This is a genomic window from Chitinophaga sp. (assembly GCF_036569185.1).
Classification (GTDB): Bacteria; Bacteroidota; Bacteroidia; order Chitinophagales; family Chitinophagaceae; genus Chitinophaga.
The window spans coordinates 1-48,090 of the sequence record NZ_DATCRD010000230.1 but is presented as its reverse complement, the minus strand read 5'-3'; the positions used below and the strand labels follow the sequence as shown (position 1 = coordinate 48,090).

General features: G+C 48.7%; 38 protein-coding genes. 25 read left to right on the top strand and 13 right to left on the bottom strand.

Annotated features, from left to right (window positions below):
* Together VIM72_RS17410 and VIM72_RS17405 are read right to left on the bottom strand one after the other, a co-directional pair.
* Positions 1 to 475 (bottom strand): hypothetical protein (locus tag VIM72_RS17410; protein ID WP_332004101.1); only part of this gene is annotated, 475 nt, incomplete at its 3' end.
* A gap of 130 nt (positions 476 to 605) precedes the next feature.
* Positions 606 to 1,463, bottom strand: a complete 858-nt coding sequence (locus VIM72_RS17405) for an AraC family transcriptional regulator (protein WP_332004100.1) — start codon at positions 1,461 to 1,463, stop codon at positions 606 to 608.
* Between the two features lie 124 nt (positions 1,464 to 1,587).
* On the opposite strand from VIM72_RS17405, the gene VIM72_RS17400 reads away from it, so the two are divergent.
* The 9 genes from VIM72_RS17400 to VIM72_RS17360 all read left to right on the top strand — a co-directional run bounded on the left by VIM72_RS17400 (position 1,588) and on the right by VIM72_RS17360 (position 16,464).
* Positions 1,588 to 3,117 carry a sodium:solute symporter gene (locus VIM72_RS17400; RefSeq protein ID WP_332004099.1) on the top strand — a complete coding sequence of 510 codons (1,530 nt, stop codon included), beginning with the start codon at positions 1,588 to 1,590 and terminating at the stop codon, positions 3,115 to 3,117.
* Positions 3,118 to 3,135: 18 nt separating this feature from the next.
* Positions 3,136 to 4,080 (top strand): dihydrodipicolinate synthase family protein, encoded by a 945-nt coding sequence (locus tag VIM72_RS17395; RefSeq protein ID WP_332004098.1) that lies wholly within the window; start codon positions 3,136 to 3,138, stop codon positions 4,078 to 4,080.
* A gap of 86 nt (positions 4,081 to 4,166) precedes the next feature.
* Positions 4,167 to 4,763, top strand: a complete 597-nt coding sequence (locus VIM72_RS17390) for a sigma-70 family RNA polymerase sigma factor (RefSeq protein WP_332004097.1) — start codon at positions 4,167 to 4,169, stop codon at positions 4,761 to 4,763.
* A gap of 276 nt (positions 4,764 to 5,039) precedes the next feature.
* Complete coding sequence (locus VIM72_RS17385) at positions 5,040 to 6,023, top strand: FecR family protein (protein WP_332004096.1); 984 nt, start codon at positions 5,040 to 5,042, stop codon at positions 6,021 to 6,023.
* Between the two features lie 20 nt (positions 6,024 to 6,043).
* Complete coding sequence (locus VIM72_RS17380) at positions 6,044 to 9,511, top strand: SusC/RagA family TonB-linked outer membrane protein (protein WP_332004095.1); 3,468 nt, start codon at positions 6,044 to 6,046, stop codon at positions 9,509 to 9,511.
* 12 nt (positions 9,512 to 9,523) lie between these two features.
* A complete protein-coding gene (locus VIM72_RS17375) occupies positions 9,524 to 11,002 on the top strand; it encodes a SusD/RagB family nutrient-binding outer membrane lipoprotein (protein WP_332004094.1) in 1,479 nt (492 codons plus the stop codon).
* Between the two features lie 5 nt (positions 11,003 to 11,007).
* Positions 11,008 to 13,284, top strand: coding sequence for a hypothetical protein (locus VIM72_RS17370; RefSeq protein ID WP_332004093.1), 2,277 nt, complete (start codon positions 11,008 to 11,010; stop codon positions 13,282 to 13,284).
* Between the two features lie 9 nt (positions 13,285 to 13,293).
* The gene (locus tag VIM72_RS17365) at positions 13,294 to 15,435 is read left to right on the top strand and encodes a hypothetical protein (RefSeq protein ID WP_332004092.1); all 2,142 of its coding nucleotides are present in this window, start codon (positions 13,294 to 13,296) and stop codon (positions 15,433 to 15,435) included.
* Positions 15,436 to 15,705: 270 nt separating this feature from the next.
* Complete coding sequence (locus tag VIM72_RS17360) at positions 15,706 to 16,464, top strand: hypothetical protein (RefSeq protein ID WP_332004091.1); 759 nt, start codon at positions 15,706 to 15,708, stop codon at positions 16,462 to 16,464.
* 29 nt (positions 16,465 to 16,493) lie between these two features.
* Here the strand turns inward: VIM72_RS17360 and VIM72_RS17355 are convergent, their stop codons facing one another.
* The 4 genes from VIM72_RS17355 to VIM72_RS17340 form a co-directional block, all read right to left on the bottom strand.
* Positions 16,494 to 16,793: a DUF1905 domain-containing protein gene (locus tag VIM72_RS17355; RefSeq protein WP_332004090.1), complete on the bottom strand. Its 300-nt coding sequence runs from the start codon at positions 16,791 to 16,793 to the stop codon at positions 16,494 to 16,496.
* Positions 16,794 to 16,888: 95 nt separating this feature from the next.
* On the bottom strand, positions 16,889 to 18,451 hold the full coding sequence (locus VIM72_RS17350) for a serine hydrolase (RefSeq protein ID WP_332004089.1): 1,563 nt from the start codon (positions 18,449 to 18,451) through the stop codon (positions 16,889 to 16,891).
* A gap of 47 nt (positions 18,452 to 18,498) precedes the next feature.
* The gene (locus VIM72_RS17345) at positions 18,499 to 19,176 is read right to left on the bottom strand and encodes a hypothetical protein (protein WP_332004088.1); all 678 of its coding nucleotides are present in this window, start codon (positions 19,174 to 19,176) and stop codon (positions 18,499 to 18,501) included.
* Positions 19,177 to 19,178: 2 nt separating this feature from the next.
* Positions 19,179 to 20,636, bottom strand: a complete 1,458-nt coding sequence (locus tag VIM72_RS17340) for a patatin-like phospholipase family protein (RefSeq protein ID WP_332004087.1) — start codon at positions 20,634 to 20,636, stop codon at positions 19,179 to 19,181.
* Positions 20,637 to 20,770: 134 nt separating this feature from the next.
* Here VIM72_RS17340 and VIM72_RS17335 point away from each other — a divergent pair, with 134 nt between their 5' ends.
* Complete coding sequence (locus VIM72_RS17335) at positions 20,771 to 21,814, top strand: DUF3500 domain-containing protein (protein WP_332004086.1); 1,044 nt, start codon at positions 20,771 to 20,773, stop codon at positions 21,812 to 21,814.
* Positions 21,815 to 21,986: 172 nt separating this feature from the next.
* On the opposite strand, the gene VIM72_RS17330 is transcribed toward VIM72_RS17335, so the two are convergent.
* Both VIM72_RS17330 and VIM72_RS17325 read right to left on the bottom strand, forming a co-directional pair.
* Positions 21,987 to 23,522: an arylsulfatase gene (locus VIM72_RS17330; protein WP_332004085.1), complete on the bottom strand. Its 1,536-nt coding sequence runs from the start codon at positions 23,520 to 23,522 to the stop codon at positions 21,987 to 21,989.
* A 218-nt stretch (positions 23,523 to 23,740) separates the two neighbouring features.
* Positions 23,741 to 24,307 (bottom strand): AAA family ATPase, encoded by a 567-nt coding sequence (locus VIM72_RS17325; protein WP_332004084.1) that lies wholly within the window; start codon positions 24,305 to 24,307, stop codon positions 23,741 to 23,743.
* Positions 24,308 to 24,746: 439 nt separating this feature from the next.
* Between VIM72_RS17325 and VIM72_RS17320 the strand changes: the two genes are divergently transcribed.
* Together VIM72_RS17320 and VIM72_RS17315 are read left to right on the top strand one after the other, a co-directional pair.
* Positions 24,747 to 25,898 carry a HAMP domain-containing sensor histidine kinase gene (locus VIM72_RS17320; protein WP_332004083.1) on the top strand — a complete coding sequence of 384 codons (1,152 nt, stop codon included), beginning with the start codon at positions 24,747 to 24,749 and terminating at the stop codon, positions 25,896 to 25,898.
* A 191-nt stretch (positions 25,899 to 26,089) separates the two neighbouring features.
* The gene (locus tag VIM72_RS17315; RefSeq protein ID WP_332004082.1) at positions 26,090 to 27,226 is read left to right on the top strand and encodes a VCBS repeat-containing protein; all 1,137 of its coding nucleotides are present in this window, start codon (positions 26,090 to 26,092) and stop codon (positions 27,224 to 27,226) included.
* Positions 27,227 to 27,270: 44 nt separating this feature from the next.
* Here VIM72_RS17315 and VIM72_RS17310 read toward each other — a convergent pair whose 3' ends face one another.
* A complete protein-coding gene (locus VIM72_RS17310; RefSeq protein ID WP_332004081.1) occupies positions 27,271 to 27,495 on the bottom strand; it encodes a hypothetical protein in 225 nt (74 codons plus the stop codon).
* 123 nt (positions 27,496 to 27,618) lie between these two features.
* Between VIM72_RS17310 and VIM72_RS17305 the strand changes: the two genes are divergently transcribed.
* The 4 genes from VIM72_RS17305 (at position 27,619) to VIM72_RS17290 (ending at position 31,682) form a co-directional block, all read left to right on the top strand.
* On the top strand, positions 27,619 to 28,098 hold the full coding sequence (locus tag VIM72_RS17305; protein WP_332004080.1) for an inorganic diphosphatase: 480 nt from the start codon (positions 27,619 to 27,621) through the stop codon (positions 28,096 to 28,098).
* Positions 28,095 to 28,586: a DUF421 domain-containing protein gene (locus VIM72_RS17300; protein ID WP_332004079.1), complete on the top strand. Its 492-nt coding sequence runs from the start codon at positions 28,095 to 28,097 to the stop codon at positions 28,584 to 28,586. Before VIM72_RS17305 ends, VIM72_RS17300 begins: the two co-directional genes overlap by 4 nt.
* 108 nt (positions 28,587 to 28,694) lie before the next feature.
* Entirely contained in the window at positions 28,695 to 30,983 is a 2,289-nt protein-coding gene (locus VIM72_RS17295; RefSeq protein WP_332004078.1) for an ATP-binding protein, read from the top strand.
* A gap of 183 nt (positions 30,984 to 31,166) precedes the next feature.
* Positions 31,167 to 31,682: a hypothetical protein gene (locus VIM72_RS17290; protein WP_332004077.1), complete on the top strand. Its 516-nt coding sequence runs from the start codon at positions 31,167 to 31,169 to the stop codon at positions 31,680 to 31,682.
* Between the two features lie 6 nt (positions 31,683 to 31,688).
* Here VIM72_RS17290 and VIM72_RS17285 read toward each other — a convergent pair whose 3' ends face one another.
* Entirely contained in the window at positions 31,689 to 34,037 is a 2,349-nt protein-coding gene (locus VIM72_RS17285; RefSeq protein WP_332004076.1) for an ABC transporter permease, read from the bottom strand.
* A gap of 76 nt (positions 34,038 to 34,113) precedes the next feature.
* The gene (locus VIM72_RS17280) at positions 34,114 to 36,609 is read right to left on the bottom strand and encodes a YfhO family protein (RefSeq protein ID WP_332004075.1); all 2,496 of its coding nucleotides are present in this window, start codon (positions 36,607 to 36,609) and stop codon (positions 34,114 to 34,116) included.
* Between the two features lie 328 nt (positions 36,610 to 36,937).
* On the opposite strand from VIM72_RS17280, the gene VIM72_RS17275 reads away from it, so the two are divergent.
* The 8 genes from VIM72_RS17275 to VIM72_RS17240 all read left to right on the top strand — a co-directional run bounded on the left by VIM72_RS17275 (position 36,938) and on the right by VIM72_RS17240 (position 45,990).
* Positions 36,938 to 37,753, top strand: a complete 816-nt coding sequence (locus tag VIM72_RS17275; RefSeq protein ID WP_332004074.1) for a serine O-acetyltransferase — start codon at positions 36,938 to 36,940, stop codon at positions 37,751 to 37,753.
* Between the two features lie 99 nt (positions 37,754 to 37,852).
* The gene (locus VIM72_RS17270; RefSeq protein ID WP_332004073.1) at positions 37,853 to 39,901 is read left to right on the top strand and encodes a TonB-dependent receptor; all 2,049 of its coding nucleotides are present in this window, start codon (positions 37,853 to 37,855) and stop codon (positions 39,899 to 39,901) included.
* A 218-nt stretch (positions 39,902 to 40,119) separates the two neighbouring features.
* Complete coding sequence (locus VIM72_RS17265) at positions 40,120 to 40,512, top strand: hypothetical protein (protein WP_332004072.1); 393 nt, start codon at positions 40,120 to 40,122, stop codon at positions 40,510 to 40,512.
* 9 nt (positions 40,513 to 40,521) lie between these two features.
* Positions 40,522 to 41,745, top strand: a complete 1,224-nt coding sequence (locus tag VIM72_RS17260; RefSeq protein WP_332004071.1) for a hypothetical protein — start codon at positions 40,522 to 40,524, stop codon at positions 41,743 to 41,745.
* 12 nt (positions 41,746 to 41,757) lie between these two features.
* The gene (locus VIM72_RS17255; protein ID WP_332004070.1) at positions 41,758 to 43,071 is read left to right on the top strand and encodes a hypothetical protein; all 1,314 of its coding nucleotides are present in this window, start codon (positions 41,758 to 41,760) and stop codon (positions 43,069 to 43,071) included.
* A gap of 316 nt (positions 43,072 to 43,387) precedes the next feature.
* On the top strand, positions 43,388 to 44,182 hold the full coding sequence (locus VIM72_RS17250) for an ABC transporter permease (protein ID WP_332004069.1): 795 nt from the start codon (positions 43,388 to 43,390) through the stop codon (positions 44,180 to 44,182).
* A 2-nt stretch (positions 44,183 to 44,184) separates the two neighbouring features.
* Positions 44,185 to 44,958, top strand: coding sequence for an ABC transporter ATP-binding protein (locus VIM72_RS17245; protein WP_332004068.1), 774 nt, complete (start codon positions 44,185 to 44,187; stop codon positions 44,956 to 44,958).
* A 3-nt stretch (positions 44,959 to 44,961) separates the two neighbouring features.
* Positions 44,962 to 45,990, top strand: a complete 1,029-nt coding sequence (locus VIM72_RS17240) for an MlaD family protein (RefSeq protein ID WP_332004067.1) — start codon at positions 44,962 to 44,964, stop codon at positions 45,988 to 45,990.
* A gap of 1 nt (position 45,991) precedes the next feature.
* Here the strand turns inward: VIM72_RS17240 and VIM72_RS17235 are convergent, their stop codons facing one another.
* Positions 45,992 to 46,687, bottom strand: coding sequence for a DUF1080 domain-containing protein (locus VIM72_RS17235; RefSeq protein WP_332004066.1), 696 nt, complete (start codon positions 46,685 to 46,687; stop codon positions 45,992 to 45,994).
* Between the two features lie 399 nt (positions 46,688 to 47,086).
* Positions 47,087 to 47,512 (bottom strand): VOC family protein, encoded by a 426-nt coding sequence (locus VIM72_RS17230; RefSeq protein WP_332004065.1) that lies wholly within the window; start codon positions 47,510 to 47,512, stop codon positions 47,087 to 47,089.
* A gap of 107 nt (positions 47,513 to 47,619) precedes the next feature.
* Between VIM72_RS17230 and VIM72_RS17225 the strand changes: the two genes are divergently transcribed.
* The gene (locus VIM72_RS17225) at positions 47,620 to 48,018 is read left to right on the top strand and encodes a hypothetical protein (protein ID WP_332004064.1); all 399 of its coding nucleotides are present in this window, start codon (positions 47,620 to 47,622) and stop codon (positions 48,016 to 48,018) included.
* Positions 48,019 to 48,090: the final 72 nt, after the last annotated feature.

The window sequence follows — 48,090 nt, the reverse complement described above, 5'->3', positions numbered from 1 at the left end:
TCTTCAGTTTTAATATAAGTGGTACTGTGGCTACACCCGGGATGGTTACCGTAAGGGAAAGATCCAGGTTAGTGCTGCTGATATTTTCAATCCAGTGCGGATCATTTTCACTTTTGGCGGATATGAGTTTTAACACGGAATCATGTACATCCAGGTCCCAGGTGCCGCTGTTGCCTGCTACCGGCAGTATCAGCGTGGTGCAGCCTTCAATGGCAAAGGAGCCGTCTTCATTAAACCGGTAGGTGTTATCCGCCGTACAGGTGAGCTGGGCGCCGCCGGGCCCCAGCAGGGGAGCCAGCGCCAGGATGCTGCTGCCTTTGGGAATGTTCTTTTTATTCAGTTTAACGTCTACAGCCAGCACGATGTCCTGTTGCTTCCAGGTGCCTTTCACCAGGTCATATTTAGGCGATTTCAGGGGCGTGGCAGGCTTATCTTTTTTACAGGCTCCTGTTAGTAAACAAAATACAGGCAGCATAAATAATAGATAAGGGGGGATAAAAAAGCGCATGAGTGTTGGTATTAAATGATGGAAGGAGTTTTGTTCCTTCTATATATTCGTTTTAAAACGCTACATCCCTCACCGCTTAACAATTGGTTAATATTGTTTACCCTTTATCCCTGAATTTTTTGGGCGATACCCCCATGATGAGTTTAAACGACCTGGAAAAAGTATACTGGTCGGGGTAGCCCATTTCCCTGGCAATTTCCTTTATGGTAAGATGGGTGTCTTTCAGCAGCTGGCTGGCCTTCTGCATCCGCAGCGAGGTAAACAGCTGGATGGGGGAGTAGCGGGTTTTCTCTTTAAAGAGGGCCGACAGGTAGGAGGCGGAAATACGGGTTTCCCTGGAAAGATCGGCCAGGGTAAGGTGCTGGTCCAGCCGCTGTTTCATCAGTTGTATGCACTGTTCAATAATGTTATCGGCGCCTTTCTTCATATAATTGAACACCGTAAGCCGGAAGGTGCCGAGGAAACTGTAAAAACGGAAATTCGCATACAGCAGGTTCTCTATATTATTCATGAGGTCCAGGTGATGAATAATATCATCGAACTGCGCATTACGCCCTACCAGCGGCGGAATGGTATGTGGCTTCAAACCGGTACCGAGGTAGTTGTATATTTCATCGGCCAGCTTACCGGAAAACTGCACAGCATAGATCCTCCACGGCTCCTCTGCTGCAGGGCCTGATCTGAAAGCGGCGCCTTTGGGGAAAATGAGGTATTGATTGGATTTGATGGGCGTTTTCTTTTTCCCGGTTTCCAGCCATCCCTTTCCATGTGTCACATATAATAAGGTATACACGGGAACGCCTTTTGGCTCGCTGATCTCCCTGGCGGCATTTTCCGGGTACAGCCCTATAGTGGTAATAAAAAGGTTCTTTCCAAGCGGGTGCTTTTCCAGCTTGCGTTTCAGGTGGTCAGGTAAGTTCCAGGTGGTCGGTGTGTTGGCTGCCAGGTGGTTCATTGCAATAGTAATTTAAGCTATTCTTTTCATAACATTCAACATTGTTTGATCAATAAAAAATAGCCATCTTCGTATTACGGCTGTAATATTTTTATCCACGTATTGAACTGCTTTATCTATCGTTATGCATCAACTGCCAATAATTGATCTGGCTGTAATTGCCATTTACCTGCTATGTATGATTGGAGTAGGGATATGGTTTTCACGGAAGAATGGCAACGCGGCACAGTTTACCACCGCATCCGGAACCATACCGGGCTGGGCTTTGGGACTTTCGTTGTATGCAACGTTTTTAAGCAGTAATACTTTTCTTGGCGTACCGGGAAAATCATTTGGCAGTAACTGGAATGCTTTTGTATTTAGTTTATCGATGCCGCTGGCGGCATTTGCAGCGGCAAAATATTTTGTACCGTTTTACCGCCGCAGTGGAGAAGTAAGCGCCTACACACACCTGGAACATCGTTTTGGCCCCTGGGCCAGAACTTATGCCATGGTTTGTTTTATCCTGATGCAGCTGGCCCGCATGGGCTCTATCTTTTTCGGGGTAGCACTGGCATTACAGGCGCTCACCGGTTTGGAAATGCGTACTATCATGACCGTTACAGGCATCTGCATTATTATATACACAGTGCTCGGTGGCATGGAAGCAGTGATATGGACAGAAGTATTGCAGGGCATAGTAAAAACGGCCGGCGCTATCGTGATCCTCTGGCTGGTGATCACAGGCATGGATAACGGCGTGAAGGATATCTGGCAGATAGGAATGGCAGAAGGGAAGTTTTCCCTGGGAAGCTTTTCCCTGCGCGATTTCAGCAGCTCAACTTTCTGGGTAGTGTTCCTTTACGGTTTCTTTATCAACCTGAACAATTTCGGGATGGATCAGAACTATGTACAGCGCTATCATACTGCCCGTTCAGAAAAGGAAGCCTCGCGCAGCATCTGGCTTTGTGTGTACTGGTATGTGCCCGTGAGCATGGTGTTCTTTTTTATAGGTACTGCGTTGTATGCGTATGCGCAACAGCACCCGGAAGCATTGCTGGCGCTGAAACAACAGGTGGCTGCAGAGCGACAGGTACCGGTAACCTCCCTGCAGCCGGCAGATTATGGCGATAAGGTACTGCCCTGGTTTATGGTGAGCAAAGTGCCAAAAGGCTTAATGGGCCTCATTGTAGCCGCCATCCTTTCTGCTGCCATGAGCACGGTGAGCAGTGGTATGAATAGTACGGCTACTGTTTTTCTGAAAGATATTTACCAGCGCTATGCCGGTCCTGGCATCACTCCTGCGCGGGAGATGCGGGTACTGTATATCGCTACTATCTTAGCGGGCTTGCTGGCTATTGGTTTTGGTATCTCTATGATAGGGGTAAAAAGTATCCTGGATATGTGGTGGGAATTATCCGGCATTTTTGCGGGAGGCATGCTGGGGCTGTTCCTGCTGGGTATCATCTCCAAAACAAAAAATGCAACGGCGGTTACCGCTACTATCATTGGTATCCTGGTGATCCTGTGGATGTCGTTATCAAAATACCTGCCTGCCGGATGGGTAAACCTGCGCAGCCCTTTGCATGCGCATATGATCATCGTGGTGGGCACTTTATCAATATTCCTGGCGGGCACGCTGTTATCACGCCTGCAACGCCTTAAAACTTCCTGATTTTTAAACCTGTTTGTTATGCAAAAGAAATTCGTACCGGTGATGATCACCCCTTTTAACCTGAAAGCGCAGATTGATCATGACATGGTGGAACACCTGATAGATTTTTACCTGGATGCCGGTGTGAAAGGCTTCTTCGCCAATTGCCTGTCGTCCGAAATGTACAGTATCAGCGAGGATGAGCGACTGGCGCTCACGGAACATGTAGTTCGGTATGTGAACGGCCGTGCGCCGGTAGTGGCCACCGGTTCGTTTGGGCTGACTATAAAAGACAAGGCATTGTTTACACAAAAGATCTATGATACCGGTGTTGATTCCGTGATCATGATCACCGGGCATTTTGCGAATGTAGATGAACCAGACAGCGTATTGTTGCAAAGATTTGAAGAAATGTTTTCTCTCACCGGTAATATCCCTTTGGGATTATACGAATGTCCTGCGCCTTACAAGAGAGTGATCACACCGGAGATCCTGCAAACATTGCTGGCTACTAACCGTCTTATTTATCATAAAGATACTTCCTGCAAAGTAGAGAGCGTGCGTGCCAAACTGGCGGTGACGGCCGGCAGCCGGCTGGAGTTCTATGATGCGCATACGCCAAACGCAGTAGCATCCATGCAGATGGGGGCTGCCGGTATGTCGTCTATCTCCGGGAATTTTTATCCTGAAGTACTGGTGTGGTTGTGTAATCATGTGAACGATGAAAGCAGGCAGGAAGAGGTACAATGGATACAGTCTGAATTACAACGGGTAGATCCGCTGATCCATATTGCATACCCGTTGAGCGCAAAATATTTCCTGCAGTTAAGAGGCATTCCCGTACGTACTATCAGCCGCGCTCATGCACTGGAACTAACGCCGGAACAGAAGGAAACGCTGCAGCAGATCTACCGTGATTTCAAAGGCTGGTGTGAGCGTTTACAGATCCGGGAAGTGGTGTCGGCGCCTTTGCCTTCACATTAAATCGATGTTATTTCTGACAGGAAGTTATGATGGGAACCGGCCAATGTGTAGCTTAGTAAAAGATCCTTATGCTAATTCACATATAGATGTCAACCAGCCCATACCATCCTCAGCATGATGAACAGTTCCTGTGGGCCCGGTTCTGCAATGGCGACCGGGAGGCCTTCGGGGAGATATACCGGCGTTATTTTCCGCTGCTGTTCCGTTATTGTATACGGTTTACAACAGACCGCGCGCTGGTGAAGGATATGTTGCAGGATTTTTTCTCGCAGCTGTATATACAAAGGGCCGGCCTTTCTCTTTCTGTCAACCTCAAAAGCTACCTGATGGTATCCGCCCGGAGAAAGCTGTTCCGCTACCTCGATCAATCGGCCCATGGGCCAGCCAGCCTGGATGAAGGAACCGCCTCCGGTTTTGCCCTTGAACTTTCCCCTGAAAGCATCCTCATTAACCGGCAGCGCACGGAACAAACCACCCGGCTGCTGCAACAAAAGCTGGATGCGCTCACCCTCCGCCAGAAGGAAGCCATCTATCTGCGTTTCTACGAGGGCCTGTCTTACGAAGAAATCGCCGATATCATGGTATTGAAAGAGGTTAAGTACGCCCGCACCTTAATATACCGCGCCATTGCCGAACTAAAGGAGCTGCTGGCGGAGAATGAGTCCGCACTGATGCTCCGTTGAGCGCGAAGGTTGTCTGACTCAGGATTCCCGGGATTACAATGATTATTTTGATTTGATCATCTTGGATTTTAAAGGATTCGGGGAGATATAAGCGAGTATTTTTTTCGCTTATATCTCCCCGAATCCTTTAAAATCTGTTATAAAATCCAAAAAAAATTCAGGGTAATCATTGTAATCCCGGGAATCCTGAGTCAGACAACCTTCGCAAAAAAATATTCATTTTCGTGAGGGTATTTTTCCGTCTCGTGACTCTTCTTATTGTACAAGGTACTTTTTATGAATTATAGTGAATTTGAAGCGGCAGATTTTGCCGGCGACGCCTCATTCCGTGCATGGGTGCTGGAGGGAACAAATGCGGCTTTCTGGGAAAGCTGGATACCGGCGCACCCGGAAAAGGAAACAGTGGTGCAGGAGGCGCGGGCACTGGTGCTGGCACTACGGTTCCGCACCAACGAAATCAGCCAGGGAGAAATGGAGTCGGTTAAAAACCGTATAGACCAGTTGCTGGACGAACCCGTTATTAAAAAAAATAACGAACGCCCACGCAGGCAATGGTACTATGCCATGGCCGCAGCCGCCGCTGCATTGCTGCTGTTTGCCGGTATACGATATTTATCCCGGGAGGAAGTGCTTGTAGGAAATATGATAGTGCAAACCGGTTTCGGGGAAACCAAAACCCTGCAGCTGCCCGATGGCTCTGTGGTACAGCTCAATGCCAATTCATCCATCTCTTATCCCCGTAAATGGACCAAAGAAAATGTAAGGGCTGTTACCCTGAACGGGGAGGCCTATTTTAATGTATCCAAATCGCCCGCAGGGCTGCATCCTAAATTCAGGGTACTGATGCCACAGGTCACCATTGAAGTAAAAGGAACCGCCTTTAATGTGTACCACCGTCACGAACAGGTGAAAGTATTACTGGAAGAAGGAAAGATCATAGTGAATGATAGCCTGGATATGAAACCGGGGGATATGATGTATTTCACACCTGGGCAGCACCAACGCCTGCAGGCAGATCCGGCTGTGCTTACCGCCTGGAAACAACACCGGCTCCTTTTCAGGGACACACCATTAATAAATGTTGCACAGCAACTGGAAGATATATATGGCTACAGGATCCAGTTCAGGGACAGGAAAATGGAAGGCCTGTTATTTACCGGCTCAGGCCCTGCTGATGATCCTGCTATGTTATTAAAAGCAATGGCTACGGTGCATCAGCTGAAAATGAAACAAAATAATTCAGTCATCATTTTTGAATAAGGTCTTTAAAATTTACAGTTATGCAAAAGAGCTTTACGAAGCTTTATGCTCCCTGGAGCGCAACGCTGCTATTATTGCTGCTGCTGACCACCAGAACAGACGCACAGCAACTGATGGTAAGAAGCGGCGATACGCCGGGGGAAGCAGGAACTATCCCACTCCGCCAGCTGCTGACCAACCTTGAAACAAGGTTTAACATCAGCTTTAATTATTCGCCTACACAGCTGGCGGATAAATTTGTAGCCGGGAAACAAGCCCGTGTTACAGACGCCAACCTGGAATCACAATTGCAGAAAGTGCTTGTTCCACTGGGTTTACAGGCAGTTAAACTAAGTGATCACGATTATGCTATCCGTCCTTTTGCCGGGGAAGCCACCAACACCACAGCAGAGGAAGTAGTTATTAAAGGAACTGTTACCGATGAAAGCGGCACACCACTTCCCGGTGTAAGCGTGCATGAAAAAGGCACTTCCAATGGTACTGCTACCAATGTGGACGGGCAGTTCAGCATTAAGGTAGCCGGCAGCAATGCCATCCTGGTATTCCGCTCGGTAGGCTACCAGTCGAAGGAAGTAGCCGCCGGAAACGGTACGCTGCAGGTGCAGCTAACAGCCAGTGTGCGCAGTCTGGATGATGTAGTGGTCACCGCTCTCGGTATTAAACGCCAGGAAAAAGCGCTGGGCTATTCTATTGCTACTCTGAAAGGCGACCAGGTAAGCACCGTGAAAGAAGTGAACATTGCCAATGCTCTCTCAGGTAAAGTAACGGGTGTGAATGTAAGAAGCACCAGCTCTGATCCTGGTGGTACCTCGCTGGTAACCATCCGCGGGCAAAGCAGCCTCGAAGGCTATAACCAGCCCCTGTATGTAGTGGATGGTATTCCTATTGCACCGGCAGTGCGCAACCCGAAACAACCGGTAGGACAGGTGGTAGTGGACTACGGCAGCACCATCTCCGACATCAACCCCGATGATATTGCCAGCATCTCCGTGCTGAAAGGCGCCAGCGCCTCGGCATTGTATGGCTCCCGCGCTATCAACGGGGTGATCCTCATCACCACCAAATCCGGCTCTGGCGCTGCAAAAGGCCTGGGCGTTTCCGTGAACTCCAGCGCTATGTTCGATCAGCCCTGGCTGTTCCCTAAGTTCCAGAATGAATTTGGTTCCGGCGATAGGGAAGGTTCTGATGAAACCATTTCCGATGCCTCATGGGGCCCACGCCTGAACGTTGGTACCAAACACGTGCAGTGGAACAGCCCCCTGGATGCCAACGGGCAGCCAATTCCTACCGACTGGGTAGCATACCCCAACCGGCATAAGGATTTCTTCCGTACCGGCTCTACCTTCACCAACAACATCGCGGTTACCGGTAATAACAAGGATGGTAACTTCCGCCTGTCGTTTACCAACCTGAAAAATGAAGGCATCATTCCCAATACGGATCTTAAAAGAAATACACTTAATCTCGCAGCAGGATATAATCTCAATCCCAACATCAGGATCAGTACCAATATCGGCTATACGAAAAACAGCAGCGGCAACCGGCCTACCTTTAACCGTGGCAGCGTGAGCAACATCGTATACACTACCACCCCCAACGTGGATATACGTCAGCTGCGCAATTACTGGCTACCCGGGAAAGAAGGACTGCAGCAGTTTTCACATGTGCCGGGATCTACTGATAATCCCTACCTGGTGGCATATGAATTCATCAACGGGTTCGACCGCGATCGTATGACCGGCAACGTGGAACTGAATATACAGATCACGAAAGACCTGTCGCTCATGGGCCGCACCGGTATGGACCTCTACTCTGAAACCCGCGAAAGCAAAAGGCCTTTCAGCGCGGTAAAGAATCCTACCGGCGCCTATGCCTTTGAAACAGAATTTTTCAAGGAACAGAACACCGACTTCCTGCTGAGCTACAAGAAAAATATCAATTCAGATTTCTTTGTCTCTATATCAGCCGGCGCGAATCGTATGAACCAGACCGGTAAAGGTTCCAGCCAGAAATCGGAAGCGTTGGTAATACCCGGACTGTACAACATTGCCAATGCCAAAGCTGGTACTGTAGTAAATACTTCCAGCCGCTACAGCAAACGGATCAATAGTGTGTATGGTATGGGACAGGTGAGCTTCCGCAATTACGCCTTCCTGGATCTCACCGCGCGTAACGACTGGTCCAGCACACTGCCCGCAGGCAACAATTCCTATTTCTATCCTTCGGCTTCACTGAGCCTCATTGTATCCGATATGCTTGGTATTAAATCTGATGCATTGTCCTTTGCAAAAGTGCGCGCTAACTGGGCGCAGGTAGGTGGTGATACCGATCCCTACAACCTGTATAATACCTTCAGTTTCGGGCAGGACTGGAACGATGTGAAGCTTGCCAATATCAGCAATGTATTAAAGAACAACCGCCTGAAACCACTGATCGCTACCTCGCATGAATTTGGCGCTGATCTGCGTTTCCTGAAGGGAAGATTAGGCATCGATTTTACTTATTACAACACGGTAAACCGTAACCAGATCATCCGTATACCGGTGACCATGGCTACAGGATATTCCAACATGGTCACCAATGCCGGTAAGATCAGGAACAAGGGAATTGAGATCGGATTGAATGCTACGCCGGTAGCCGGGCCATTCCGCTGGGATCTGCAATTAAACTATACCCGTAACCGTAATAAAGTACTGAAGCTCATCGATGGCGTAAACAGCTATCAGCTGGGTAGTGCGGAAGGAATACGTTTTCTTGTAAAAGAAGGCGCTGAAATGGGAGATATGTATGCGCAAACCTGGGCTACTGTACCTGATGGCGAGTTTAAAGGACAGCCTTTATTAAGCAGTGAAGGCGGTTACCAGCAGTTAAATGATTATGTGAAGATAGGTAACTATAACCCCGACTTTATGCTGGGCATCAACAACACCTTTTCTTATAAGGGCTTTACGCTGAATGTGCTGATCGACTGGCGCCAGGGTGGTAATTTCTTCTCCTACGTAGCAAAGAACCTGCTCAGCGATGGCCGTACACAAACTACTATCCCGGGCCGGGATCCTAAAACAGGCGGCCTGCCCTGGACAGATGCGGATGGCAACAAACGTACAGATGGTATGATCCTGTTCGGTTATATAGACGAAGGAAACGGTAAATACAAACTCAATGATAATGTAACCGATCCTGAAAACTATTATGGTGAATATTACTGGAGCTTCAACGGCCGCTCTACTTTCGATGCCAGCTACGTTAAGCTCAGGGAAGCATCGCTTACCTATACATTTTCAAAGAAAACGCTTGGTAAGCTGCCATTAGGTAATCTGACCGTATCACTGATTGCACGTAACCTGTTTACCTGGACTGCCGCGGAACAAGGCTATGACCCGGAAACAGCCATGACTATCTCCAACGGCAGCTTCTCGCCAGGAGTAGCCAGCTGGGGATTGCCTTATACCCGTTCTTATGGAGCCAAGATAGGTTTCAATTTCTAAACCAATAATTGTATGGTTATGCAACGCATGCCTTTAAAATACCTGGTACTGATCTTCGGTGTACTCTTCGCCTCCTGCGAAAAAGGACTGGAAGATATCAATGTAAACCCGAACGAATCGGAAGTCATTAACCCGGAGTTCCTGTTATCTTCGGTGCTGATCAATACTGCTTACGATTACCAGAAAGAGGCTTATTTCGATAAGCCCGCTTCTGCAGGCCGTTATATCACTATGGTGCGCAATGAAGGAAATGATAAGTTCGACTGGGGCCCGCAGAGCTGGGACAGCTACTATGCAAAACTCTCGGCCAACCGGGAAATGATGGACCTGGCAAAGAAGCTGAATGTACCGCAGTACGTATCGGTAGGGAAGGTACTGGAAGCCTTTAACTTTGCTTATGTGACCGACCTGTTCGGCGATATCCCATACAGCGAAGCGCTGTTGCTGAAAGGACAGACGCTTGCGCACCCGAAATATGATCAGCAGCAAACGGTGTACCCTGCTTTGCTGCAAACACTGAAAGAGGCAAATAATGAACTGGCCGGTGGTATGGATAAGGTAGATGCCAAAGCAGATGTGATGTATAAAGGTGAACCGCTGAACTGGCGCAAGTTTGCTAATTCGCTCCGTTTGCGGATGTTGTTACGCATCTCCAAAAATTATCCCACCGCCTTTACAGAAATGCAGGAGATCCTGAACGATAAAAACAAGTATCCCATTTTTGAAAGCAATGCTGATAATGCGGAGATCGTGTACCAGGGCGCTGTGAGCGCCAACAGCTGGCCGGGCAGTCCGCAGGGAAGCTCGCCGGATGAATTTGATAAGCGCAAACCAAGCAAGGAAATTGTGGACGCCTTACTGCAACGCAAAGATCCCCGGCTTAAAGTATGGATAGCCCGCGTGGATTCACTGACAGGCTGGAAAACAGATCCCAACCCCTATGTAGGTGTGCCCAACGCTATTCCGGCGCCGTATGACTATAACGGTGGAAAGAACAATATTTCACGTTTGTCTTCTTTATTCAGCAGCAGCAAGGCCGATATGTTAAAGGCCAGTATGCTTACCTATGCAGAAGTATGCTTTATCCTGGCAGAATGCGTACAGGCAGGTAAAGTAACGGTGCCGGGTAAAACCGCGGAAAGCCTTTATTATGATGGTATACATGCTAACATGAAATTCTACGGCGTAGACCAGGCCGCTATTGATTCCGGTTACTTTAACCAGCCCTCTGTAAAGTACAACGGTACACTGGAACAGCTTATTGGGCAGAAATGGATCGCCGGTTTCCTGAAAGGCGCTGAAGCCTGGTTTGATAACCGTCGCACAGGGTTGCCCAAATTTGTGCTGGGCCCTATGTCGTCTACTACGGTATTGCCTAAACGCTATATTTATCCTACCGGTGAACGCGATACCAATGAGGATCAATACCAGAAAGCGCTTACTGTATTCGGAGCAGATAAACAAACCACGCTCATGTGGTACCTGAAGTAATAGCTATGAAGAAAATACTGACAGGCGGGTGGATCGAATTGATAATGAAAGGAGTCCTTATTATTTTGTTTTTTGTTCCGCTGCTTTGTACCGGGGCTGTGTTGCAACAGCTCACTATTGTATCGAAAGATAAACAGGTAGCGGCACAGGTATTACAGGAAGAAGTAAAACGCCGTACCGGCCTCGTATGGCCCATTGCGGCGCGGGCGCCGGAAAACGGCCCGGCGATCATCTTTCAGATAATATCCTGTCCGCCGGAATCATATCATATCCATACCACCGGCCGCGCCATTGTTGTGGAAGCCAGTGGTTCCCGGGGATTGCTGTATGGCGCAGGTTACCTGCTCCGTAACATGGAATACCGGCCGTACAGCGTTATACTGCCGGATGATATAAAAGCATACGCTATACCGGAGAAGGCTATACGCGGGCATCAGATCGGTTACCGCAACCTGGCCAACTCCTACGATGGATGGACGCCGGAGCAATATGAACAGTATATCCGCGACCTGGCCATATTCGGGGCCAATAGCATTGAGGCCATCCCGTTTATGCCGCCCTCACCGCATTTCACCGTATCGTCCAACGAAATGACCCGGCGCATCAGCGGCTACTGCAAAAAATACGACCTGGATTTTTCTGTGTGGACACCAGCTACTTTCGATCTGAAAGATACCGTGAAGAAGAATCATTTCCTCATGCAGTTTGATACCCTTTTCCGTGAGGCCGTACAACTAAATGCCGTATTCTTCCCCGGTGGCGATCCCGGCAACAATCCGCCGCAGCTGGTGATCCCGTTGCTGGAAGAATTAGCGGTGCCCCTGAAGAAGTATCACCCCGCAGCGGCTATCTGGTTATCGCTGCAAGGCTATGATTCCACGGAATGTGCATTCGTATATTCATACATCAGTGAACATAAACCAGCCTGGCTGGGAGGCATTGTAGTAGGGCCTTCCAGTCCCACGCTGGAAGATACCCGGGCCGCACTGGCCCCGGAATATAAGATCCGTCATTATCCCGATATCACCCATACCGTGCGTTGCGATTATCCTGTAGTGTGGTGGGATCCCGCCTTTGCGTTTAGCCTTGGCCGTGAGCCGGTAAACCCGCAGCCGGTATATTATGCCAACATCTACCGTTTTATTGCGCCTTATATGGATGGCTTTATCAGTTACTCCGATGGCGCACACGACGATGTAAATAAAATGCTATGGAGTATGATGGGCTGGAACAGCCAGGCAGAGGTAAGGGAGATAATGATCCAGTATGCCCGGTACTTTTTTCCTTCCGTGCCACCTGAGCAGGCTGCTGATGGCATCCTTGCCCTGGAAAAGAACTGGGAGGGTGCTATTGCCAATAATGGCAGTATAACGGCAACGCTTACACTGTGGCAGCAACTGGAACGCACACACGCAGCATTAGCGGGCAATTGGCGCTGGCAGATGTGTTTGTTAAGGGCTTATTACGATGCGTATACCCGTGAGCGTGCCATCAGGGAAGCAGCACTGGAAACAGCCGTAAACAATACGCTGCTGGTGCATGATGGCCATGAAATAAACCGCGCACAGCAAATATTGCAACAGGCAGATAAGAGAATAATGCCTCAATGGAGAGATCGTATTATAGCGCTGTGCGATGATTTGTACAAGTCGGTATCCCTGCAAACCAGCGTTACAAAATACAAAGCCGCAGGGCCGGAAAGAGGCGCTGTACTGGATTTCCTGGACCGTCCTTTGAACAATCGCTGGTGGCTGGAAGATAAGTTCCGTTACATCAGTACACTACCTCAAGCGGAGCAGCGTAAGGCACTGGATACTTTAGGAAGATGGGAATATCCTGGTCCCGGCAGTTTTTACGACGATATCGGTAATGTATCAAAATCGCCCCATGTAGTAAGGACGGAAGACCTGCACACCGATCCACTCATGCGCCGCAGCGATACGCCGGGGTTCGACTGGTGGGAGGGTGGTTACAGCCGTAAAAGATTATCCTGGATGGTGAGCCTGCGCTGGCCTTCCGCTATGCGTTATGATCACCTGGATACTACCGCGCACTATGTGGTAAGAATAACGGGTTATGGAGAAAGCTTGTTGCGGGCCAATGGTATACGGCTGAAGCCATCTCTCTATAACAAAGGAATAGGAGAAATAAAAGAATTTCCCGTACCGGTTGAAATTACCCGCAGCGGCACCTTGCTGCTCACATGGGATAATATTGATGAAGAACATTTGAACTGGCGTCAGCATTCACGGGTCACAGAAGTGTGGCTTATCAAATTATAAAAGATGGGAATGAAGCAACTATTTTACCTGGCAGCAGCCATCGTATGGTCGTGCCCCACCTGGGCCACCCCCGACCTGCCTTTTACGCAGGCGGTGTCTGTAAAGTACCATGTTCCGCAGGGATTAGAACTGGTCAAAGTGATCACCGACTACAACGATAATGTACATGTGCTCACAAAGCAGGGATTCTACCGCCTCAGTGGCAACGACCTGGTGCGTGATCAACGCTTCCGCCCACTAGCACAAAAGATTCCCCTGGATGTAACCACGCAGGAAGGAAGTGGTCATTTGTATTATCTCTATGCAGATAAATGCCTGACCAATGGTTATGCAGGCGTGCCCTACATCAACCTGCCGGAAGGGAAATTTAACAACGTAGCAGTTGATGCTGCCGGTCGCATGCTCCTGTCGGGCAACAATGCCTTAGCCATTGCCAGCAACGGTAAGCTTCAGGATCTGCCGCTTATCCCCGAAGGCGTACAAAGAATGGAAGCCAATGGTGGCGCCTTTTTTATTTTAAGCAATAAAGCGGTATATATATTGAAAGATAACCGTTTTGTACCGGTGCATGCCATACAAAACGCCACTGCTATGGCTTTTAGGAACAATGATATCCTGCTGGGAACCGCCAATGGCTACTATGCCGTCAACCGCCACAGCGGAGATACCAGCATGGGTTTGCAAACACGTGTGCCCGTTCCCGTTATCAACGATATGATAGTGACCAATGGTCATATCTGGGCAGGCACTCCCCAGGGCGCTTTTATGCGCACTGATTCCGGCGCCTATCGTTACTTTGCCTCAAAACGCTGGCTGGATCAGGATATAGTAAAAAGTATGGCTGCCGATAGTCATGGTGATGTGTATGTACTAACGCCCACTGGTCTTAATAAAATTGCTTTTATACAACAAACACTGGCGCAGAAAGCATCGTTCTTTGAACGTAAGATCCGCGAACGTCATATCCGTTATGGTTTTATCGCCAATCTTCACCTGAATACCCCCGGTGATGTTGGTACTGCTGAAATGGCGGATACCGATAACGATGGGCTCTGGAGCAGCTTCTATCTCAGCAGCCAGGCTTTCAGGTATGCTGTTACACATGATCCTTCTGCTAAAAGATACGCCTGGGAAGCGTTTGAAGCATTTGAAAGAATACTCTCTATTAACCAGCTCACCGGGTTTCCTTCCCGCACCTTTGAACGTAAAGGATACAAAAATTCCGATCCTGAAAGATGGCGCGATTCCCCTGATCCTGAATGGGAATGGAAAGGACATACCAGCAGCGATGAATATGTAGCCTATATCTGGATCACGGCTGTGCTGAACGAAATGGTAGCAGAAACGCCGGAAGAAAAGAAACGGGTCACTGATTTTATTGATAAGATCATGACGCATATTTTAGATCATAAATACACCATGGTCGACATCGACAATAAGCCCACCTTATGGGCGCGCTGGAACCCTGAGTATATCAACTGGTATCCTACTACCATCGGCGACAGGCGGCTGGGCAGCACTACTATTATTGCAGGTTTGCAGCTGGCGTATCAATTGACCGGTAAAGAAAGATATAAAACAGAAGCCTATAAGCTGCTGAATAAATACGGTTATCTGAAAAATATCCAGATAGATTACCGCACCATCAAACAAACACCGGGCTACCTGCACGAAGGCGTTAACATGGGAATGGGTGGCTGGAATCATTCAGATGATGAAATGGCTTTTCTTACCTATTGGGTGTTGTATAAATACGCCTTCACCGATGAGCTGAAAGCGCAGTACAAAGGCGCTATCCGCAATCACTGGGAAATAGAACGGCCGGAGAAGAATGCAGTGTGGAACCTGATCACGCTGGCCACCGTGGGCAACTATGATGCCGCTGCCACTACCTGGTGGCTGCAAACTTTCCCGATGGACCTCATCACCTGGAAGATCACTAATTCCAACCGTAAGGATATTACGCTGCTGCCACCTAATTTCCGGAACCAGTACACCGCTGAGCTGCTGCCATTGGATGAGCAGCCGGTACACCGTCACAATGCCAACGCTTTTAACCTGGATGGCGGCCATAATGGAGAATCCGAGCTGGCAGGAGATGAGTTTTTATTGCCTTACTGGATGGCACGTTATTTAAAAGTGCTTGAGTGAAAATGAACAGTAATGAAACGGATACTGCAACTTTGTACAACAGGTATGCTATTGCTTTTAATGCTTACTGCAACGGCACAGAAGCCCAGGATTGTAGTAGGTATGATGGAATATCCAGGTGCCCAGTGGGAATATAGGGCATGTGGTGTGGGAGCTGTTTAAATGACGTTGTTGTTGATTAGTATACTGCCGCATTCATCGCGAAGATGATGCGGCATTTTTTATACCGGGTAAATCTGTATTTTTATTTCTTCAGATAAAAAATAATTTGTGCAGAATCCTACCCGGAGAAACAGGAACATTGGCACCTCTAAACAAGGGCATGGTCAGCAGAATAGGCTCACTATTCCCAACCCTTATGATGATCCGCGGCTCTTTTATGAGCGCCTGGGCGCCTATGATAAAGAGGAAAGGAACATCAACGGGCATACCTTTCTTTTTATAACAGAACGGAATAGCCGGTTTTTGAAACACGCGTGTTCTGTTAATGATCTTGAAAAGATGATCAGTTATATTCCTTCCACAGATTATGGCGATTTAAAACTGATTGTATTACGGCAACCCAAAAGAAAAGAAAGTATCCTTTCGGGGGTTTGGGGCCGGCTTATTTACTCTTATGAATTTGAAGATGATTTTTACCCGGCTGTTATCCTGGAGGCTTTTGAAGACAACGGTAAATTGAAATGGCCGCGGGGGCTTGGTCCGGATGATCAGCAGGAGTTGCTGCGGTTGCGTGGCGACGGCCATTCCTTTATAGAAAGCAAAAGAGGTTATACCGCATTGCTGGAAGCACGTAACGTTAGAAATACACAACTCTACAGAACATTATTGCATGAGTTTGGGCACTACGTGCATTACCTCAAAATGGTAAAAGCATTCAACGACGATGCCGCTAACGAAGAGCAACGGGAAAAAGAATATTTACATCTCCCTAAAGATGTAAAAGAGAAATTCGCACATCAGTATGCCAACAAACTCCGGGAGCAGTTGTTGCAACAAAATCTCATTCCTTTTGAACCATTGACCTGACAAAAAGTAATTGGGGAGGCAAAGATTACTCAAACCCGCTCCGTAAGGTGCACCGTTACAGTATCTCCCGCTTCTTTCCCAAGTAATTTCCTCAGCTCCACTTTTACCGGCAGCTTATGCGTGCCATCTCCCAAAGCCATAAAAGAGCTTTGAAAGGGATGATGATCGATAGTACCCTTTACTTTTACCAGTCCACGGGTACCAAAAAAAGCAACCGAATCCGGCCATATTACATACGTCCACCCACCGGCATTAGCACTTTTTTGCAGCGTGGCGGTAAACTGCTTGTTCAGCTTGCCTTTCGCAGGCGCTTCTTTTACTGTTGCCATATCTTTAGGATTTTGTAAGATAAAGATAGGTTAGTCAGTATTAAGAGAAGATACGCTGAAACGACATTCTTGGGGGCGATTTGCGACAAATAGGCTCAACCCTTCATAATCCCGCTCAACGCCTTCCGGCTATCCGCTTTGCCCGGCGTCATCGCCGTTAAGCTATCGAGGAAATTCACCGTTAATTTATCGCCCTCAAATACGCATTGTACCTGGTCGCCATGCAGGGTTTCCACAAAGCGCAGGTTCAGCTGCAAAGTATTGTCATTGATCCAGGTAGCGGTACCGGCTACTTTAGTGGGCTGTTTGTTTAATTCCACCTCGGGGAATTTATAACGTTGACGTTCCTTGTTCAGCACCCATTTTTCCCAGCCCAGCCGGATGCTGGTAGTGCCGTCTGCGCTTTGTGTGGTCCAGGTGCAGCCCGCAGGGGAGAAGTCGAACTGCATGGAAGCCGCCTTAAAATCATTGGGTGCCAGTGTCCAGGTTTTACGCTGGTAACGGGCGGCCATATCTCTATGGTTGCTGCCTTTTACTACGGGCAGGGCTAAACTGCCCAGACTTGTTTTCAATGCCGCCTGCTGCACCGGGTCTGCCGGTAAGGCGCCGTCGTGAAGCGCGGGTAGCAGGTGCTCCCAGATGATGTCAAGGGATTTCTGCATGTCGGGGGTCTGACTGGTAACCGCCAGCACCGCATCTTTTTCCGGCATCACTATGCAGTACTGTCCAAAGGCGCCATCGCCGCGGTAGGCGCCGTGCCTGCATTGCCAGAACTGGTAACCATATCCCTGGGCCCAGTCGCCGTTACCTTCCTGGGAGGAGGTCTGGTAACCGGTGGCATCTTTTACCCAGCTCTCAGTAAGCAATGTTTTCCCGTTCCATTTTCCTTTCTGGAGATACAGTTGCCCCAGTTTTGCAATGTCCGTTGTTTTTACACGAAGCCCGAAACCCGCCATGTTCAATCCCTGCGGAGATGTTTCCCAGTCGTATCCCGTAATATCCAGCGGCGAAAATAACCGCGGGGCCAGGTACTGCTCCAGTGTTTGCCCCGTTACTGCATGCAGGATGGCGCCCAGCATATAAGTAGCGCCGGTGTTATACAGGAAGTGGGTACCAGGCTCAAATTCCACCGGTTGTTCCAGGAATGTTTGCACCCATGTTTTAGTGGATTTAAACATAGGCGGCAGCGTATCAGCCCCGTTACCGGTGTTCATGGTAAGCAGGTGCTTCACCGTCATTTTTTGCAGGTGGGGAGATGGATTGGCAGGAAGGTCATTAGGAAAAAACGAAATAACAGGGCTTTGAATATCCAGCTTGCCTTCTTTTACCAGCATCCCGATAGCCGTGCTGGTAAAGCTTTTCGACAGGGAGTACAGCGAGTGCGTAAACTCTGCCGCGTAAGGATTCCACCAGCCTTCTGCCACAATATGCCCATGCCGTAGTAATACGAAGCTATGCCAGCTGATACCGGAAGCATTGGCGGCTTCAATAAAGGAAAGGATACCCTTTGATGATACGCCCTGTGATTCAGGAAGGGCATGGGGAAAAGGCGCGGCAGAGGAACCCCATAATTGTTTTACTGGTCCCAGTACAGGAAGGAAGCCTATCCCGGCAAGGCCCATCCCGGCGGTTTTAATAAAATGTCTTCTGGACTGCATTGTGTTCATGGAATTTAAGTGAAACGTGGAATGATTTAAATTAGATGTTAAACTACCAGTGTGGCATCGTCCGCGCTTTTGCGCCGGTTGGCTATCACCTGTGCAATGCCAAATAATAACAGCTCAGCCACCAGCACCAGCAGGTAATACAGTGAATGCACTTCGTATTTTCCCGATACCCAGAAAAACAACAGGGCGGAAAAGGAGCATACAATACCGGTGAGCAAAAGGATCCATTTGGCAAATACCATCTGCTGGTAGGCCCGGTGTACTTCTTTGGTGGAAGGCGTTACATCCGGCTTTATTTTGCCTAGCAGGTAACTGTTTTCCATGGCGTCAAACAACCAGGCGATCAACTGGAGCCATGCCAGGCATTCAAAAAATATCTCGCCGGCAGGCGTCATTTTATTTGCTACCTGTATACACAGCAGGAAGATGCTGCCATACAGGGCCGGCATAAAAAGAAAATCCACCCACAGCTGCCCGCGGAGCGCGGAAAGCGTGCGCAGTTGCTGCGGAGCCGGCAATGCATAGATCCCTTTGATCAGCTCCGGGATCTCTTTACAGGAAGCAGGGAATTGTAAATCGATGATGCTGAATTTACGTACCACCACATCAAAAAGATAAAACTGCCTTGCCTGCCGCAGCATAATAAAAGCGGTGACCAGCAGCAGTGCTACGGAAAAACATAACCAACACCAGGCATTTGAAATAATGAGTCCCATAGTTATTTTTTGAGTTGGATTTGCAGATCGGTACGGTCGTTCTTATACGTGTCCCAGTTGAAGTTCCGGAGAAATTCGCATGCCGCTTTGGCGCCAAGCACAAACATGTCGATCTTGTCTTTATCCGACAGGAAAAAGTTCAGCCAGTTGTACTGGTCAGACGACAGGTCCACTTTTCCCACGCCCCGCTGGTATACTTCATTTTTGAGCAGGAAATCCTTATCGTAATAGTTGCGGATGGTGTTGAACATTCGCCCGAAATACCCGGTGAGCGACCAGCTGAAGGCATTTTCCTGTTTGTCGGCCGGTTTGCTGTCGTCCAGGTCAATACCAAACGAAGGTAACCTCGGCACCTGCACGTTACTGTTGTAAAAAATACTGATCGGGAAATTGGAGAGGATGCCGCCATCTACAAAACGCGCGGTGGAAGGAGGCTGGGAGATCCCGAAGAATTGTTTCCAGGCCGCCTTGATCCGGTCGTCATCCGAAGGGATATCATTGATCATATATGACTCAAAAAAGACGGGGATCGACATAGATGCGCGTATAAACCCCGCGGGCGATAGGCTGTCAATATCTGTACGGAAAAGAGAGCACATGGCGGGGAACTGGATCTTGTTCTGGGTCACCAGTTCAGAAGCAATAAAGGTGACATCCCCTTTCAGGTCTTCCAGCCCGCTTTCATTAGGCACGCGCAACTGCAGCGGTGGGCATACCGCGGCTTTCCTGTTCAGATCGCTCACGGTAACTACCTGGTTCTCCTGCAACAACTTTTTGATCCAGTCATAAAAAACATCCCCGGGGTTGATGCCATATCCTGAATTCTTCAGCCGTTTAAAAAGATCGATCACGTAGGAAACGCCCACTCCAATTACCAGCGACAAAAAACCGCTGAGAATAAAGCAGATGCCCGTCCACACGTACAAAGCCGGGAACTGTTTGCTCAGGCCCACCAGCACCACATCGCCGGCTATCAGTAATGCAAATGCCGCCAGCACCAGCAACAGTTTGTTTTTGGCTTTATCGATATAATCTTTTTTGGTGATGAAATTTTTAATCAGTGTGCGCGCTGCTGGATGACCATCTACCAGCGAAAAAAAATCGAGATCACAGATGGCCTGTAATACTTCGGCCGATTTTTTATCGGACTTGTTTTTAATCACCGTGATCAGCGCCGTATTAATGGCGCCCGCGCTGGTACCGGCCAGTCGGAGGAACCGGATGCCCATTTCTTCCAGGATATACGTATATCCCACCAGGGCAATACCAAATACGCCGCCGCCCTTCTGTACCAGGTTTACATACTGGTGCCCTTCCGCATCCAGCACATCGGATACGATCAGCGGTTTACCACCACTGGCAGGATCAAAAGTTTTTTTTAAACCGGCAAGCTCGCTCACCACTTCCTGGTTATTGATAAAATCAGATACGGTTAATTTAACAGGCGTTTTCGAAGGCATAATGTCATGTATAAGGGGTATGCCCTAAATTAATCTTTTTTTTGATTCTTTTATAGCACAGCTATGGTTGCAGAATCGTTACTGATCGATTATATTTATCTGTCATTATTTTCCACGTTATTCAATATTACTTTATGCACCGGCTGTTCCTGTTGTTCGTTATTTATTGTTGCGCATTCGCCGTTCCGCTCCGGGCACAGGAGATGGCGGAAAAAGCCAACCGGTTTATCCGCCTGCTGAACAAAACGCAACAGGCGCAAACGTTGTTTCCTTTCGATACCGGTGAACGCTACCATTTTGCCTATGTGCCCCGGGACGATCGTAAAGGTATTTCTGTCAACGAGCTGGATGCCGCTCAACGCAAGGCCCTCATGGCATTATTAAACACGGCGCTAAGTGAAGCAACAGTAAAAAAGGTAAATGATATCATGCAGCTGGACCAGGTGCTGAAGGAACTGGAACACCGGGCCGCAGATGATCATTACCGTGATCCAGGGAAATACTTCCTCACCATCTTTGGGGTGCCCGGTGCAAACACTATCTGGGGCTGGCGGTTTGAAGGGCATCATGTAGCTTTTAATTTTTCGGCAGATAAAAAAGAACTGGTGGCAGGCACGCCTGCTTTCCTCGGCGCTAACCCGGCCATTGTGCTGGATGGGCCGCAAAAAGGAAAAGAAGTATTGAGAGAAGAAACCACGCTTGCTTTTGAGCTGCTGCATGCCTTATCGCCGGAGGAATTGCAGAAGGCGCTTGTAACCACCAAGGCTCCTGCGGAAATTATAACAGGCAATAAAAGAAATGCTATGATCGGGCATCCCGAAGGCATCCGTTATAAGGAACTGAGCGCAGCACATCAGCAGTTATTACTCGGCCTTATCAGTGTGTACGTGCACCGCTTCACCAAACTGTTTGCCGATAAGATGCTGAAGGATATTCAAAAGGATGGCCTGGATAATTTGTGGTTCACCTGGGCCGGTAGTACGGAGCATGCAATAGGCAATCCCTGCTATTACCGCATCCAGGGGCCAGGCATCATCATTGAATACGATAACACCCAGAATAACGCCAACCACATTCACACCATCGTGCGCGACCTGAAAAACGATTTCGGCGGCGATATGCTGCTGGAGCATTACAAGGCCGCGCATGCGCGGAGTTTGTCTGACTCAGGATTATGATGATTATACTGATTAGTTTGATTTGATCATTTTGGATTTTTTTGATTCGGGGAGATATGAGCGAAAGCCCTTATCTCCCCGAATCTTTATTATACCGTAAAATTAACCGCTTATATCTCCCAAAATCCTTTAAAAATCCAAAATGATCAAGTCAAACTAATCAGTATAATCATCATAATCCTGAGTCAGACAAACTCCGCACGCTTTCCAGTTCCGCCGCCAGGGCTTTTACTTTGTCGGGATACTGCGCCGCCACGTTGTGTTGTTCGTTGGCGTCTGTGGAGAGGTGGTAAAGTTGCGGCGCTGTGTCGTTGCCCAGTTCTATATTCACATCGCGGGCAATTTTAGTGCCTTTGGAAGGGGAAATGTATTTCCAGTCGCCAGAAATAATAGCGAGGGTACCGGCATGCGTTACCAGGTAGGGCCGGTTTTGCCGGGATTTGCCCAGCAGTTGCTGCAGCATATCAAAGCTGTCAGGCGCTTCATCCGGTTGTATCGTTTGCCCGGTTAATTTTGCAAAGGAAGCAAAGAGATCCACCTGGCTGATGAGCGTATTGGAGGTTTGTTTGCCTTTTACGCCTCCTGGCCATTTAACGATGAAAGGTACCCGGGCGCCGGCTTCAAAGGCGCTGTATTTACCGCCTCTTAAAGGCCCGGCAGGATGGTGGTTGCCCACCAGTTCCACAGCCTGGTCGAGGTAGCCGTCGTTAAGTACGGGGCCGTTGTCGCTGGAGAAAATGATCATCGTGTTTTTGGTAAGCCCCAGGCTGTCCAGCGCTTTCACGATTTGCCCTACGGTCCAGTCGAGCTGCAAAATAGCGTCCCCTCTCAGGCCCATGCCGCTTTTACCCCTGAACATACTGTTGGGATAACGGGGCACATGAATATCGCCGCTGGCGAAATAGAGGAAGAAAGGTTGCTGTTTATTTTTGCTGATGAACTGAATGGCTTTACCGGTGATGATGCCTGCAATGTTTTCATCTTTCCAGCGGGCGCGGTTGCCGCCGCTCATCCAGCCTATCCGGCTGATACTGTCTACAATAGTCTGGTTATGGCCCTGCTGCGGATCGGGATGCATGCGCAGCTTTTCGGGGTTTTCCAGGCCGGTAGGGTCATTACCTATTTTATGTTTGTAGTTCACTTCAATAGGATCGTTGGGATCTGCATTTACCACGTGATGATTTTCCACAAATACGCAGGGCACACGATCCAATGTGGCGGGCATAATAAAGGAATAGGTAAACCCTGCTTCCAGGGGGCCGGGACTGATGGATTTATTCCAGTCGATGCCCGCACTGGTACCCAGGCCCAGGTGCCATTTGCCGATAACGGCCGTCTGGTATCCCGCATCTTTTAGCATACCCGGAAGGGTACGGTGATCCGTAGGGAGGATCAGGGAGGCATCGCCCGGAGCGATGCCGGTATTTTTCTGCCGCCAGGGATATTTACCTGTCAGAATGCCAAAACGGGAAGGGGTGCACGTAGCAGAGGTAGCATAGGCATTGCTGAACTTTACGCCTTGCTGCGCCAGCTGGTCAATGTGAGGCGTACGGATCTTTTTCATACCATAACAGCTCACATCGCCATAACCAAGATCATCTGCATAAATAATAATGATATTAGGTTTTTGCTGCGCAGATACTGTTAGCGAAAGCATGCCGCATAACAAACCGGTACCGATTTTTTGAATAAGTGTAATTTTTTTCATCCGGGTATTGTTCACTTTTTAATCCCCTGGTAGTGGAGGGGATACCGTAAATATGCGGGTAAATATAGTTTTTTCGGGTGGAAAGTTGTGTATAATATCCTTAGCTGGTATGCAGGTGCTTCACCGGGTTGGCGCCTACGGCGCGGATTGGCCAGCGCAACAATCAGTGTAAAGCTTCCGTTGGCTATGAACATCCAGGTACCACATTTTATCATTGCTTAGCTCCCGGAACGGGAGATGGTATCCAGCATAAACGCCGCCCTTTCCTGCACCGTTGCCTGCGGTAGCTGCACCAACCTGTATTCCAGCCGGCTATACACTTTTACCATGCTTTCATAAGTAAGCACGGCTTCTTCAAAAGATTGCTTACGCTCTTTATCCTGTTCATAAATGGACAGCCAGGGCGGCGTAATAAACACTACTTGATTAAACCGGTACAAAGCCGCTGCCCGTTCCATTTCCTCTGGAACAGGCAGCCCGCAAAGCTCCAGGTAGCCTATGGTATCGGCAATGCCCCTGTCAAAAAACACCGGGCCATTTCCATAGGGCTGCCTTTGGTAGTCGCGGAGCGACTGCTCAAACATCAGCCGGGCAAACGCTTCCCTGTCTGCCCACGGCAACGCCTGCCCGCCTTCAGCCACCTGCTGCCGTATAATATCCCTGCCTGTTTCCGGTACCGTAATATATCCCAATTCCCCAAGCGCCGCTATAACAGCGGTTTTGCCCATGCCCGGGCCGCCCGTAACAATAAAAAACCGATCTCCTGTAATTTTATTCATCTTCATAAAATAAATTAAAAATTAAAAACTGAACTCCCGGCTGCATTAAAAGAATAATCAGCATGATCAAGGGACTCCTGCGTCAGACAAAATTCCTTATATCTCCCCTGATCATTTTAAAATCCCAACAAAATCTAATCAGCGTAATCAATGTAATCAGTTAATCCTGAGTCAGACGAACCCGCTACAATAAAAAAGAGGAGAATTAAGGGGAGAGGCTGTTAAAAAAAATACCCGCCAACAGGCGTTATAGCGTATCTTCGCGGTATCTATGCCGCAGGGAGTCAAGCAATTTCTATACCGTTCAGTTGAATATCACTGGAACAACATCGTGAATGTTGGCGTACATCCTGCTATGCCTTACATAGAATCCAGGCGCACAAAGTTATTAAATTTACTTTCATTACCCTGTATTCCTTTCATGTTTTTTTATTGCGTCTTAAACATGATACAGGGCCGGTATGTGTTAGCGGCGCTGAATGCCGTCACTACCAGTATTTCCATACTGGTGCTCATTTTCCATAAATACAGGATGTATCTCAGCGCCAGGTTGGTGCTTATCTGCACCAGTATCCTGATCTATACTTTTACCGGTGTGTATTTCCACAACGGCGCGGAATATTTTTTACTGAACATCCTTTTTATCGTTATCCTCATCTATGATAATAAATGGATAGTAGGATCTCTCAGCCTGCTGGTGATCACAGCTTTTATGCTCATCGTATTTATGCCTCGCTCCTGGTACCTGGCCCCACCGGTACCGGTAGAAAGGATCTGGGCAAATGTAGCGGTGTCACTGCTGTTTATTGTAGTGGCGCTCAGCTTTTTTAAGCATATCCAATCCGACTATCAGCGGGAAATTGAACAGCAGCAACAGGCGCTGATATCGATGAACAAGGATAAGGAAAAACTTTTTTCCATAGTAGCGCATGATATCCGTAGTCCGCTCGCTACGCTGGAAAGCCTGCTGGATATGTTCCGCAGGGGACAATACCCCCGCAACGATATGGAAGAAGCGGCACATATGCTGCACAAAAAAGTATCACAGCTGGGCGTTACACTCGATAATGTGCTGCGCTGGAGCACCCGCAGTATGAAGGGTATCCAAACCCGGCCCCGTGATTTTTTACTGGCCCCGGTAGTAACGGAAGTACTGCATTTTTTTGAAGGGGTCATACAGCAGAAACAGATCCGCGTAGACCTGCAGGTACCGGTAACTGCCGCTTTGTATGCGGACCGCGACCAGGTGTCGGTGATCCTTCGCAACCTTTTCAGCAATGCCCTTAAATTCAGTTATCCCGGCGGCAATGTAGCATTCATCGTGGAAATAACTGATGAAATAGTGATCACTATTACCGATCAGGGCATGGGCATGTCGGCACAACAGCTCAGCACCTTGTTCACCTCCCATCAACATCCCGGTTATGGTACCGATGGGGAACGCGGTACAGGTCTTGGCCTGTTACTTTGCCGCGAGTTTGCAGAACAGAACGGGGGCGTCATTGAAGTGAAAAGCCTGCCGGAAAACGGTACCAGTTTTACGTTGCATTTTATGAAAGGCGATTTCTCCCCGGAAGATGATGCCGCTTTCAACTAATCCCGCCTGAGCTCTTTTCCTCCATCATTATTATCACGGCTTACCGCCCTATTATCCGCTACGCAGCTGCACTGGTGGAACTGGAAAGGGCCGCCGGTATCTGGGATCTTTCCTGATCCTTCAGGACGCTACAGGACAGTTTATTGCAGGTATTCACTATCTTGTTCCATTCCACGTTTTAACTGTTCAATATGAAAAAACACCTTGTTCCTGTTGCCGGTTTAATGCTGTTGGCGGTAACAACAGCCGGCCAGCCGGCCAAAGGCCCGGCGCCCCTGAAGTTTGAAAAACGGCAGATCGCAGCAGAGAGTTATGAATCAGTAGCCGTAATAGATGTAAATAATGATAAGGTGCCCGACCTGGTTTCCGGCGCTTACTGGTATGAAGGCCCGGCTTATTTTAAACGGCATTACATCGGCCCGGTAAAACAATTCGGCGAATACTGGGACGACTTCTCCACCATCCCTTTTGATGTGAATGCCGACGGCCGTATGGATTACATCACCGGCGGCTGGTTTGGAAAAACGCTGGTGTGGAAAGAGAATCCCGGTAATGATACAGAGTGGAAAGAGCATGTGATAGCCACTCCCGGCAATATTGAAACCACCCGCGCCTGGGACCTGGATGGCGATGGCATACCGGAAATCATTCCCAATACGCCCAATGATCCGCTGGTGGTATATCATCATACAAAAGGCAGTGCCGCATTTACCCCACATAAAGTACTGGACCGCAAATCGGGCCATGGGCTGGGCTTTGGGGATATTAACGGCGACGGCCACACTGACCTGGTAGTGCCTGAAGGATGGGTAGAAGCGCCCGCCTCGCCCTACAGCGCCGCCTGGACCTTTCACCCGGAGTTCAACCTGGGCACCGCCAGCGTACCGGTGATAGTAGCCGATGTAAATAAAGACGGGCTGCCCGATCTGGTTGCAGGACAGGGGCATGATTACGGGCTCGACTGGTACGAACAGCAAAAAGATCCCAACACCGGCAAACGGCAGTGGATCAAACACGCCATCGATCCTTTCAATTCGCAATACCATACTATGCTGTGGGAAGATATAGATGGAGACGGGGAACCGGAACTGGTAACCGGTAAACGTTACCGCGCGCACAACGATCATGATCCCGGCTCTGATGATCCCTGTGGTATCTATTATTTTAAATGGAACGGCAGCTCTTTTACCAAACAGGTGATCAGCTACGGGTCAAAAGGAGCGGGGCTGTATTTTGTAATGCACGACCTTACCGGCTCCGGCAGGAAAGATGTGATAGTAGCCGGTAAAGATGGATTGTATATCTTTTATAATAAAGGAAACAAGTAACATACTGCCTGCATGATAAGCAGGCAGTATCCGTTTTAATAAAGTCAGGAATTATTTTTCGCCAGCCAGGTTTCTATGGCGGCGCCTATGCTGGCAGTGAGGGTTGTTTCATTATCCTTGCCCTGCTCAAACCAGTGATTGGCTCCTTCATTGTCCTGCCGCTTTTCCAGGTAAATTGTTTTTTCAGGAAGACGAACAATAAATACATCTTCATCGCGGCGCGTAACCCCCGTTTCGTGATTGTTGAGTTGTATGTTAAAGCTGTCCATAGTTACAAAGTTTATTTTTTGAGGTACAATCATTATGCCTTATGTGTGCCGGTTGGTCCTTTTTTTGTTTCTTCGCAGTTAAGACCTCTTTATCCTATTTAACAAGACCAACAAAATGTGCGTATGATCATTAAAGAGTTACCTGTAGTCATTGAAACCCCTAAAGGGAGTAGCGAAAAATATGATTATGACCCGGTGTCCCGGTTTTTTGTACTCAATAAAATATTGCCTGCCGGTATGGTGTTCCCCTACGATTTTGGTTTTATCCTCGGTACCAGGGGAGCAGACGGAGATCCGCTGGATGTAATGGTGATCTCAGAATTCAAAAGCTTTCCCGGCTGCCTGATCAAATGCCGCCTGCTGGGCGCTATCAAAGCCGAGCAAAAGGAAAGGGATGGTACCGCGGTGCGGAACGACCGCTACATTGCAGTGCCGGTAGTATCAAAAGCATATAAAGGAGTAGATGCGGTGGCCTCCCAAACTATCCGGGAAATAGAGCATTTCTTTATTTCTTATAATGAGCAGGAAGGAAAACAGTTTACCCCGTTAGGATATATAGAAGCAGCTCCTGCCTATGAACAGATAAAATTCCCTGAAAAATGAATACCCTGGCTACGCTGTGGGGACAAGGCGATCAGCTGGATGTTCTGCAGATGTCTGTAAGGGCCGTAGTCATGTATTTTGTTGCGCTGGTCCTCATACGGCTGGGCGGCATGCGTATTTTTGGTAAAAAGTCTGCTTTCGACACGATTATTGTAATTATAATGGGAGCAGTGCTGGCAAGAGTGATTGTGGGCGCGTCGCCGTTTAAAGGAACTGTAGCTGCCGCTGCTGTTATGGTGGCCATTAATAAGGCCCTGGCCTGGATCTCTTTGAAAAGCAGTACCGTCAATCGCCTGGTGAAAGGAAAGCCCCTGCTGCTGTACGATGCAGGGGAAATTAAGTGGGAAAACATGAACAAAGCCTGCCTGAGCAAATCCGATCTGATGGAGAGCCTCCGGCTCGAAACCCTGAAGGGTTCGCTGGCAGATGTAGCGCAGGCATACATGGAAACGAACGGGAGGATCAGTTTCATAATGAAACCGGAATAAGTTAAGACTGTGCATTTTATTACACGCTTTTTATAGTTGGTTGTGGAATTTTAATGGCATCCCTTTAGCAAGGATCAACCAGTATTTTAGGATTTTATATTTTCTACCATGATGAATGCGCCGACAAAGGCAAAATTGAGTGAACCGGCTGCCGCGTTAAATGGTTTCCCTCCGGGGGGAGAAACAGGTGAACTGATCCGTTCTTTTAACTGGGCCGCTACACCCCTTGGGCAGGCAGACCGGTGGTCGCAAAGCTTAAAGACCTGTATACAGATCTTACTCTCTTCCACACATCCCATGCTGTTATGCTGGGGAAGCGAAAGTATTCTTATATATAATGATGCATGCAGGGAATTGCTGGGCAGCCAGCACCCTTTGTCTATGGGCCAGCCTGCCGTAATGGTATGGCCCGCTTTATGGCCGGCCGCCATGATTTCCCCTGAAGCCAATATTCCGCAGCTGCAGCTGATGCAGCCGGATGGTAGCAGTTACCGCTTCAATGGCAGCCCCGTACAGGATGATACCGGCGATACCGGCTTCTTGTTCATGGGCGCTACCCTGCATAACGGCAACGCGCCATCGTTTGTTAAAACCGATCTCGCCGCCTTCACCAGGGTATTACTGGAGCAACTGGACCCCGTGATCCGCGAAGTGGGATTAACGCTGGTGATTAACCTGGATACACTTCCGGAGGATGTATATATAGACAGGGACATCTGGGAACAGATCCTATTGTCGTTGCTTACTAACGCCCTCAGCTATACGTTGCAGGGGGGCGTGGCCGTAAGGCTTGCCCAGGAGGGCAATCGTGTAATGCTTTCCGTGGCAGATACCGGTATAGGTATTACACCGGTATTGCTGTCTGAGATCCACACCGCTTTACGGAATCCGCCGCGTAACCGCCACGGATTAACCGTGGCAAATGAAGGCATACTGGCACACGGCGGTGAACTGCACATCAGCAGCGTACCGGGGCAAGGCAGTACTTTTACAGTATCTCTGCCGGCTGGCTACGCACATTTGCCGGCTGCACAGGTGGAACATAGCGCGGCGCCACAGTTTAAAGCCTATCATGGCTACCTGCCGGGTATGGCCGCTACGATCCGGATGTGCCATGAAAAGCTGCGCTACGCCGGCAGCCCGAACAAACAGGATGAAGCCATCAATATAATGGCAGATATAACCACTACCCAGCGAAATGCAGACATGTATCGCTCCAGGCTGGCAGCCATTGTTGAAAGCTCCAATGATGCCATTGTCAGCAAAACGCTGGAGGGCATCATTACCAGCTGGAACCCTGCCGCCGAGCGTTTATTCGGCTATACCGCCAGTGAAATGGAGGGAACGCCTATTACACGCATTATTCCTGACGACAGGCTCGAGGAAGAGCCCCGCATTATCGCACAACTCAAGGCCGGGAACAGGGTGGAACATTTTGAAACAAAACGTCGCCGAAAAGACGGGCAACTGATCGACATCTCCCTTACTATATCTCCCGTAAAAGACATACACGGAAATGTAATCGGCGCTTCAAAAATAGCCCGGGATATTACGGAGAAAAAGAAAATGTTCCTGGCCCTGCAGGAAAGCGAAGCCCGGTACATGAAACTGGCAGTGCACCTGGAAGCCATGGTGGAACAACGTACCAAAGAACTGGTGGAAGCAAATTTCTATCTCGAAAAATCAAACAGGGAACTGGAACAGTTTGCCTACGTCACCAGCCACGACTTACAGGAGCCCCTCCGTAAGATCCACACGTTTGCCGGCATGTTGTATAACGTGAATAAAGATATCCTTTCGGATACTTCCAGGATGTATCTCGATAAAGTGATGCACAGCGCCAAACGTATGTCCGTGCTTATCAGCGAACTGCTGGACTACTCGCGCCTCATTCATGTAAAAGATCCTTTTGTGGAAACAGATCTCAACGAGATCGTGAAGAATGTATTAACAGATTTTGAAGTGGTGATTGATAAACACCAGGTAACCATTGCTGCAGAAGAGCTGCCCCGGCTCGCCGTAAGCCCCCTGCAAATGAACCAGCTGTTTCATAACCTCATCGGCAATGCTATCAAATTTGTGTCGCCCGCAAGAAAACCGCTGATCCGTATTTATGCAACCCCCGTGAGCCAGGAAGAATTAACCGGGTATCCCGGGCTCGATAGTGCGTTGAACTACTGCGCTATTATTGTATCGGATAATGGCATTGGGTTCGACCAGGTATATGCGGAAAAGATCTTCCAGATCTTCCAGCGCCTGAATGATCGCAGTACCTATGAAGGAACCGGTATAGGACTGGCGCTGTGCAATAAGATTGCCCTCAATCATAAGGGAGGCATCTACGCCACCGGTATACCTGATGAAGGAGCTATGTTTAAAGTATTGCTCCCTATGTAAGGAAGTGTTGTGTTTTTGTTAATTGTGCTTGTTTTCTGAAGAATAGCGGATGAATCCCGGCGGCTGATTTTTTCCGGAACATTTCCTGCTGTACTTTTGCAACAGTTACAACTTTTCTTTTTCCTCGTTTGTTTTCATAGTACGAATTGTTGCCGATTTATCCTGCCATTAAACTGCCCTGCAATGAGAGAAAAATTAATCAGCTTATTAATTGATCCGGACCGCGACCGGCGTAACCAGTTTTATCTTGCACTGGACCTTTTGAATGTGAGCAAGGCCTGCATAGCGCAGGATAACACCAGTAAAGCGCTGGACTATTTCAAAAAGCACCCCGACCTCATCCCGGACTACATCTTTTTAGACAGCCTGTTACCTTCAGATGAAACGCCCCGGTTTTTAAAGGAACTGAGAAAGATAAAGCGCCTGGTACAGGTGCCCGTTATCTGGTATGCCGCCTCTTTTGATGCCGATCAGCAACAGGCAATCCGGGAAGCAGGTTTTGCCGCCGGCCTGGCCAAGCAAAGCGATGTGCACAAGCTGAAAGGCAACCTCCAGGTGCTTTTCCGGAGCGAACTGCAGGGAACCGTAGTGCCAGACGAAACCTCTGCTGCTACCCGCTTTAAAATGAAGATGAAGGAGATGTTACTGCAAACCCAGTCTCTGCTGGAAGCGCCGGAACACCTCCTCACACATTCCTGATCTGCTTTACTCAGATTGCAATGCCTTTACGGGATTCGCCCTTGCAGCTTTCGTACCCTGGTAGCTGATGGTGAGTAACGCAATGAGCGCTGTAAGTATACCCGCTACCGCAAACATCCACCACTGCAGCGATATGCGGTAGTCGATACCGCGCAGCGCCTGCTGCATGGCCAATACGGCCAGCGGCACCGTAATCACAAATGCAATGAACACGGGTTTCAGGAATTCCTTTGCCAGCATCAGCCAGATCCTGCCCACACCAGCGCCCATAATTTTACGGATGCCGATCTCTTTGCTGCGTCGTTCCGCCAGGTAGGCCGATAAGCCAAAGAGGCCCAGGCAGGAAATGAGAATGGCAATACCGCTGGTCCAGTTGAGCATAAAACCACCTGAGCGCATACCGTTAAACATTTCCTGGTAAGCATCTTTTACAAAGCTGAATGCAAAAGGAAATTCAGGACCGTGCTTTTTAACAACCGCTTCTATTTTCGCCAGGGCTTTTTCCAGGTGCTCTGTTTTATGCAACCGCACAAAAATATGGTTCATGGATCCCGTGCCCATATACACCACCAGCGGGGCCGGGGACCGGTAAGGATTATTCGCCACAAAATCTTTTACCACCCCGATAATAGGGTTGGAGCCAAGCAGGGTACCCACCACTGGTTCCTTCAACCCCATTTTCTTTACCGCTGCTTCATTTACAATACAACCCAGGGAATCACTGCCATAGTCTTCGCTGAAATCCCGGCCCGCGGCCAGTTGCAGCCCTGCCGTTTTTACCCAGTTATGCCTTACCCAGGTAATGTTGATGGAGAAATTCTGATCAGCGGTTTTCCCGGGCCAGTTCACCCCATCGGTACTGCCGTTGAAATGTAACAGGTCGTCTGTACCGGCCGATACGCCTGCCACTTCCGGGATGCGCAGCAGGTCTTCCTGCAGGAGGGGATACTTGTTGGCCATGTCGCCGCGGAGCGGTATTTCCAGGAGATTGTCCTGGTTATAACCTACCGACCGGTTTTCACCATACTGCAACTGCCGGTAAATAACAATGGTGGAAATGATGAGAAAGATGGAGATGATGAACTGGAGGGTTACCAGGCTTTTACGGAATAAGCCGTTTCCCCGGTGGGTGGATACTACTCCTTTCAATACTTTCACCGGTTGGAAACTGCTGAGAAAAAATGCAGGATAGCTGCCGGCTACCAGGCTGGTGAATAAAACAAGCAGGAATATCCCACCCCACATTTCCAGGTGCAGGAAGTTGAGGTGCAGGCTTTTGCCGGAAATGCGGTTCAGCCCTGGCAGCACCAGTTTTACGAGCAGCAATGCCAGTAGCAGCGCGCCAAAGGTGATGATCATTGCTTCCACAAGGAATTGGAAAATCACCGTGGCCCTGGAAGCGCCCAATGCTTTCCTTACGCCTACTTCGCGTGCACGCCGTTCTGCACGGGCGGTGGAAAGGTTCATGAAATTGATGCAGGCAATGAGCAGGATAAAGAAGCCGATAGTGCCCAGCAGCATTATTATTTCTATGCGGCCCCCACTGGGCTGGCCGTTTTTAAACCCGCTGTGAAGTCGCAGTGCGGTAAACGGGTAGGCGAACAGGTAACTGGCCGTATCTGTTGCGGTAGTTTGCATCGCTGTGCGCAGCTTTTTATTAAATGCTTCCAGGTTACTTCCGGGTTGCAGCAGCAGGTAGTTACCAATACGGTAATTATCCCATCGATCGATCCAGTCGGTGTTCTCCAGTTCATAAAGGCGGAAGGGGAGCACTACATCAAATTTAACCGAACTGTTATACGGTGCATCGCGGATCACTGCTGCCACCCGGAGGTCATGCTGGCTGTTATGCCGGAGGATGTTGCCAATGGGATCCTTATCGCCATACAATCTATGCGCGGCGCTTTCCGAAAGTATAATAGCGCCCGGATCCCGGAGGGCGGCTACCGGGTTGCCGCTAACGGCCGGGAAGGTGAAGATGTTAAAGTAATCGGGATCAACGTACATGCTTTGCTGGTAAATACTTTTCTGCCCGGTGCTGAGCAGTTGCTGCCCGCTGTAGGTTTGGCGGGAAACATATTTTATTTCGGGATAATCGTGTTTCAATTTTGCCGCCAGCGGGGCAGGAGTAGCATCGCCGGTAAACCACCGGCCCTCGTGATACGAGTTGCTCATCACCATATAAATACCCGACCTGTGCTGATGGAAAGAATCATAGGTGAACTCTTCATGGAGCCATAACAGGATAATAATACCTGTAGCTAAACCAATGGAAAGACCTCCTATATTAATAAGAGAGGAGCGTTTGTTTTTAAGGAGATTCCTCCAGCCGTGCCTCCAGTAATTTTTAAACATAGCGATAGTTTTTGGGAGCTATATAAAAATAACCAGGGCACGGGTGGTTTTATTTACAATGTGACAGAAAGTGCGTTTACTGTGATGAAATGGTCTTTCTACCTTGTTGCCACCATGTCATGATAAATCCGGCCGCCACCAGTACCAGTAATAAAATGGAGGACACCGAGGAGATCTTTCTGCCCAGGAAAAAGGTGGCTGGTTCAAACCGGAACACGATCTCATGTTTACCGGCGGGGATCACCAGTCCGCGCAGCGCATAGTTCACCCGCAGGATAGGTGTTTCTTTCCCGTCGATAAAGGCTTTCCAGCCGGCGGGGTAATAAATGTCGGAGAACACGCCTAACCCTGTGCCGGTATTTACAGCCGTATATTTTAATTCATTGAGGCCATACTTGTCGAGTTTAATATGTGCGTCGCTGTCGGCCGCCGGTGTAAAGGCGCCAACCGTTTGTTGAAAGCGCCGGTCAATGATCACGGTATCAGCCGGGTTGAAATGATCCAGCGCCTTCATTTCCGAATTGGCGTCCGGCGCCCATTGAATGGCTTTTACAAACCACGCATTGCCTAATGCGCCGGGATTGCGCTGCGCCACCGGTTGCCCGTTCTGCCGGTCGGGCACAATAAAGTAGCGGGTGTTCAGCATGTTGAACACGGCCATATTGTTTTTGGTGAGCTGGTGCTCAATCAGGTCTTCATAGATCCAGAGCTTAGCGGGACTTTGCCCGCCTACCGATTTATGAAAATAGCTGGTATTGGCATCCAGGAACGGATTAGTGGTAACATTAAGCACCCGGTAATAAGGATCTTTGTCCTGCAATATCATTTCATCCGCCGGGGAAGGGGCAATATAATTTTCCAGGTTCGATGCTTCCATGAAGCTATCTTCATTCAAATAACTTTTGTCTACCTGGAACAGGTCAAATAATACCGCGAAAGCAATCACGCCCATGGCGTATCCCGGTTTTAATTTTTCTTTCAGGAAGAACCAGAGCGCGGCAAAGGCAATTAAAATAAAGACGAGTGCGCGGATGCCATCTGCCCGCAAAATGCTGCTGCGGTCCTGTTTGAGGGCATTAAGCAACCTGGCTGCGGGTATTTCCCCACCCAGCATTTGCGTGTACCGGGCCAGGATGTTGCCATCATTGGGGCCACTGAAAGGATACAGCATACTGCCGCCAATGGCCAGCAGCAGCACCAGGCCGCCGGTTACATACAGCGCCATGCGGAGGTGTTGTTGCAGTGAGGCTTTTGTCTGCTTACCGGATAATAATTCCTGCAAGGCCCAGCAGGCGAGGATCACCATGGTTACCTGTGGTATCACCATAGCCATGGTAGGCGTCCGGAATTTGTTATATAAGGGAAGATGATAGAAGAGGAAGTTGTTTACCGCTGGAAAATTGGCGCCCCAGCTAAGTATCACGCCAATGAGCGTAGCGGCTATCAGCCACCATTTATGCCAGCTGTTCACAATGAACAGGCCCAGTACAAACAGGAAGCAGATAATAGCGCCTATGTAAACGGGACCGCCGGTAAAGGGTTGCCCGCCCCAGTACAATTGCCAGGAGGGTTGCTCTGCTACTTCCGCTGCTTTTGCCGGCGGTACGCCTATTTCTGTGAGGGTTTGGTACACATGCGAACTGGTGGAAAGCTTTTCACCGGTAGCTCCTCCCACCAGGTGAGGTAGCAGCAGGGTGAATGTTTCGCCCTTGCCATAGCTCCACTGGAATGCGTAGTTAATATCGAGGCCACCGGATTTTTTTGCCGGTTTGCCGGGTTGTTCAGTGGTTAACTCCGACTGGCTCCCGCGGATCGTATAACTGGTATATTCTTTCATGATAAGCAGGTTGTCCATGGCGGGCAGGATCGCCAGGATGCCAGCTACCACTAAAATGGCGGAGGCTTTAAAAAAAGCGGGCAGCTGTTTTTCACGGAACGCCTGTACGCCTGCCGTTATGGCCAGGCATACCGCTATGATGCCCGTATAGTAAGTGATCTGCGGGTGGTTGTTATAGATCTGCAGCGCTGCGGCCAGGGCAGTAAGGCATCCGCCGGCCAGGTACTGCCTGCGGTAAGTAAGGATAATGCCCCCCAGTACAGGCGCCATATAGGCCATGCTCATTACTTTGGTGATATGCCCCGCATCAATACTGGTGATGGTGAATGTGGCAAAGCCGTATGCAATAGCGCCGGTTATCCTTATCCAGTATTTGAAATCCAGTATACAAAGCAATACATACATCCCCATCATCAGCACAAAGAACATATCCACCGGGTTGGGAAGGTATAAGGCAAAGGCCCGGTTCAGGTAGCCGATCTTATTTACAGAAGGCCCGGTGTAAATAACATAGGTGGGCATACCGCCAAACATGCTGTTGGTCCAGAGGGGAATATCGCCGGTGGCAGCGTAATAATCGCCCGCTTCTTTCTGCATGCCTTTGAAGTGAACCATGTCCGATTGCAATAGTTGTTTGCCTTCCAGTACCGGGCTGCAAAATGCAAAAGCCAGGGCTACAAACAGGACCAGTGCACCAAGATGTGGAATTAAAGTGTTAATTCGTGTCGATTTCATAATTAGCTGGTTTTCATAATTATTATGAAGGTTGATTCATGTAAGTAGATAACCTTTTTATGGGTTTGCTTAAAGTTTTACTTTAAGTAGTTGTTACGGCTGGGAAACAGTGAAAATAGCGCTGTTTTTTTGGTGGAGGTACCACGTTTTAAATTTACCAAGGGACGTATATACCTACACGTTAGCGGCAATGAAAGGGTAAAAGCAAAAACTGTTCTTTTCATAAAAACGGGATGAGCCGCAAAACTAGCAATATCTTCTTTTAAAAAGATTACCCTACTAATTTAGTAGATTATTCATATCTTACCGGTAAATCCCACAACTGTATATGGATACCAGGCATACCCAATCATTAATCAGTTTACTCCGGAAAACGCATCATGCGGAATGGGAGGCTACCCCGGCGGCACAGGATGCCATCGCCTGGCTGAACGACCTGGTTGGTTTTTTATTCCCGGGCAATCATCTCCCCAAACAAACCTCCTACGAAGGCATCTTAAAAAAGAACCAGATCGACCTGGAGAACATCCTGCTAAGTTACCTTGACCCCCGGGAGGTACCTATAGAGGAAATTGTAAACAGCTTCTATAACTCATTGGGAACCATTTATCAGCATCTCCGGCAGGATGCAGCTAAAATACATGAATACGACCCCGCAGCCACCAGTGTAAACGAAGTGATCGTGTCTTATCCCGGGTTTTATGCTATCACGGTATACCGCATTGCCAACCGGCTCACGCGATTGGACGTACCGGTGCTCCCTCGTATCATCAGCGAATATGCGCATGGCAAAACCGGGATCGATATCCATCCCAACGCTACCATTAATGTACCTTTTATTATAGACCACGGCACCGGCATCGTGATAGGCGCTACCAGTATTATTGGTTCCAACGTAGTGATCTACCAGGGCGTAACATTAGGGGCGCTGCATGTAACAAAAGAACTGTCGGATGTAAAAAGACATCCTACGGTGGAAGACAATGTGATCATCTATGCCCGCAGCACCATCCTGGGCGGCAATACGGTGATCGGGCAGGGCAGTATTATTGGCGGCAGCGTTTTTATCACGAAAAGCGTTCCCCCGTATTCGCAGGTGTTCAATACCCACCAGGTGAGGATCACCACCAAAACCGGGGTATAAGGGTTCCCCACAAATAGCAGGAGCATTCGCGGAAATATTTATATCTTAAGCCGGAAGAAGACCGCCGGCTGTGGCGGGAAAAGACTTACCGACATGCGAATGAGCGTTTTGCCCCCGGGCATACTATTAACTATACTATCCTTTTCCGGGCTAAAGGCCCAGGATACCCTGCAGCAGCTACCGGAGGTAGTGGTGCAGTCCTATTATTCAAAAGCTTCACTGCAGCGTGTACCCACCGCCGTGAGTATCCTGTCGCCCGCCGATATGCAGCTCCAGCAGGGCGCCTCCCTGCTGCCGGCCGTAAACACGGTGCCGGGTATACGAATGGAGGAAAGATCGCCCGGCAGTTATCGTTTATCCATCAGGGGTAGTTTGCTCCGTTCTCCCTTTGGCATCCGGAATATTAAAATTTATGCAGATGATATCCCGCTCACCGATGCGGGAGGCAATACTTATCTCAACCTGGTAGACGCAGACGCGGTGAGCCGCGCCGAAATACTGAAAGGCCCGGATGGCAGCCTCTTTGGAGCCAACTCCGGCGGGGTGCTACGGCTGGATCTTTTCCCCGCTATGGCAGACACCTCCCGTTTGCGGCTGAACCTGCAGGGCGGCAGCTATGGCCTGTTCCATGGCAGCGTAGCCTGGCTGCAGCAGTTTGGCAACTACCAGGTACAGGTATTCCAGGGCTACCAGCGGGCAGATGGCTACCGGGAAAATACGGCCATGAAACGGTCTTACACCCAAACGGCCCAGCGCTGGGAATACAAACCCGGCTACGCCCTTAAACTGCTGGCGTTTTATTCTGACCTGTCGTACCGCACACCAGGCGGACTTACCCTGGCACAAAGCGAGGCCAATCCCCGCGCAGCCAGGCCGCGCACACCCGCCACTCCCGGCGCCGTGGAGCAAAAGGCCGGCATCTATAACCGCACTTTCCAGGGAGGGCTTATCCACGAAGCGCAGTTCACCCCACGATTGCAACATGTGTTGTCGGTGTTCGGGGCCACCACTCATTTTGAAAACCCGTTTATCACCAATTATGAAGCCCGGGATGAAAATACCACCGGCTTCCGCACCTACCTGCAATGGACCAACGATCTGCAGCGCCATTCCATCTTCCAGTGGAAATGGCTGAACGGCGCCGAATGGCAGCAAACCACTACCGATGTCATTAATTATGGTAACAAACAAGGCAAACGCGATACGGTAATCGCCGCCGATAAACTGAAAGCCAGCCAGTACTTTTTCTTTACCCGCTTCCAGGCCAATGTAAACGCCTTTACATTTGAGGCCGCCGCCAGTTTAAATTATTATGGTTACCGCTACAACAGCAACGGCCACACGAAAATAAATTTCACTCCCCAGCTGATGCCACGCTTCTCGCTCTCGTACCTGTTCACACCACAGGTAACAGGCCGGATAACAGTAAGCCGGGGCTATTCCCCGCCGGCCACGGCGGAAGTTCGTGCATCCGATAACGTGATCAATACCGCCCTGCAACCGGAAACCGGCTGGAACTATGAAGCGGGCCTGCGGGCAGGCGCCCGTAACCACCGGGCCATGCTGGACGCAACGTTCTTTTATTATAAAATGCAAAACGCCATTGTGCTCCGGCAGCACGACAGCGGCGAGGAATATTTCACCAACGCCGGTGGCGTGCAACAGAAAGGCATAGAGGTACAGGGCATGTGGTGGGTGATGAAGCCTGGCAATCATGGCGTATTGCGCGGCATTAAATGGCAGGAGGGCTACACGCTGAGCGATTTCCGGTTCAGTCACTACCAGAGCGCCGATGGAAAAGATTATTCGGGGAATGCCCTCACCGGCGTGCCGCAGCATGTACTGGTAAGCAGTTTATTATGGCAATTCCCCGCAGCCGTATCTTTATATACCCAACATACCTTTACCAGCAGCATCCCGCTGAATGATGCCAGCACCGCCTTTGCCGGTGGCTATCATCTGTTGCAGGCCAACGTAAGCTGGAAACTGCCGCTGCGCTCCCGTTGCAACATCAGCATCCGTGCAGGGGCGGATAACCTGCTGAATGTAAACTACAGCCTGGGCAACGATCTCAATGCCTTTGGCGGGCGTTATTATAATCCCGCACCTAAGCGGAATTATTTTGGCGGTATCAGTATGCAGTTGTAGTCATTAAACTATCCTGGTGTAACAATGCAGCGGAACAAGATCCCGCTGCATTTTTTTATATAGCAGCTTCCGTGCTTCCCCGCAAAACCGAAAATTGCGTACAATTACGCTTGATAGGTTACCCGCTCCTTGTTAATTTTATGTATTGACTGTCGGAGAGATGAAGACCAATATTGACCTATAACCTTTAGTGCCCCAAATAACTAAAACCCCTACATATGAAAGAAGTACTCTTCAATCCAGACGGAGGCCTCATTTGCGCGAGAGCCCTGTTCCCCCCATCTTCAGTGGCAGTAGCTAATTACGAAATGATACTCCGGTTTAAATCAGTGAATGCAGGAACAACGCTGTTAACGGGAGATAACCTGAACCTTGAGGATGATCAGGTTTTCCTGCCTTCGCCCGTTGAAACCAACGATGGCCGCCGCGTTATCCTGGAAACCGGTTTCCGGGGATTAGATATCACTAATCAACCCAATTATACCATTACCCTGGAAATATGGCAGGATGGTAACCTGCTCGGATCTGAGGAGGAAAGCGGGCAGTTCACAGAGGCTGCGCAATACTCCCTGATATTCATTAAGCTGGTAAAACAGGAACAGGTAATATAAACTTTACTTATGAAAAGAATTTTATACCGGGCTATTCTGTTAGTCCTTATTGTCCCTCAATACATATATGGCCAAACACTGGATAGCGTTACGTTAAGCCGGATGAAGCTAAACTTCATCGTTCCGGACATGCCTGCTTTTAAAAGCTTAGGCACGGAACCATCCAACCTCTTAAGGCCGTCTATTCCCCAGGCATTTGCGGTGGCTTTATCCGAATTTTACTCAGAGCAGAAATTCATTATTCCTAATTCATTTGCCGTTGAAATCAGTCCATCCCTTTTGCTGAATGCCAAAAAGGGAAGTAAAGCGTTGCAGGAGAGGTATGCAAAGAACAGGGTATTGAATAGTTTCCGCATTTCTCTCGGAAGCGCCAGGGATACTTCGTTTTCACCCACAGGGCGCAACCTTGCACTTGGTTTCCGGATCAACCTGATCAACGACGGGGAGATGGCAACAGACATGGGAGAGCTCAGCATCATCTCCCAAAAACTCGGAGAATTCAGGATCGCCACCCGGGGGCTGAGAAAAGCCTTTGCAGAGAAATATATAGACCAGGTTAAAATATGGGCGAAAGATTTTGGGCAGCAAACGGAGAGTGAGATCGATAAAGCAGCCGGACTGGATGATATCGTGGATTGGGATCTTATCTTAAACAAAAACCTGTCGGATGCGGCGTGGAAAAATAAGTATGACGAATTTGTGGGTCAGCAACGCGCGCCCGAATTCGATGCCTGGTTCGCCGCGGAAAAAGAACGCTACAGAAAAGTAAACTGGAATGCCAATAAACTCGACCTGGCCTTAGCAGTTCTCGGCTCATCAAAAGACAGCCTGCTGGGTAGCGCCAGGTTTAGCCGGGTAGACCTGTGGGGAACATTTGCTTTAAGATCAGGCGCCAATGCCCAAACCCTGTTTGGTGTGAATGTTGGCTATGGCAGCGTTGATTCCCTGTTGAAGGTGAATGACGATAAAAAATATCTTCATGTAGCCATTCCCGTACGTTACCTGGTGGGGACCAACAGGATCAAGGGCTTCTGCGAAGCGCAATACGAATACCTGCAGCAAAATAAATCCAGTAACGGTTTATTTAACCTGGGGGCGGAAGTTAACCCGCTGGATGGACTGTGGCTGAATTTCTATGGTGGAATCAACTTCAATGCGAGTGCCGGTACCTCTTATTTCAGGACCAACCTGGATATTAAAATCACGCTTCCGGAAAAATTTAATCTTTTCTAAATAAGTATGATCATGAGATATTTATCCCCTTTACTGTTTGTGTTGCTGGGTATCGGCGCATTCATTGTATCGTCCCATTTTGTGCTGAATGGCGCCAATGAGAAACAACAGTTCCATGAAATCAACTGGGATGCCAGGGCTGTATTAAATGAGCTGCTGAATAATGCCCTTACCGATTCTGTTACTATACAACGGGTGATCAAAGAAAAACAGCAGTTGCAATTACTGCCTGATAATGCCGTCAGGCGAAAGGCAGTATCAGACAGTTTGGTACTGCTTCAGAAAAAGGCGTTGCTCAATATCCGGGATAGGATTGCTGTCCTGAATAATGCAGAGGTACAGCAGCTGGCACTGAAACGCATCCGGCTGGAGCCCTTTACTATACAGGAATTAAAGGCCATCAATGCCGACAGCCTGTTACAGTTTCAGCAGCCGGTAAACGTAGTATTTTCCGATTCTTCACTATTAACCAGGCAAATCAGGGGAAAAATAGTATTAAACGTAAAACCATACGATTCAGATCGTTTTTTTCTCAAGTATCCTGCTTTTGGATACCTGATGTTATCTTTCATCATCCAGTTGATTATTTATACACTGCTGATCCCCTTATTGCTCTACAGGATCTTTTCGTTTGGGGGTAAGGAGAAAGTGATGACCGGTTGGAAAATTGCATATATCCTTATCATTACCATTGTATGCATTGTTTTTTATTTTTCTTTTCTTAAAAATGAAAATGTGGCAGACGACATTGCGCGGCCGGAGTTATTTATGTTAAGTCTGCATACCATATTCAACTGGATCAACATCCTTGGTTACATCACTGCTTCCTTATGTCTGGCAGGAATGCTTTTCTCCTTTATCAGCGCCAAAAATATAATGGACGGGAAGGTAGATGCAGATAAGATTACGTTGTTGAAAGAAGTAGATACCAATTTCAAAACCTGCTTTATCCTGGCGGCCATGATCTTAACCATCGCGGTTGTGACAAGTGGACAGTTCTATACCGCCCTGAATACTTTAGATTTCGTAAAGGTCTTTAATGCAACTATTGGATACGATTACTTCAGGATAGAGATCATTTATCTTTATGGAATACTGCATACATTCCTCTTGCTGTTATTCTATTTACCGGTGCAGTTGCAGCTAAATGAAACCAGGCTGCATGTGTTAGCCGGTCTTCCCGGCAGTGAGGATCAACTGAAAGACCTGGCGGCCAAAAGCCTGGAACCGGTGAGCCTTATGAAAAAAGTACTGGATATCCTGGTGGCCAGCTCTCCGTTGATTGCTGCCTTTGCAAAGTCATTGCTGGATATATTGTTCGCTTAAGCTCCGGTTAAGCGTGAAAAACAACTATCTGGGCTGTTATATAAATGGCTGCTCCTTTTCGCAGGAAGCAGCCATTTTTTTGTGCAGGTATAAAACCAAAGTGAATAATGCAACTGCCAGTGTGTCAGGATTAAATTTTTTTGTGTAGTTGGGGAAGATAATAATCGTATTGTGCAGCTACATCCTCACGCTGTATCACGCACATAACAGTCGCACCGGCTAAAAATCCGTATCAAAGCGGGGCCTGACATTAACATCTGCCCATTTAACAAAAGCGGCATAGAATTGTAATAAGTGGGTAAGCATTTACAAGAAGATGAATTCTACCAACGGAAAATCGGATAAGCCGGTCATTACCGCAAAAATTGATGGCTTTTTTCTCCAGTTCTATAACATTGCCGTCTTTATTGCCCGCTTTTTCAGGGAGGCTTTCCGGCCTCCGATTGAATGGGGGGAGTTTGTACGCCAGTGTTACCAGGTGGGGTATAAGTCGCTGGCCCTTGTTACGGTAACGGGGTTTATCACCGGCGTGGTGTTCACGGAGCAATCGCGTCCCACCTTATCAGAGTTCGGGGTTACGGCCTGGCTGCCGTCGCTGGTGGCCATAGCAGTAGTGCGGGCGCTGGCGCCGCTCATTGCCGCGCTGATCTGCGCCGGTAAAGTAGGGTCCAGCATCGGCGCGGAACTGGGATCCATGAAGGTAACAGAACAGATCGACGCCATGGAGGTATCTGCGATTAACCCTTTCCGTTACCTGGTAGTGACCCGCGTTATTGCTATGACGGTTTGCCTGCCGCTGCTCATGTTTTACAATGCGCTCATTGGTTGCCTCGGCTCTTACTTTGATGTGCATGCGCATGAACAAACCAGCCTGGTATCGTTTTTTGATAACGCCTTTGCGCAGATCACTTTCCTGGATTATACCACGGCGCTTACCAAAGCTATCCTGTATGGATTTACCATTGGCATTGTTAGCTGCTACCAGGGCTTTCATGCCAGCCAGGGCACTACAGGCGTGGGAAAGGCCGCGAATGTATCGGTAATTGTATCCATGTTCCTCATCTTTATAGAAGAAGTAATTATTGTTCACGTGTTTAATTCCATCCGCTAGTCATGAAAACAAATGGTCACCAGATAGATATGAATGAAACCGTGATCAGTATCCGGAACCTTTATAAATCTTTTGGGGAGAAGCATGTGCTACAGGGCATCGACCTCGATCTGCATAAAGGTGAAAACGTAGTAGTGCTGGGCCGCTCCGGTACCGGTAAATCGGTGCTGATAAAAATTATCATCGGGCTGCTGAAACCGGACGCCGGTACCGTTAATGTGCTGGGCGAAGAGGTAGATCAGCTCAAAGACGCCGCCCTGCGCGCCCTTCGCCTCAAAGTAGGTTTCTCTTTCCAGAGCAGCGCCCTGTATGATAGCATGACGGTGGGAGAAAACCTCGCCTTCCCCCTGAAGCGCAATAACCGGGAAATGACAAAAGACCAGATCCGTAAAACGATCGATATTGTACTGGAAGCCATCGGCCTGCCGGAAACAATTAACCAGATGCCCTCGGAACTATCCGGTGGCCAGAAGAAAAGAATAGGCATCGGGCGTACCCTCATCCTGCGACCGGAAATTATGCTGTACGATGAGCCCACAGCAGGTTTGGACCCCATCACCAGTATGGAACTGAATAAACTGATCGTGGCTGTACAGGAAAGGTTCAATACCAGCTCCATTATTATTACCCACGATCTTACCTGCGCCAAAGAGGTGGGCGACAGGGTAGCGGTAATGGATGAAGGAAAGTTTATCCGCCAGGGAAGTTTTGAAGAAGTATTTAATGAGAAGGATGGGCTTATTAAAAGTTTTTACGACTATAATTTTATACAGTAAGTTATGGAAGCAGGAAAAAAACGCGCCGTAATTGTAGGCATCTTTGTATTTGTAGGACTGGCCATCTTTGTTACCGCTGTAATGATGTTGGGCAAGCAACAGAAGCTATTCAGCAAGTCCATCCAGGTGAAGGCCTATTTTAAAGATGTGAACGGCTTGTCTGTAGGCCGGAACATCCTGTATTCCGGGGTGAAGATAGGTACCGTGAAGAAGATCAGTTTTGTGAGAACCAACCAGATCCTGGTGGTCATGAACATCGACGAAGCCTCTCAGGAGTTCATCCATAAAGATGTGGAAGCCCGTATCAGCTCCGAAGGACTGATGGGCAACAAGATCGTAATGCTCTCCGGTGGTACGCCCAATATGCCGGTGATAGAAGACGGCGATCAGCTCCACGTAGTGAGCGGCCTGAGCACCGAAGAGATCATGAGCACCCTGCAGGTAAACAATAAAAGCCTGGTGGAGATCACCAACAACCTGAAAGTGATCACCAAAGGTATTGTAGATGGAAAAGGCACCCTGGGCCGCTTACTCACAGAAGATACCATCTATAAAAACCTGAACACCACCATGGCCGGTCTCAACGATGCAGTAGTGAATACCCGCCGCCTTACCGGGGCTTTATCTTTATATGCGTCCAAACTGCAAACCAAAGGCGTATTGTCCAATGACCTGGTTACAGACACCGTAGTATTTGCGAAACTTCGTACAGCCGTTGCCGAAATGAACAGCGCCGCCATCAATGCCAATAAAACGGTGGAAGACCTGCGCTTTGCCAGCCAGGGCGTGCGCGCCAATCTGGATGACCCCGAAGCGCCGGTAGGCATGCTTCTCAAAGATACCCTGCTGGCAGATGCCTTTAAGGAAACCATCTATAACCTGGAAAGCAGCACACAAAAACTGGACACCAATATGCTGGCGCTGAGAAACAACTTCCTGTTCCGCGGTTACTTCCGTAAACAAGCCAAAAGGGAAAGAAAAGCCCAGAAAGAAAAAGAAAAGGCTGAGCGCCAGGCTCAGCAACAGAAATAAACTAGCGACCGTTTTCGGAGAAGGCGGTAATAGGGGTAAGGTCCACTTTACGGAACTCTACTTCGGAGCCTTCTGCCTGCAGCGCAATTTGGCCTCTGCCCGCGGTGGCATTGGTACCGTAGTTCACCAGGTCGCCGTTTTCCCATACTTTAATGGCATTGCCCACGCATTCAATGATCATGGTATTCCATTCTTTCAGCGGCTTCTCCGAATTATCGGTAAGATTGATAATGCGGCGTTGCTTGCCATCTACCGCGCCCCATTCACTTTTAGGCCCCCTTCGTTTTTCCATATCCGGTACGGTAATATCTTCCCCAATACACCAGAAGTCGCCTGCATCATTATGCTGCAACTGCACTTCAATAGATTTCGGGAACATACCATATAACACCCTCGGGGTAGAAACGAACACCAGTACGCCGCAGTTACCCGGTTTGGCAGGGAAACGGTATTGCACTTCCAGGCGGAAGTTCTCATAACCTGCATCGGTAATAATATGCCCCTGCGGATTGGCCAGGCTTACGAAAACGCCGTTCCTTACAATGAAAGGGCTTTCCACCTTAGGGTCTTTATCCATAGCGGGAACATCAATATGCCAGCCGCTGAGGTCTTTAAAATTGAACAGGCTGCGCGTTTGTGCGTTCACGTTGGTAATTACGGCCATTAAGGCGGCGGCGGAGAAAATGTATTTCTTCATGAACTAAATATAATACGTTTCCACGGAATTTGTATTACCCGGGGATGGGGCGCCTTCGGCGCCTTGTGCGGATGTTGTCTGACTCAGGATTATGATGATTTTAATGATTTTCCTGAATTTGTTTTTTGATTTTTTGATGATTGGCGAAGGGGGATGATCGCCTTTCGGCGATGCGGATTTTGTCTTGGAACGCTGATTACGCTGATTTTAAATGATTAGTTTGATTTTGTTTTTGTTTTTTGGATTTTATAAAGAATAGCGAAAGGAGATAAAAACGGATCGCTTATATCTCCCCAATCCTTTATAAAATCAAAAGAAAAACTCAGGCAAATCATTAAAATCATCATAATCCTGAGTCAGACAACATCCGCATAAGGCGCCGAAGGCGCCCACATGCAACTACTTCAGCTCCTCCGCCAATCCTACAATGATCCCTTCAGGGCCGCGCACATAAGCAAGCCGGTAGGCATTTTCATATTGCACCACTTCGCCAACCAGTTCGGAGCCATGGGAAAGCAGACGCGCCACCAATTCATCAATGTTATCTACCGCCAGCATGATGCGGCGGATGCCGAGCTCGTTCACTGCGGGCTTTTCCTGGCCGGTTCTAACGGGTTGCGGCGAGTGCAATTTATCCAGCTCTATCCTTCCGTGGCCATCAGGTGTGCGCATAAATACCAGGGTAGCCCGAACATGCTGAAGACCAAGAAGCCGGTCCACTGAAGAGCCCTCAACGGTTGTTTCACCCTCCAGCTCGAACCCGAGTTGCAGGAAGAACTCCTTCGTGGCTTCGAGGTCGTCGACAACAATAAGGATGTTGTCCATTCGCAGTAATTTACTTTTTGCCATGGCTATGGATTATTATTTATTAATGCGGAATAGAAATTTTCATCATTGGGCTAAGTTAGTTTTTTAAATCATTGTGCTCAGGAATGAATAATCTAATATATTATATATTAATAGATGTTTTATTTCTTAAGTATGCTAAAGGAGTAAAATTTCCTACCTTCAAATCTATGAAACGGAGAAATAACAGGGCTAAGAACCTTAATGCTGTTAGAAGATGGAGAATTGGAGAGCAAACTGACTACGAAGAGCAGGCGCCTCCGGGCTTTTTTGAACGGATTGGACGTCGCGCGGCTGCTAATGCCATTAATGAGAACAGGGCCATGAATTTACCTGTCACCAGGCTAAGAGATGGTTGGGTGGTACGTGAATTTCCAGATGGAAAACTGGAGCGGATCTCTCAGATCAAAGTGATTTCCAATGATATTTACAGAGATCGTAAACTCGTAAAAGGCGCAACTATACATGTCGGCAAAAAGCCCTAAAAGAATGCGTGTTTTTGCAGGTCCTAATGGCTCTGGTAAAAGCACGATTATAAAAGAGATCCAGAAAGCCTA

Coding starts and splice junctions, on each gene's coding strand:
- VIM72_RS17405 (WP_332004100.1), bottom strand. CDS start 1,463: ATGAACCACCTGGCAGCCAACACACCGACCACCTGGAACTTACCTGAC.
- VIM72_RS17400 (WP_332004099.1), top strand. CDS start 1,588: ATGCATCAACTGCCAATAATTGATCTGGCTGTAATTGCCATTTACCTG.
- VIM72_RS17395 (WP_332004098.1), top strand. CDS start 3,136: ATGCAAAAGAAATTCGTACCGGTGATGATCACCCCTTTTAACCTGAAA.
- VIM72_RS17390 (WP_332004097.1), top strand. CDS start 4,167: ATGTCAACCAGCCCATACCATCCTCAGCATGATGAACAGTTCCTGTGG.
- VIM72_RS17385 (WP_332004096.1), top strand. CDS start 5,040: ATGAATTATAGTGAATTTGAAGCGGCAGATTTTGCCGGCGACGCCTCA.
- VIM72_RS17380 (WP_332004095.1), top strand. CDS start 6,044: ATGCAAAAGAGCTTTACGAAGCTTTATGCTCCCTGGAGCGCAACGCTG.
- VIM72_RS17375 (WP_332004094.1), top strand. CDS start 9,524: ATGGTTATGCAACGCATGCCTTTAAAATACCTGGTACTGATCTTCGGT.
- VIM72_RS17370 (WP_332004093.1), top strand. CDS start 11,008: ATGAAGAAAATACTGACAGGCGGGTGGATCGAATTGATAATGAAAGGA.
- VIM72_RS17365 (WP_332004092.1), top strand. CDS start 13,294: ATGAAGCAACTATTTTACCTGGCAGCAGCCATCGTATGGTCGTGCCCC.
- VIM72_RS17355 (WP_332004090.1), bottom strand. CDS start 16,793: ATGGCAACAGTAAAAGAAGCGCCTGCGAAAGGCAAGCTGAACAAGCAG.
- VIM72_RS17350 (WP_332004089.1), bottom strand. CDS start 18,451: ATGCAGTCCAGAAGACATTTTATTAAAACCGCCGGGATGGGCCTTGCC.
- VIM72_RS17345 (WP_332004088.1), bottom strand. CDS start 19,176: ATGGGACTCATTATTTCAAATGCCTGGTGTTGGTTATGTTTTTCCGTA.
- VIM72_RS17340 (WP_332004087.1), bottom strand. CDS start 20,636: ATGCCTTCGAAAACGCCTGTTAAATTAACCGTATCTGATTTTATCAAT.
- VIM72_RS17335 (WP_332004086.1), top strand. CDS start 20,771: ATGCACCGGCTGTTCCTGTTGTTCGTTATTTATTGTTGCGCATTCGCC.
- VIM72_RS17330 (WP_332004085.1), bottom strand. CDS start 23,522: ATGAAAAAAATTACACTTATTCAAAAAATCGGTACCGGTTTGTTATGC.
- VIM72_RS17325 (WP_332004084.1), bottom strand. CDS start 24,307: ATGAAGATGAATAAAATTACAGGAGATCGGTTTTTTATTGTTACGGGC.
- VIM72_RS17320 (WP_332004083.1), top strand. CDS start 24,747: ATGATACAGGGCCGGTATGTGTTAGCGGCGCTGAATGCCGTCACTACC.
- VIM72_RS17315 (WP_332004082.1), top strand. CDS start 26,090: ATGAAAAAACACCTTGTTCCTGTTGCCGGTTTAATGCTGTTGGCGGTA.
- VIM72_RS17310 (WP_332004081.1), bottom strand. CDS start 27,495: ATGGACAGCTTTAACATACAACTCAACAATCACGAAACGGGGGTTACG.
- VIM72_RS17305 (WP_332004080.1), top strand. CDS start 27,619: ATGATCATTAAAGAGTTACCTGTAGTCATTGAAACCCCTAAAGGGAGT.
- VIM72_RS17300 (WP_332004079.1), top strand. CDS start 28,095: ATGAATACCCTGGCTACGCTGTGGGGACAAGGCGATCAGCTGGATGTT.
- VIM72_RS17295 (WP_332004078.1), top strand. CDS start 28,695: ATGATGAATGCGCCGACAAAGGCAAAATTGAGTGAACCGGCTGCCGCG.
- VIM72_RS17290 (WP_332004077.1), top strand. CDS start 31,167: ATGAGAGAAAAATTAATCAGCTTATTAATTGATCCGGACCGCGACCGG.
- VIM72_RS17285 (WP_332004076.1), bottom strand. CDS start 34,037: ATGTTTAAAAATTACTGGAGGCACGGCTGGAGGAATCTCCTTAAAAAC.
- VIM72_RS17280 (WP_332004075.1), bottom strand. CDS start 36,609: ATGAAATCGACACGAATTAACACTTTAATTCCACATCTTGGTGCACTG.
- VIM72_RS17275 (WP_332004074.1), top strand. CDS start 36,938: ATGGATACCAGGCATACCCAATCATTAATCAGTTTACTCCGGAAAACG.
- VIM72_RS17270 (WP_332004073.1), top strand. CDS start 37,853: ATGAGCGTTTTGCCCCCGGGCATACTATTAACTATACTATCCTTTTCC.
- VIM72_RS17265 (WP_332004072.1), top strand. CDS start 40,120: ATGAAAGAAGTACTCTTCAATCCAGACGGAGGCCTCATTTGCGCGAGA.
- VIM72_RS17260 (WP_332004071.1), top strand. CDS start 40,522: ATGAAAAGAATTTTATACCGGGCTATTCTGTTAGTCCTTATTGTCCCT.
- VIM72_RS17255 (WP_332004070.1), top strand. CDS start 41,758: ATGAGATATTTATCCCCTTTACTGTTTGTGTTGCTGGGTATCGGCGCA.
- VIM72_RS17250 (WP_332004069.1), top strand. CDS start 43,388: ATGAATTCTACCAACGGAAAATCGGATAAGCCGGTCATTACCGCAAAA.
- VIM72_RS17245 (WP_332004068.1), top strand. CDS start 44,185: ATGAAAACAAATGGTCACCAGATAGATATGAATGAAACCGTGATCAGT.
- VIM72_RS17240 (WP_332004067.1), top strand. CDS start 44,962: ATGGAAGCAGGAAAAAAACGCGCCGTAATTGTAGGCATCTTTGTATTT.
- VIM72_RS17235 (WP_332004066.1), bottom strand. CDS start 46,687: ATGAAGAAATACATTTTCTCCGCCGCCGCCTTAATGGCCGTAATTACC.
- VIM72_RS17230 (WP_332004065.1), bottom strand. CDS start 47,512: ATGGACAACATCCTTATTGTTGTCGACGACCTCGAAGCCACGAAGGAG.
- VIM72_RS17225 (WP_332004064.1), top strand. CDS start 47,620: ATGAATAATCTAATATATTATATATTAATAGATGTTTTATTTCTTAAG.